This window comes from Pseudomonas sp. DTU12.3 (assembly GCF_004124275.1).
Classification (GTDB): Bacteria; Pseudomonadota; Gammaproteobacteria; order Pseudomonadales; family Pseudomonadaceae; genus Aquipseudomonas; species Aquipseudomonas helmanticensis.
On the sequence record NZ_CP027218.1, the window covers coordinates 475,343 to 532,149 of the forward strand.

At 59.4% G+C, this 56,807-nt stretch carries 51 protein-coding genes (2 of these 51 running past the window's edge); 27 read left to right on the top strand and 24 right to left on the bottom strand.

Features of this window, described 5'->3' with window-relative positions; genetic code table 11:
- A protein-coding gene (locus tag C2E19_RS02095) for a Crp/Fnr family transcriptional regulator (protein WP_129387434.1) crosses the window boundary here: on the top strand, positions 1-222 show its end. The gene continues 456 nt to the left of window position 1, outside the view; only the last 222 of its 678 coding nucleotides appear in the window; the start codon falls outside the window, past its left edge; it ends in the stop codon at positions 220-222.
- Between the two features lie 54 nt (positions 223-276).
- Here C2E19_RS02095 and uraH read toward each other — a convergent pair whose 3' ends face one another.
- Positions 277-687: a hydroxyisourate hydrolase gene (gene uraH, locus C2E19_RS02100; protein WP_129387437.1), complete on the bottom strand. Its 411-nt coding sequence runs from the start codon at positions 685-687 to the stop codon at positions 277-279.
- Between the two features lie 12 nt (positions 688-699).
- Positions 700-1,185, bottom strand: coding sequence for a heme-binding protein (locus C2E19_RS02105; protein ID WP_129387440.1), 486 nt, complete (start codon positions 1,183-1,185; stop codon positions 700-702).
- 135 nt (positions 1,186-1,320) lie between these two features.
- Here C2E19_RS02105 and C2E19_RS02110 point away from each other — a divergent pair, with 135 nt between their 5' ends.
- From C2E19_RS02110 to C2E19_RS02125, 4 genes are all read left to right on the top strand, one after another.
- Positions 1,321-2,001 carry a heavy metal response regulator transcription factor gene (locus C2E19_RS02110; protein WP_129387443.1) on the top strand — a complete coding sequence of 227 codons (681 nt, stop codon included), beginning with the start codon at positions 1,321-1,323 and terminating at the stop codon, positions 1,999-2,001.
- Positions 1,991-3,379, top strand: coding sequence for a heavy metal sensor histidine kinase (locus tag C2E19_RS02115; protein WP_129387445.1), 1,389 nt, complete (start codon positions 1,991-1,993; stop codon positions 3,377-3,379). Before C2E19_RS02110 ends, C2E19_RS02115 begins: the two co-directional genes overlap by 11 nt.
- 110 nt (positions 3,380-3,489) lie before the next feature.
- Positions 3,490-3,738 carry a helix-turn-helix domain-containing protein gene (locus C2E19_RS02120; RefSeq protein WP_129396079.1) on the top strand — a complete coding sequence of 83 codons (249 nt, stop codon included), beginning with the start codon at positions 3,490-3,492 and terminating at the stop codon, positions 3,736-3,738.
- Positions 3,731-4,954 (top strand): type II toxin-antitoxin system HipA family toxin, encoded by a 1,224-nt coding sequence (locus C2E19_RS02125; RefSeq protein WP_129387448.1) that lies wholly within the window; start codon positions 3,731-3,733, stop codon positions 4,952-4,954. The genes C2E19_RS02120 and C2E19_RS02125 overlap by 8 nt, the downstream gene beginning before the upstream one ends.
- Positions 4,955-4,957: 3 nt before the next feature.
- On the opposite strand, the gene C2E19_RS02130 is transcribed toward C2E19_RS02125, so the two are convergent.
- Positions 4,958-5,962, bottom strand: a complete 1,005-nt coding sequence (locus tag C2E19_RS02130; protein ID WP_129387451.1) for an AraC family transcriptional regulator — start codon at positions 5,960-5,962, stop codon at positions 4,958-4,960.
- 100 nt (positions 5,963-6,062) lie between these two features.
- Between C2E19_RS02130 and C2E19_RS02135 the strand changes: the two genes are divergently transcribed.
- Positions 6,063-7,136, top strand: coding sequence for a fatty acid desaturase (locus tag C2E19_RS02135; RefSeq protein WP_129387454.1), 1,074 nt, complete (start codon positions 6,063-6,065; stop codon positions 7,134-7,136).
- Positions 7,137-7,251: 115 nt separating this feature from the next.
- On the opposite strand, the gene C2E19_RS02140 is transcribed toward C2E19_RS02135, so the two are convergent.
- From C2E19_RS02140 to C2E19_RS02150, 3 genes are read right to left on the bottom strand one after another with little or no spacing between them, the layout of a single operon-like run.
- Positions 7,252-8,862 carry an arylsulfatase gene (locus C2E19_RS02140; protein WP_129387457.1) on the bottom strand — a complete coding sequence of 537 codons (1,611 nt, stop codon included), beginning with the start codon at positions 8,860-8,862 and terminating at the stop codon, positions 7,252-7,254.
- A 14-nt stretch (positions 8,863-8,876) separates the two neighbouring features.
- A complete protein-coding gene (locus C2E19_RS02145) occupies positions 8,877-9,692 on the bottom strand; it encodes an ABC transporter ATP-binding protein (RefSeq protein WP_129387460.1) in 816 nt (271 codons plus the stop codon).
- Positions 9,689-11,287: an ABC transporter permease gene (locus C2E19_RS02150; protein ID WP_129387463.1), complete on the bottom strand. Its 1,599-nt coding sequence runs from the start codon at positions 11,285-11,287 to the stop codon at positions 9,689-9,691. Before C2E19_RS02150 ends, C2E19_RS02145 begins: the two co-directional genes overlap by 4 nt.
- Before the next feature lie 383 nt (positions 11,288-11,670).
- Between C2E19_RS02150 and C2E19_RS02155 the strand changes: the two genes are divergently transcribed.
- Positions 11,671-12,684, top strand: a complete 1,014-nt coding sequence (locus C2E19_RS02155) for an ABC transporter substrate-binding protein (protein ID WP_129387467.1) — start codon at positions 11,671-11,673, stop codon at positions 12,682-12,684.
- A gap of 77 nt (positions 12,685-12,761) precedes the next feature.
- Here the strand turns inward: C2E19_RS02155 and C2E19_RS02160 are convergent, their stop codons facing one another.
- Complete coding sequence (locus C2E19_RS02160; RefSeq protein ID WP_129387470.1) at positions 12,762-13,682, bottom strand: LysR family transcriptional regulator; 921 nt, start codon at positions 13,680-13,682, stop codon at positions 12,762-12,764.
- A gap of 181 nt (positions 13,683-13,863) precedes the next feature.
- Between C2E19_RS02160 and C2E19_RS02165 the strand changes: the two genes are divergently transcribed.
- Positions 13,864-14,772: a TauD/TfdA family dioxygenase gene (locus tag C2E19_RS02165; protein WP_129387473.1), complete on the top strand. Its 909-nt coding sequence runs from the start codon at positions 13,864-13,866 to the stop codon at positions 14,770-14,772.
- A gap of 169 nt (positions 14,773-14,941) precedes the next feature.
- Here C2E19_RS02165 and C2E19_RS02170 read toward each other — a convergent pair whose 3' ends face one another.
- Both C2E19_RS02170 and C2E19_RS02175 read right to left on the bottom strand, forming a co-directional pair.
- Positions 14,942-16,558, bottom strand: coding sequence for an alkaline phosphatase family protein (locus C2E19_RS02170; RefSeq protein WP_129387476.1), 1,617 nt, complete (start codon positions 16,556-16,558; stop codon positions 14,942-14,944).
- Between the two features lie 189 nt (positions 16,559-16,747).
- Positions 16,748-17,692, bottom strand: a complete 945-nt coding sequence (locus tag C2E19_RS02175) for a LysR family transcriptional regulator (protein ID WP_129387479.1) — start codon at positions 17,690-17,692, stop codon at positions 16,748-16,750.
- A 165-nt stretch (positions 17,693-17,857) separates the two neighbouring features.
- On the opposite strand from C2E19_RS02175, the gene C2E19_RS02180 reads away from it, so the two are divergent.
- The 13 genes from C2E19_RS02180 (at position 17,858) to C2E19_RS02240 (ending at position 30,941) form a co-directional block, all read left to right on the top strand.
- Positions 17,858-20,218, top strand: coding sequence for a TonB-dependent receptor (locus C2E19_RS02180; protein WP_129387482.1), 2,361 nt, complete (start codon positions 17,858-17,860; stop codon positions 20,216-20,218).
- 23 nt (positions 20,219-20,241) lie between these two features.
- A complete protein-coding gene (locus tag C2E19_RS02185; RefSeq protein WP_129387485.1) occupies positions 20,242-21,585 on the top strand; it encodes an aryl-sulfate sulfotransferase in 1,344 nt (447 codons plus the stop codon).
- 189 nt (positions 21,586-21,774) lie between these two features.
- Entirely contained in the window at positions 21,775-22,101 is a 327-nt protein-coding gene (locus tag C2E19_RS02190) for a hypothetical protein (protein WP_129387488.1), read from the top strand.
- A gap of 369 nt (positions 22,102-22,470) precedes the next feature.
- A complete protein-coding gene (locus tag C2E19_RS02195) occupies positions 22,471-23,289 on the top strand; it encodes an energy transducer TonB (RefSeq protein WP_129387491.1) in 819 nt (272 codons plus the stop codon).
- Positions 23,290-23,333: 44 nt separating this feature from the next.
- Entirely contained in the window at positions 23,334-24,059 is a 726-nt protein-coding gene (locus C2E19_RS02200; RefSeq protein WP_077570154.1) for a MotA/TolQ/ExbB proton channel family protein, read from the top strand.
- A gap of 1 nt (position 24,060) precedes the next feature.
- Positions 24,061-24,462, top strand: coding sequence for a biopolymer transporter ExbD (locus C2E19_RS02205; protein WP_003220570.1), 402 nt, complete (start codon positions 24,061-24,063; stop codon positions 24,460-24,462).
- Between the two features lie 271 nt (positions 24,463-24,733).
- A complete protein-coding gene (locus C2E19_RS02210; RefSeq protein ID WP_129387494.1) occupies positions 24,734-25,315 on the top strand; it encodes an alpha/beta hydrolase in 582 nt (193 codons plus the stop codon).
- A 52-nt stretch (positions 25,316-25,367) separates the two neighbouring features.
- The gene (locus tag C2E19_RS02215) at positions 25,368-26,288 is read left to right on the top strand and encodes a sigma 54-interacting transcriptional regulator (protein WP_129387497.1); all 921 of its coding nucleotides are present in this window, start codon (positions 25,368-25,370) and stop codon (positions 26,286-26,288) included.
- A 258-nt stretch (positions 26,289-26,546) separates the two neighbouring features.
- Positions 26,547-27,344: a MetQ/NlpA family ABC transporter substrate-binding protein gene (locus C2E19_RS02220; protein ID WP_007918708.1), complete on the top strand. Its 798-nt coding sequence runs from the start codon at positions 26,547-26,549 to the stop codon at positions 27,342-27,344.
- Positions 27,345-27,987: 643 nt separating this feature from the next.
- Positions 27,988-28,653 carry an amino acid ABC transporter permease gene (locus tag C2E19_RS02225; RefSeq protein ID WP_129387500.1) on the top strand — a complete coding sequence of 222 codons (666 nt, stop codon included), beginning with the start codon at positions 27,988-27,990 and terminating at the stop codon, positions 28,651-28,653.
- The gene (locus C2E19_RS02230; RefSeq protein WP_129387503.1) at positions 28,634-29,293 is read left to right on the top strand and encodes an amino acid ABC transporter permease; all 660 of its coding nucleotides are present in this window, start codon (positions 28,634-28,636) and stop codon (positions 29,291-29,293) included. Before C2E19_RS02225 ends, C2E19_RS02230 begins: the two co-directional genes overlap by 20 nt.
- Complete coding sequence (locus C2E19_RS02235; protein ID WP_129387506.1) at positions 29,290-30,072, top strand: amino acid ABC transporter ATP-binding protein; 783 nt, start codon at positions 29,290-29,292, stop codon at positions 30,070-30,072. The genes C2E19_RS02230 and C2E19_RS02235 overlap by 4 nt, the downstream gene beginning before the upstream one ends.
- Positions 30,069-30,941, top strand: coding sequence for a transporter substrate-binding domain-containing protein (locus C2E19_RS02240; RefSeq protein ID WP_129387509.1), 873 nt, complete (start codon positions 30,069-30,071; stop codon positions 30,939-30,941). Before C2E19_RS02235 ends, C2E19_RS02240 begins: the two co-directional genes overlap by 4 nt.
- 111 nt (positions 30,942-31,052) lie before the next feature.
- On the opposite strand, the gene C2E19_RS02245 is transcribed toward C2E19_RS02240, so the two are convergent.
- Complete coding sequence (locus tag C2E19_RS02245; RefSeq protein WP_129387511.1) at positions 31,053-32,249, bottom strand: AAA family ATPase; 1,197 nt, start codon at positions 32,247-32,249, stop codon at positions 31,053-31,055.
- A gap of 224 nt (positions 32,250-32,473) precedes the next feature.
- On the opposite strand from C2E19_RS02245, the gene C2E19_RS02250 reads away from it, so the two are divergent.
- From C2E19_RS02250 to C2E19_RS02260, 3 genes are read left to right on the top strand one after another with little or no spacing between them, the layout of a single operon-like run.
- Positions 32,474-33,577: an efflux RND transporter periplasmic adaptor subunit gene (locus C2E19_RS02250; protein WP_129387514.1), complete on the top strand. Its 1,104-nt coding sequence runs from the start codon at positions 32,474-32,476 to the stop codon at positions 33,575-33,577.
- The gene (locus C2E19_RS02255) at positions 33,574-34,638 is read left to right on the top strand and encodes an efflux RND transporter periplasmic adaptor subunit (protein WP_129387517.1); all 1,065 of its coding nucleotides are present in this window, start codon (positions 33,574-33,576) and stop codon (positions 34,636-34,638) included. The genes C2E19_RS02250 and C2E19_RS02255 overlap by 4 nt, the downstream gene beginning before the upstream one ends.
- Complete coding sequence (locus tag C2E19_RS02260) at positions 34,635-37,688, top strand: efflux RND transporter permease subunit (protein ID WP_129387520.1); 3,054 nt, start codon at positions 34,635-34,637, stop codon at positions 37,686-37,688. Before C2E19_RS02255 ends, C2E19_RS02260 begins: the two co-directional genes overlap by 4 nt.
- Before the next feature lie 84 nt (positions 37,689-37,772).
- Here the strand turns inward: C2E19_RS02260 and C2E19_RS02265 are convergent, their stop codons facing one another.
- The 12 genes from C2E19_RS02265 to C2E19_RS02320 all read right to left on the bottom strand — a co-directional run bounded on the left by C2E19_RS02265 (position 37,773) and on the right by C2E19_RS02320 (position 50,175).
- Positions 37,773-38,402 (bottom strand): bifunctional 2-polyprenyl-6-hydroxyphenol methylase/3-demethylubiquinol 3-O-methyltransferase UbiG, encoded by a 630-nt coding sequence (locus tag C2E19_RS02265; protein ID WP_129387524.1) that lies wholly within the window; start codon positions 38,400-38,402, stop codon positions 37,773-37,775.
- A gap of 128 nt (positions 38,403-38,530) precedes the next feature.
- A complete protein-coding gene (locus C2E19_RS02270) occupies positions 38,531-39,175 on the bottom strand; it encodes a methionine ABC transporter permease (RefSeq protein WP_039756400.1) in 645 nt (214 codons plus the stop codon).
- On the bottom strand, positions 39,165-40,286 hold the full coding sequence (locus C2E19_RS02275; protein WP_129387527.1) for a methionine ABC transporter ATP-binding protein: 1,122 nt from the start codon (positions 40,284-40,286) through the stop codon (positions 39,165-39,167). Before C2E19_RS02275 ends, C2E19_RS02270 begins: the two co-directional genes overlap by 11 nt.
- Before the next feature lie 2 nt (positions 40,287-40,288).
- The gene (locus C2E19_RS02280) at positions 40,289-41,098 is read right to left on the bottom strand and encodes a MetQ/NlpA family ABC transporter substrate-binding protein (RefSeq protein ID WP_129387530.1); all 810 of its coding nucleotides are present in this window, start codon (positions 41,096-41,098) and stop codon (positions 40,289-40,291) included.
- Between the two features lie 118 nt (positions 41,099-41,216).
- Positions 41,217-42,575 (bottom strand): LLM class flavin-dependent oxidoreductase, encoded by a 1,359-nt coding sequence (locus C2E19_RS02285; protein WP_129387533.1) that lies wholly within the window; start codon positions 42,573-42,575, stop codon positions 41,217-41,219.
- On the bottom strand, positions 42,575-43,768 hold the full coding sequence (locus C2E19_RS02290) for an SfnB family sulfur acquisition oxidoreductase (protein WP_129387536.1): 1,194 nt from the start codon (positions 43,766-43,768) through the stop codon (positions 42,575-42,577). The genes C2E19_RS02285 and C2E19_RS02290 overlap by 1 nt, the downstream gene beginning before the upstream one ends.
- A gap of 27 nt (positions 43,769-43,795) precedes the next feature.
- The gene (locus C2E19_RS02295; RefSeq protein WP_129387539.1) at positions 43,796-45,037 is read right to left on the bottom strand and encodes an SfnB family sulfur acquisition oxidoreductase; all 1,242 of its coding nucleotides are present in this window, start codon (positions 45,035-45,037) and stop codon (positions 43,796-43,798) included.
- Positions 45,038-45,431: 394 nt separating this feature from the next.
- Positions 45,432-46,196, bottom strand: coding sequence for a hypothetical protein (locus tag C2E19_RS02300; protein ID WP_129387545.1), 765 nt, complete (start codon positions 46,194-46,196; stop codon positions 45,432-45,434).
- Between the two features lie 468 nt (positions 46,197-46,664).
- Positions 46,665-47,414 carry an L-cystine ABC transporter ATP-binding protein TcyN gene (tcyN, locus tag C2E19_RS02305; protein WP_129387548.1) on the bottom strand — a complete coding sequence of 250 codons (750 nt, stop codon included), beginning with the start codon at positions 47,412-47,414 and terminating at the stop codon, positions 46,665-46,667.
- 4 nt (positions 47,415-47,418) lie between these two features.
- Entirely contained in the window at positions 47,419-48,084 is a 666-nt protein-coding gene (gene tcyL, locus C2E19_RS02310) for a cystine ABC transporter permease (RefSeq protein WP_007918741.1), read from the bottom strand.
- Positions 48,084-48,884 (bottom strand): cystine ABC transporter substrate-binding protein, encoded by an 801-nt coding sequence (tcyJ, locus tag C2E19_RS02315; protein WP_129387551.1) that lies wholly within the window; start codon positions 48,882-48,884, stop codon positions 48,084-48,086. The genes tcyL and tcyJ overlap by 1 nt, the downstream gene beginning before the upstream one ends.
- A gap of 286 nt (positions 48,885-49,170) precedes the next feature.
- The gene (locus tag C2E19_RS02320; RefSeq protein ID WP_129387554.1) at positions 49,171-50,175 is read right to left on the bottom strand and encodes a D-cysteine desulfhydrase; all 1,005 of its coding nucleotides are present in this window, start codon (positions 50,173-50,175) and stop codon (positions 49,171-49,173) included.
- 190 nt (positions 50,176-50,365) lie between these two features.
- On the opposite strand from C2E19_RS02320, the gene epsC reads away from it, so the two are divergent.
- Both epsC and betT read left to right on the top strand, forming a co-directional pair.
- Positions 50,366-51,292 carry a serine O-acetyltransferase EpsC gene (gene epsC / locus C2E19_RS02325; protein WP_129387557.1) on the top strand — a complete coding sequence of 309 codons (927 nt, stop codon included), beginning with the start codon at positions 50,366-50,368 and terminating at the stop codon, positions 51,290-51,292.
- 369 nt (positions 51,293-51,661) lie between these two features.
- Positions 51,662-53,623, top strand: coding sequence for a choline transporter BetT (gene betT, locus C2E19_RS02335; protein WP_164979464.1), 1,962 nt, complete (start codon positions 51,662-51,664; stop codon positions 53,621-53,623).
- A 24-nt stretch (positions 53,624-53,647) separates the two neighbouring features.
- Here the strand turns inward: betT and C2E19_RS02340 are convergent, their stop codons facing one another.
- Both C2E19_RS02340 and C2E19_RS02345 read right to left on the bottom strand, forming a co-directional pair.
- Positions 53,648-53,908, bottom strand: a complete 261-nt coding sequence (locus C2E19_RS02340) for a hypothetical protein (RefSeq protein WP_129387566.1) — start codon at positions 53,906-53,908, stop codon at positions 53,648-53,650.
- A 189-nt stretch (positions 53,909-54,097) separates the two neighbouring features.
- Positions 54,098-55,135, bottom strand: coding sequence for a LacI family DNA-binding transcriptional regulator (locus C2E19_RS02345; RefSeq protein ID WP_129387569.1), 1,038 nt, complete (start codon positions 55,133-55,135; stop codon positions 54,098-54,100).
- Between the two features lie 206 nt (positions 55,136-55,341).
- Between C2E19_RS02345 and C2E19_RS02350 the strand changes: the two genes are divergently transcribed.
- Positions 55,342-56,807, top strand: partial view of a TonB-dependent receptor gene (locus C2E19_RS02350; protein ID WP_129387572.1) — the 5' portion only. Its footprint extends 760 nt past the window's final position; only the first 1,466 of its 2,226 coding nucleotides appear in the window; it begins with the start codon at positions 55,342-55,344; the stop codon falls past the right edge of the window.

A 56,807-nucleotide genomic window follows, 5' to 3' on the forward strand; every position in this document is an offset into this window, starting at 1 on the left:
GCCCATCGTTTGCTGATGATCGCCGAAGGCTACGGCGAATTCGATGCGCCGCGCCGGGTGCTGCAACTGCCGCAGGAGCAACTGGCGTCGATGCTGTCGCTGTCACGGCAGACCACCAACCAGATTCTCAAGGATTTTCAGGGCCAAGGGATTATCGGGCTCGGGTACGGCGAAATCGAAATCCTCGACGCCACGCGCTTACGCGCCTTGGCCACGATCTAAAAACTCACACCGATCCCCTGTTGGAACTGGCCCCTGTGGGGATTGGTGTGGGGATCAGGAACCGCGATAGGTCGAGAAGCCGTACGGGCTGAGCAGCAGCGGGATGTGGTAATGCTGATCGGTCTGTTTTACCTCGAAAATCACCGGGATCTCCGGGAAGAACGTGTCGTGCCTGATCTTCTTGAAGTACTCGCCGGTCTTGAACACCACGCGGTATTCGCCCGCCTCAAAAGGCTGCTTGGCCGGGAATAGTTCGGCAATCCGCCCTTGTTCATTGGTTGTGCCCTGAGCCAACGGCTGCCAGTTCTGGCCGACGTGTTTCTCCAGCGTCACGTCGATGCCCGGCGACGGCAGGCCGTTTTCCAGATTGAGCACGTGCACGCTCAAGGGGTTTCCAGCGGCCAGCGCCAGGCTTGAGAAAGCACTCAGGCCGAGCGCGGCGAAAGTCATGCGCAAAGTATTCATCGATGCATCTCTTTATTGGGAACGGGTGGTGGCCAGACCGGTTTTCTCGGCAGCCTTGAGCGCACAGTTTTCGTCTTGTTCACCGCCCCCGGAACCGGCCACGCCCATGGCGCCAACCAGCTCAGAGCCGAGGAACAGCGGAATTCCGCCACCGAGCAACAGCAACTCGTCGAGGGTGTTGAGGTTGGCGGTTTCCGGGTTGTTGCGGGCACGTTCGGCAAACAGCCGGGTCGCGGTTTTCGTCGACAGCGCGGTGTACGCCTTGCGTTGGCTGGCGGCGGTGTTGTGCGGGCCGACACCGTCGCCGCGCAAGGTCACCAGCAGGTTGCCGCCACGGTCGAGCACCGACACGGTGCCGGTGCAATTGCTCATTGCCGTGTTGGCCAGCAGTTGCGCGGTTTTCAGGTCGAGGTCGGCATGGCGCGGCAGTTCAGGGCTTGCGAACACGCTGGCGCTGAGGCTGACGGCCAGGCTGGCGACAAGGTATTTGACGGTCATGGACAGGCTCCAAAAGCTAAGGTCGCCACCTTAATCGCCGGTCTTCGTCAGAACCTCGTCAGTCTGATTACAAGTTTGTAATGGGCAACGCCGCCGAAGGCGCCTAGCCTGTGTGCCTGTCAATCGAGGTGTGCCATGCGTTTGCTGGTCGTAGAAGATGAAGCCAAAACCGCGAATTTCCTCGCCAAAGGCCTGGGCGAATCGGGTTTTGCCGTGGACGTGGCGCTCAATGGTCTCGATGGCCGTTACTTCATCGAGCAGCAGGAATACGACCTGATCATCCTCGACGTGATGCTCCCCGGCCTCAACGGCTGGCAGTTGCTGCAACTGATCCGCCAGCGCAGCGCTACGCCGGTGTTGTTCCTGACGGCCAAGGACGCCATTGAAGACCGCGTACGCGGCCTCGAACTGGGTGCCGACGACTATCTGCTGAAACCCTTCGCCTTCGCCGAACTGCTCGCGCGCGTGCGCACATTGCTGCGCCGTGGGCCGATGCGCGAAGCCGAGTCGTACAGCATCGCCGATCTGGAAATCGACGTGCTGCGCCGTCGCGTCAGTCGCGGTGGTCAGCGCATTTCCCTGACCAATAAAGAGTTCGCCCTGCTGCAACTGCTCGCTAGTCGCCAGGGCGAAGTGCTGTCGCGCACGTTGATCGCCTCGCAGGTGTGGAACCTGAATTTCGACAGCGACACCAACATGGTCGAAGTCGCAGTGCGCCGTCTGCGCGCGAAAGTCGATGATCCGTACATGCCGAAACTGATCCATACCGTGCGCGGCGTCGGTTATCAGCTGGAAGCTCCCGACGATGCGCTCTAGGTCGATCGCCTGGCGCCTGGCGCTGGCGTTCGCACTGGTCTGCGCGTTGGTGCTGAGCGCGATTGGCGTATTTCTCTACCGTTCGCTCGCGTCGGAAATCGCCTATCGCGACGACCTCGCGTTGCTCGGTCGACTGGAGCAAGTGCGCGCCTTGCTCGCCGACAGCGATAGCTTGGGCGCTTTGCAGGCACGGCCACGGCTGTATCAGAACATGCTTGGCAATCTCGACAGTCTGCTGCTGGTGCTGCGTGCCGACGGTTCAAGCGTGATCGCGATCAATCCCCGTCAACGCGATTTGCCTGCGCTGAACGCCATCCCCCGCGAGCACACGCCACAGCGTTCCGATGTACTCACGTGGCAAGCGCCGGACGGTGCTGAACTGGCGCTGTTGTCCGGCGCAGCGCAAGGGCCGAACGGCGAGCCGCTGACGGTGATCGCCGGCAAAGTGCTGAGTGAGCGCGAGCAGATGCTCGGCAGCTATCGCATGCGCTTGTACCTGTCGGTTGGACTGGGCGCGTTGCTCGCTTTTGCCTTGGGCCTGCTGTTACTGCGGCGGGGCCTACAACCGTTGCGGCAGTTGAGCGAAGCGGTGCGCGGCATCGATCTGCGCAGCCTCGATCAACGCTTGCCCGCCAATGGCACGCCTGTCGAACTGCTCGAACCGGTGCAGGCGCTCAACGGCATGCTCGCGCGGCTGGACGACAGCGTGCAGCGCCTGTCGCAGTTCTCCGCTGACCTCGCCCACGAGATTCGTACGCCGTTGCACACCTTGCTCGCCAGCAACGGCCAGGCACTGAATCATCCGCGCAGCACGGCGGAGTATCAGGAAGTTCTGGCTTCGAATATGGAAGAGTTTGAACGGCTCAAGCGCATGGCGGAAAACCTGATGTTTCTCGCTCGTGCAGAACAGGCTGAGCGCGCGCTTAATCTGCAAACGCTGGATTTGCATAGCGTTGGTAGCGAGTTGTGTGATTATTTTGAAGCGTTGGCCGATGACCGCGATCTGCGGCTGGACAATCGACTGCTCGGTGAATTGCTGGCCGATCAGCAACTGTTGCAGCGAGCGCTTGGCAATCTATTGGCCAATGCCGTGCGTCACGCTGATCGCGGATCGGTGATCAGCTTGCGTCGTCGCGACGAGCCAGGTGAGTGCTGGTTGCAGGTTCACAACCATGGCCAGGCGATTGCGCCGGAGCATTTGGGCAAGTTGTTCGACCGTTTCTACCGTGTCGATCCTTCACGGGCAGAGCCGGGGGATTCGGGTGGGTTGGGGTTAGCGATCGTGCAGTCGATCATGCAATTGCATGGGGGGCAGGTTCGGGTCAGCAGTGATGCTGACGGCACCGGTTTTGAACTGGGATTTATGGTTAGCAAGTGACTACTTCTTGATCACTCGTAATTAGGCTAATCTTGTTGGACGAGTGCATCAAATGCGATGCAAAACAAGCAAATATCTCAATTTGCATCGTATTTGATGCGGGAAATTACATGGAACAGCTTGGCGAATTGATCAAAGCCCTGCGCAAGGCGAACAAAATGACCCAACAGGCATTGGCTCAGCAATACGGAATGAGCCGCTCGACGATCTCGGGGATAGAAAACAACACCATTGCGGAAATCGGCCTGCGCAAAGTCGAAGCGATCCTCAACGGGTTTGGCTATGAGCTGACTGCGGCTCCACGGCAGGCTCGCCGCCCGACACTCGATACGCTGCAAAAGGTCAGCTTCCATGACTGAGTCATCGGATCGATTAAACGTCAGTGTCGGCGGACAAGCGGTGGGAACGTTGGCGCACGGGCAAGATCGAGTCGACAGCGTCTTCAATTACCGCGAAGAAGGCAGTGCCGAGAATGCCGTGTCACTGACAATGCCGTCCCGGTTGGAAAGTTATGGTTGGGAGCATGGCATTCATCCGGTTTTCGAGATGAACCTGCCCGAAGGCGCGCTTCGTGATGAGCTGGTCCGGCGTTTCAGCAAAGCGGTTCGCGGCTTCGATGACTTTGCATTGCTGGCCATTGTCGGCCCCTATCAGCTCGGTCGATTATCCATTGCCGGCGCATCGATGACGGATCGCCCGCCTGAAACGTCGCTTGCCGATCTGCTGGTACACGATGGTGCGCAAGACTTGTTCGAGGATCTGTTGCAAACCTATGGCCAGTATTCCGGGGTATCAGGAGTGCAGCCCAAAGTACTGGTGCGTGACAGTGCGGCTGCGATTGATCGCCTGACTCATCGGGGATCCACTCACCTGGTTAAAGCTTTTCGCGCCGATGAATATCCGCAGTTGGCAACCAACGAATACTTTTGCATGCGTGCTGCGCAACACAGCGGGCTTGAGGTGCCGCAGTTTGAGCTGAGCGAACATGGCAAGTTTCTGGTTATCGAGCGCTTTGACCTGAGCGCTACAGGCTACCTCGGTTTTGAGGACTTTTGCGTGCTCAACGGTTGGCCCTCGAAAGCCAAATACGACGGCTCTTACGAAGGCGCGGCCCGGCAGATCAAAGCATTTGTTTCGCCTGCATTGCTCAATCAGGCGCTGGAAGCATTTTTCAAAATTGTGGCTTTGTCCGCAGGCTTGAAAAACGGCGATGCACATCTAAAAAACTTCGGTGTGTTGTACGAAGACTGTGGCGAGAAATCGACAATCAGACTCGCGCCCGCATACGACATCATCACCACGTCGGTCTACATAAAGCACGACAGCATGGCGTTGCTCTTGGGTGGCTCGAAGGCTTGGCCCAAGCACAAAATGCTGGTGCGTTTTGGCCGGACGGTCTGCAACCTGACTGAGGCGCGTTGCAGTGAATTACTGCTGCAAGTTGCTAACGGCATGCTGGTGGCGATGGGCGAAATGGCGGAGTACAGCGCAACTCATCCAGCTTTCGCCGAGATGGGGGCTGCCATGATCGAACAATGGTCGTCCGGTATGGAGCGAAGTCTGGCTAAAGGCTGACGATCAGCGCAAGCCATCCCGAAACTGCCCCGGCGTCAGCCCCGTCCAGCGCTTGAACGCGCGGCTGAAGCTGCTGGTATCAGCGAACCCCAGCAGATAACTCACCTCACTCAGCGAACACTGCGGATCGCGCAGGTGCAGCAGCGCCAGATTCTCGCGGCTCTCGTTCAACAAGGTATCAAAGCGACAACCCTCATCCGCCAGATGCCTTTGCAAGCTGCGCAAACTCAGGTGCAGCGCCTGGGCAATCCGTTCAGCACTTGGCTCACCTTCCGGCAATTGTTCTTCAATGGCATCGCGCACTTTGCGCTCCCAGGTCAGCGGTTTGAGCTGGGCCATCGTGCGTTTGAGCACGGCTTCATTGTGCTCGGCGAGTTCCGGGTTGGCGTCGTCGAGGTGGCTGTCGAAGTCGGCGAGGGCGAACTCCAGGCGATCCTCGGCACAGCCGAAATGCACCGGGGCGCGGAAGACTTTGTGCCATTGGTGCGCGTCGGCCGGTTCCGGGCGGCGCAGATAAACGGCCAGCGGCGCGTAATCGCGGCCGAGGCGATTGCGGCAGGTGCGCACATAGATTGCGGCGAACGCATCGATGGCTTCGAAGGCCGGCGCCGGATTGCCTGACGGAATTTTCAGACGAAATTGATAGCGATCATCGCTACGACTCAGCTCCAGTTCCAGCGCATCGCTGACCACCGGGTGATAACGCACGATACGTTCAAACACTTCCCGCAAACTGCCGCTGGCGACCAGCGCATATCCGAGCGCATGAAAGGTGGTCGGGCTGACAAAGCGCGACACCCGCAGACCAATCGCCGGGTCGCCGCTGACCTGCACGGCGATTTCCCACAGGCGGGTAGTGCCGGACAGTGGATAGCGCGCGTTGGGGTCGTCCATCAAGTGCGGATCGAGCCCGGCCTGTTGGCACAGGGCAATGCTGTCCAGTCCCAGCGCGTCGAGTTGCTTGCGCAAGGCACGGGTCCAGCTGGCGAGGGAGGTCGGTTCCTTCATGCTGATTGGCGCTTCCGGTCAACAGGTTGGCGTTCTCGGCTACCGTAAGTGAAGCCTTGGCGAGGCACGATGCGAACATCATAAACCCGAGGATGGAAGCATGGACGGTACTTCTGCAAGTCTCCAGCGACACAATGCGGCTCAGCGATCAGCGCATATTCGCGAAGTGGTGCTGGCCAAAGGCGTCGAATTGCGCGAGCGCTACCCGATTCTCAAGCATCAGGACGCGTTGGGCGCGGGGATTTTGGCCTTTGCCCTGATCGGGATGATCGGCTCGGCGGCGCTGTACATCAGCGGCCACATGGCGTGGTGGGTGTGCCTGTTGCTGAACGCATTTTTCGCTTCGCTGACCCATGAGCTGGAGCATGACCTGATCCACAGCATGTATTTCCGTAAGCAGCGCGTGCCGCACAATTTGATGATGGGCCTGGTGTGGCTGGCGCGGCCGAGCACGATCAATCCATGGATTCGTCGGCATCTGCACCTCAATCACCACAAGGTCTCCGGCACCGAAACCGACATGGAAGAGCGCGCGATCACCAACGGCGAGCCGTGGGGTTTTGCACGGTTGCTGATGGTCGGCGACAACGTGATGTCGGCGTTTATCCGCATGCTCCGAGCCAAGACCTGGGCGCACAAGTCCAGCATCATCAAACGCACGTTGAAGGTCTACGCGCCGCTGGCGCTGGTGCATTGGGGCGCTTGGTATGTGTTCCTGGGCTTCCATGCGGCCAATGGCGTTGCGTATCTGCTGGGCGCGCCGATTGAATGGTCAGCGACGACGTTGTCGGTGATGCAGGTGATCGATATAGCTGCCGTGGTGATCATCGGCCCGAACGTGTTGCGTACGTTCTGCCTGCACTTCATCAGCTCGAACATGCATTACTACGGGGACGTTGAACTGGGTAACGTGTTGCAGCAGTGTCAGGTGCTGAACCCTTGGTGGTTGTGGCCGTTGCAGGCGTTCTGTTTCAACTTTGGCAGCAGTCACGGGATTCATCATTTTGTGGTGAAGGAGCCGTTTTACATCCGCCAGATGACCGTGCCGGTGGCGCATAAGGTGATGCGCGAGATGGGCGTGCGGTTTAATGATTTCGGCACGTTTGGGCGGGCGAACCGGTTTGTTCGTCGGGATGAGGTGGTGAGTAAAGAGGTGCGTACAGCCCAGGCTTGATGGGTTGTTTTTAAAGGACTCTTCGCGAGCAAGCCCGCTCCCACATTGGATCTGTGATCGACACAAATCCCCTGTGAGAGCGGGCTTGCTCGCGAAGGCGTCAGATCAGCCAACATCAATCCGGCTGAAACGGCGACTCACTCAAAATCACCCCGGTCTCCTCGACATACTGCTGCCAATGCCCGATCAACGCGCTGAGCTTCTCCGGTTGGCTCACCGCCAGATCATGAATCTCCCCCGGATCACTGCTCAAATCATAAAGCTGCCAGGTCGCCGGCCCTACCGGCCCCGGGATCCACACCGCTTTCCACGACCCCTGCCGAATCGCCCTTCGCCCAAACAATTCCCAACCCGTCACCGTGTGTTCGTCATGCACCTGTGCGGTCTCGCCCGACAAGAACCCCAGCCACGATTTGCCTCGCAGCGGCGCCACCGGTTTGCCGTGCCAGAGCTTGCCCGGATGACGCACGCCGGCCAGATCAAGAATCGTCGGCGTGATGTCCATCACTGTGCCGAAGCCATGGCTGATCTGCCCTTTGAGCGCCAACTGCGGATAGTGCAGCAGCGCCGGCACGCGAATCCCGCCCTCAGTAGTAAACGCCTTGAACAACCGCGATGGCGCGGTCGCTACCTGCGCCCAGTTCGGCCCGTACCACACGTAGGAATTGGCCCGGCCAATGTTGTCGAGGCTGTTGTCGTAGTGCTGGCTGAGATACGTCACCAGTTCCGGGCCGAACTTGGGGAACGCTTCGAGCAGCGCGCCTTCAGCACCGTTGTCGGACATGAACAGGATGAACGTATTGTCGAGCTGCCCTTGCTGGCGCAGATAATCGACCACCCGGCCGATGTTCCAGTCCATGCGCTCGACCATCGCTGCATAGACCTCCATCGCCCGTGCGGAGATCTGTTTTTGCTCGTCGCTCAAGGCGTCCCACTGCTTGGTCAATTGGATCAGCGGATGCGGCTCGACGTCCGGTTCGATCAGGCCGAGGGCTTTGAGTTTTTCCAGGCGCTCGAGTCGCAGCACTTCGGGGCCTGCGTCGTAACGACCACGGTATTTCTCAACGATGTCGGCGGGCGCCTGCAGCGGCCAGTGCGGTGCGGAGAACGGCAGATAAGCGAAGAATGGCCGGGTCTGGTCGCGTTCCTTGAGGTACTGCAGCAACTTGTCGCCAAAGGCATCGGAGGAATAGAAATCCTTTGGCAGTTCGTCGATGAAGGTGTCGTCTTCGATGTACAACGCCGGGGTGGATTTCAGCAGGCCGGGGGTTTGCTCATCGTAGGTCGGCTCGAAACCGTAGTGGTTGGCCGCGCCGGGCAGCAGCGAAAACGAGCGCTCGAAACCGCGCGCATGCGGCGCCAGTTCGGCTTTCAGGCCCAAGTGCCATTTGCCGCTCATCAACGTCTGGTATCCGGCCTCGCGCAGCAGTTCCGGCAAGGCGACGACGCGGTCGTTGAGGTAGCCCTCGTAACCCGGTTTGCCGATCAGATCCGGGGTCAGCGTTTCGGCCATGGTGCCGATGCCGGCGATGTGGTGGTCGGTGCCGGTGAGCAACATCGAGCGGGTCGGCGAGCAGGTCGGTGCGGTATGAAAATCGGTGAGGCGCAGGCCGTTGTTGGCCAGGGCATCAAGGTGCGGCGTGGCGATTTCGCCGCCGAACGCACCGATGTCGGAGAAGCCGAGATCGTCGGCCAGAATCACCAGAAAATTGGGACGTTGCGGCATCGCAAAACTCCTGTTCAGCAAGCAATGAACGTCAGCGGCAGATCACGGATCTGCACCGGCACGCTCGGTTGGTAATGGTCGTCACTGGTCAGTTCGTGCAGCAGCTCTTCACGCAACTGATGGAAGTCGAAACTGCTGCGCTGGCGCGGATGGGGCAGGGCGATGTCGACCACTTGCTTGATCCGTCCCGGACGCGGCTCCATCACCACCACGCGGTCGGCGAGGAAGATCGCTTCTTCGACGTCGTGGGTGACGAGGATCGTGGTGATCTTCGCGCGGGCGCGGATCGCCAACAGTTCGTCCTGCATTTGCTGGCGTGTCAGTGCGTCGAGCGCGCCAAAGGGTTCATCGAGCAGCAGAATTCGTGGGCTGGCCACCAGGCCGCGAGCGATCGCCACACGTTGCGCCATGCCGCCGGAGAGCTGGTGCGGATAGGCGCGAGTGAAGTCGCGCAGACCGACCAGATCAATGAAATCGTCGATGCGTTTTTGCTTCTGCGCTGCGCTCAATGGCTCGTTGACCAGCCCCAGGCCAATGTTGCCGGCAACGGTCAGCCACGGGAATAAACGGTGCTCCTGGAAGACAATGCCACGCTCGCCGCCGATGCCGCTCACAGCTTTGCCGTCAACGGTAATTTGCCCACGAAATTGCGTATCGAGTCCCACCAACAAGCGCAGCAACGTCGATTTGCCGCAGCCGCTGGATCCGACGATGGCGACGAATTCGCCCTCGGCGATGTCCAGATTGAATTCACGAATCGCCTCCAGTTCGAAACCGTCGACATCGAAGGATTTGCCTACGTGGTTGAAGCTGACAATCGGTGCGTTCATGCGTGTCTCCAGCGGGTCGCGCGAATTTCCAGGCGTTGGCCAATGAGGTTGAGCAGGGCGCCGGTGAGGCCGACGAAGAGCATGCCGGCCATGATCAGATCCATGCGCAGCAGTTGTTGTGCGCCGATCATCTGGCTGCCGATGCCGCCATTCGACGGCATGAAATATTCAGCGCCGATGGTGCCGAGCCAGGCGTAGATCAGACTCAGCCTGAGGCCGGCGAAAATCCCCGGCGCGGCGCCCGGCAGCACCAGGCGACGCAAGCGCTGGCCGAGGCTGAGGCGCAGGACTTGCGCGGCTTCGTTCAGTTGCGGTGAGAGATTGGCAACGCTGCGTTGTGTGGCGATGAACAGCGGGAAGAACGCGGCGAGGGCGACGAACACCCACTTCGCCAATTCGCCCAGACCGAACCAGGCGGTGAGCAACGGCACCCAGGCGAAAATCGCGATCTGGCGGATGGCGGCGAGGGTCGGACCGAGCAGGCGTTCACTGGTGCGCGAAAGCCCCAGCAGCAAGCCGAGGGCGAAACCGAACCCGCCACCCAGCAGCAAACCGCCGAGGGTGCGACCGAGGCTTAGCGCCATGCCACTGATCAACGTGCCGTCGAGCAAACCGTCCCACGCAGTGATCAACACGGCCAGCGGGCTGACCAAAATGTTGTTATCGACCCACTGCTGATCGTTCGCCAGTTGCCACAACGCCAGCAAGCCCAGCGGCAACAACCACGGTTGCAGGCGCTGCCAGCCTTGATAGCGCGGGCCTCGCCGAATCTCGGCAGTGGCGGGATGTGGCCAGTGCACCAGTTTGCGGTCCAGCAGCCCGATGCCGCGATCCATCGCCACGCCGATCACACCGATGACCACGATGCACACGAAGACGATGTCGAGCATGAACAGCTGGCGCGCCCAGACCATCAGGTAACCGATGCCTTCGCTGGAAGCGAGCAGCTCGACCGCCAGCAACGACGTCCAGCCGGCTGCCAGCGCCAGACGCACGCCAGCCATGAACGCGGGAAGGGCGGCGGGCAATACCAATCGACGAATCAGCAGATGCGGCGGCAGGCGCAAGACGGCGGCAGCCTCGCGCAGTTTCGGCTGTGCGTCGCGCACGCCAACCAGTGTGTGCAGGGTCACGGGGACGACGATGGCTTTGATCAGCACCACCAGTTTCAACACTTCGCCGATGCCGAAAAACACCATGAACAGCGGGATCCACGCCAGCGTCGGGATTTGCGACAGACCGGCGAACGTCGGGAAGATCAGACGTTCCAGACGTCGACTGAAACCCAGCGCCGCACCGAGTAACGCACCGGCGCAAACCCCTGCGAGCAAGCCCCAGAACAACCGCTGCAGGCTGATCCACAAATGGCTCCACAACTCGCCATGCGCCAGTTCGACGGCGCTGTTCCACACCAGCGACGGCGCCGGCAGGATCTGTTCGCTCATCCATTCGTTGCGCGCTGCCAGCCACCACAAAACGAACAGGCCGACGGGCAACAGCCATGGCAACAAACGTTGGTTGATGGTCGGTGAAATGCTTCGGCTTTTCAGCGGTGGCGCCGGCAGCGGCAAACTGAGCAGAGATTGACGGGCCATGGGTGACCTCCGTTGTCGGGTTGGATCGAGATCGAGTCAAGATCAAAAGATCGCAGCCTTCGGCAGGGGATTGCGTTGCCCCTGTAGGAGCTGCCGCAGGCTGCGATCTTTAGCGGTATTAGCTAAAAACAAATAGTTATAACAATATCGATATAGATTCTTTTAAGAGATAAGCGAGGCCATTTAAGGCCTCCAGACCACACGCATCCAATGCATTCGGAGAATATTTTCCATGCTGTTAATGCATACGCCGCTGCAAGGCCCACTGTTGCTTGCTTAGCGTTAAAAGCTATAAAAATGTGCATTTATAGTATTTAAGTGAAGGTGGGCATTCAGCCTACTTTCGGCTCCTCAATGCCTGTCGTGATCAAGGAGCAGCACCCATGAACCTTCCCTTCAAACGTGTTTTCAGTCTGTTTGCCGTTCCTGCACTGGCGGGCCTGCTGGCGTTCACCGTTCACGCCGACGAACTCAAGGAAATCAGGATCGCCGTGCCCGACCTGAGCGCCGGCACTCAGCACAGCGGTGGCGGAGTGGTGGACGTGCTGCGTGATCAGCAGATCTTCGAAAAAGCCTTTGCCGATCAGGGCATCAAGATTCAGTGGAATTTCTTCAAAGGCGCGGGACCGGTGATCAATGAGGCGTTCGCCAATGGTCAGGTTGATCTGGCGTATCTCGGGGATCTGGCGGCGATCATTGGCAAGTCCAACGGCCTCGATACGCGGCTGCTCAGTGCCGGTGCGCGTGGGGTGAAGCAGTATCTGGGCGTGGTGCCGGGTTCCGGGATCAAGACCTTGCAGGATCTGAAGGGCAAGCGTGTGGCGATCTTCAAGGGCACCGCGACCCAATTGTCGTTTGACGCAGCGCTGGCCAGTCAGGGCTTGAGCGAGAAGGATCTGAAGGTGATCAACCTCGACTTCACCGGCGCGACCGCTGCACTGGCGGCGAAGCAGATCGATGCGTCTTGGGGCAGTTCAGGGTTGGCGGCATTGCAGATCAAGGGCCTGGCCGAGTTGCCGTTGAACACCAAGGATTTGGGCGGGGCCGGCAGTGTGCAGTCGGTGTTGGTGGGCAGCGGCAAGTTTGTTGATGGGCATCCGGATGCGGTGGCAAAGTTGTTAAAAGCGCAGCAGCAGGCAGTGGAGTGGCTGACGCAGGACAGCAACAAGGATGCCTATGTCCAGCTGGTTTCGGGGCTGGCGAGTTATCCGCCGGTGATCCTGACGCAGGATTTGCAGGATCAGAAGCTGAGCGAGGTATTCCCGTCGACGCTGGATCCAGCGTTCCTTGGCAGCTTGCAGGACAAGGTCGATCTGGCGGCGCAGCAGAAGCTGATTCGCAAGCCGTTCAAGGTCAACGAATGGGTGGCGCCTGAGTTGGCAGCGGCCAAGCTCTAAAAGCAAAAGATCGCAGCCTGCGGCAGCTCCTACATCGATCCAGGTAGGAGCTGCCGCAGGCTGCGATCTTTTGATCTTTAAACAGCGACGCTGACTTCCTGCCGATCCACCGCCACCAATGTCTCGATCAGCGCCCGCGCCGCCGGCGACAACCTGAACCCGGTACGGCTGACAATCCCGCAACGCGCATTCATGCTCTCCAGGTTCTGGGGCAAATTACGCCAGTGCAGCAGCACCAGCGAACCCTTGGCAATGTCCTCGACAAACGCTTCTTCCGTGCCCACGCCAATCGCATTCGATTGCAGCACAACTTTTACCAGCGCAGGAAAATGTTCGGTCTCGATGGTCGGGGAAAAATCGATGCGTCCACTGAGGTTCGCCAGCAATTTGCGAATGCCCGGCGGGATCCGCGTGGTCGCCAACGGGTAGTCGAACATGTCGTTGGTCGACAAGCTTTCCTTGGCCAATAACGGATGCCCCGGCCGGCAGAAGAACACGCCACGCTTGGGCGTCAGTGCCTGGGTCTGGAAGTTCGGATCGGACTCGAAATGGCGGATGTCGGCAATGAAGAATTCGATCTCTTCACGGCTCAACGCGCGGCTGAGTTTTTCCCAGTTGTCCACATGAAAACAGGTGCGCACTTTCGGGTGCGCGTTGATGAATTGCGCCACCGCGTCCGGCACCAGTTTCACTGCTGGCGCCGGGCCGCAACCGAAGTGCACCTCGCCGGCATCGAGTTTGGTCATCTGCGTCACTTCGGCGCTGAGCAGTGCCGCGCCTTGCACCAGGCTCAGGGCGTGTTGCAGCACGACCTGGCCTTCCGGCGTGGGGCGCAGATCCTTGTTGCCGCGATCCACCAGCACGCAGCCGAACTCTTGCTCAAGCCCCTGAATGCTGCGGCTGAACGCCGGTTGAGTGATGCCCATCGCGTCCGCCGCACGGACAAAACTGCGGTGTTCGTTGAGGGCGATGAAGTAACGCAACTGGCGAAGATCCATATGCTTTTCCGGCATCCTAAAAATAGCTCGAAGGCATTTGCGACGAGGGTTGCTAGAGGTTTTAAATGCAAGCTCTTATTCCGTCAACGAAGCATGTGAATATCTATTAGATGTAAATGGAATATAGATAGAGCGTTGTTTCGCTGCCGTCCAACCGTAAGCAGTCGATGAGGGTCTACCCATGAGCAATGCCGCACTCGCTGTAAAACCCGCTGTCCACGCGCTGGAAATTCATCCGGTGGCCGGTCGTATCGGCGCCGAGATTCGTGGTGTGCACTTGTCCGGTGAACTGGACGCCGCCACCGTCGAAGCCATTCAGCAGGCACTGGTGCAATACAAAGTCGTGTTCTTCCGCGAACAGACCCAGCTCGACGATCAGCGTCAGGAAGCGTTCGCGCATCTGCTCGGCGAACCTGTGGCGCACCCGACCGTGCCGTCGCGTGAAGGCACCCGCTATCTGCTCGAACTGGACGGCGCTGAAGGTCAGCGCGCCAACTCCTGGCACACTGACGTGACCTTCGTCGACGCCTATCCGAAAGCCTCGATCCTGCGCTCGGTGGTGGCCCCGGCATTTGGTGGCGACACTCTGTGGGCCAACACCGCGACCGCGTACAACGGCTTGCCGAGCGAGCTGCGTGAACTGGCTGACAAACTGGTCGCCGTGCACAGCAACGAATACGACTACGCCAGCGCCAAGCCTGACGTCTCGGCGGAGAAGCTCGAGCGCTATCGCAAGGTCTTCACCTCGACCGTCTACGAGACCGAGCACCCGGTGGTGCGTGTGCACCCGATCAGTGGCGAGAAGAGCTTGTTGCTCGGGCATTTCGTCAAACGCATCAAGGGTTATTCGCAGGCAGATTCGGCGCACCTGTTCGGCTTGCTGCAGAGCCATGTGATTCGCCAGGAAAACACCGTGCGCTGGCGCTGGCAGGCGGGTGATGTGGCGATCTGGGATAACCGCTCGACGCAGCATTACGCGATTGATGATTACGGGACTCAGGACCGCGTAGTGCGTCGGGTGACACTCAAGGGGGAAGTCCCGGTTGGGGCGAATGGGCAGCGTAGCCAAACCATTAAAGGACGTGATTGAAGATCAAGAGCCCCTCGCCCCAGCCCTCTCCCGGAGGGAGAGGGAGCCGATTGGGGGCTTTTCAAGCCTGAGTTCAACCTTGATATTTCAGTTCGGCGTATAGCTAAAAAAACCACTCGGTCAGTCCCCTCTCCCTCCGGGAGAGGGTTAGGGTGAGGGGCTCTCCCAGCTACCAAACCCCAATCTGAACAACCTTCTCACTCTGCGGCTCACCGTAACGAAACCGCTGCCCACGCAAATCTATCTCCTGATGACTGATCGTCGTCCTCCGCTTCAACCCCCGCACCCACTCGAACAAATACCCCGCATGCTCCTCGCGCACCGCTGCGAATTCGGGGTCATCACCCAAATCACGCAGCTCCTGCGGGTCATTGAGCAGATCAAACAACTGCGGCCGAAAGCCGTCGTACGCGAGGTATTTCCAACGCTCGCTGCGCACCATGGTCATCCGGCAACGGTCGATCGGCTGACCCAGTCGCTCTCGCGCCGGCGCCTGAAAGGCGTAGTCGTATTCGCTGATCGCATAGCGGCGCCAGTCCGGGTTTTCACCGCGCAGAAGCGGGATCAAAGAGCGCCCTTCCAGTCGATGCGCCGCATCCGGTAATCCCAGCGCTTCAAGGAAGGTCGGCAACGCATCGATGGTTTCCGCCAGCCGATGGTCCACCGTTCCGCGCGTGAGATCCGCCGCCGCCCGAGGGTCACGCACGATCAACGGCACACCCACCGCCTGCTCCAGCAAGAACTCCTTCTCACCGAGCCAATGATCGCCGAGGAAGTCGCCGTGATCGCTGGTAAACACGATCAGCGTGTCATCCCAACGACCATTGCTCTGCAGAAAGTCGAACAGCCGTCCGAGCTGATCATCCACTTGCTTGATCAGACCCATGTAGGTGGGGATTACAGTCAATCGTACTGAATCGCGGGAAAAGTTAAGGCTTTCCTCATGCTGGCGAAAGGCAGTGTATACGGGGTGTTTGCTGGCTTTGGAGGGCGTCGCGCGGACCGCTTCAAGAATCGATTTCGTACTGTACAAAGCGTGGTATGGCGCCGGTACGATGTAGGGCCAGTGCGGTTTGATATAGGAAAGGTGTAAACACCACGATTTCTCGCCTTGCTCGGTGATGAAGTCGATGGCTCGATTTGTAGTGTAGACAGTCTCTGAGTGTTGCTCGGGAATTCGTGCTGGCAAATTCGCATGACGCATTTGCCAGCCGCTAAGGATTTCACCGTTTTCGCCTTCGGCGGCGTTGGCCCAGTCGTGCCAAGGGTTTTTGCCGTCGAAACCTTGTTCGCGCAGGTAATGGGTGTAGGGCGCGGATTCGCGTTTGTCGGCGAACAGCGGATGGTCGGGATAGATTCCGTCGTGGCGCATGTACGGTTCGAAGCCGACTTCGTTGAGGATTTCCGCTTGTTGGCTATCGGGATTGATCGCCAGCCGTTGCAAGGCATCCACGTTCGCTGTTGCGTGGGTCTTGCCGACCAGTGCAGTACGGATGCCGTGCGGGCGCAGGTAATCGCCGATGGTCAATTCCTCCAGTGGCAACGGCACGGCGTTCCACGCCACCTGATGGCTGCTGACGTAGCGCCCGGTGTAGGCCGACATCCGCGACGGGCCGCAAATCGTGCCTTGGGTGTACGCGCGGCTGAAACGTACGCCGGCGGCGGCCAGGCGATCGATGTTCGGTGTGTGCAAATGCGGGTGGCCGTAGCAGGACAGGTAATCGCGGCGCAGTTGATCGCACATGATGTACAGCACGTTGCGCACGGGGGCTGGCGGGGTGGGCATGGGGTTCACCGGTCAGTGGGACAGGCGAGGGTTTTCGCTTTCGGTGGGGGTGTTCGGCAAGTGCATTTGGGGAATGGGGTTTATGCAGGGGATGCATGGGGACTGCGCCGGCCTCTTCGCGAGCAAGCCCGCTCCCACATTTGAAATGCGTTCCCCTGTGGGAGCGGGCTTGCTCGCGAAGGTGTCTGATCAGACGGCAAGTCTATCCAGTGAACACACCTCCTCATCCACCGCATCAATCGCCTTGATCTGCTCAATCATCGCCTCGGCCAATGGCGACAACCGATACCCCGCGCGGCTGACAATCCCATAGCGCGTATACAGCTCCTCAAGATCATCCGCCAACCCTTCAATGCGCAAACACACCAGTTCACCCTTGGCCTGATGCAGTGCATCCGAATACGCGCCGACAATCCCGATCGCCTCCGAACGCAGCACCACACTCAGTAGGCTGGAGCTGTTTTCACACTCCACATTCGGGGTGAAATCCGGGCGCCCGCTGAGATCGACAATCACCTTGCGCAAGTTCGGCGGCCGGATGCTCACCGCCAGCGGATAGCTCATCAATTGCTCAGCAGTGATTCGATCAAAAGCCGCCAACGGATGCCCGGCACGGCAGCAGAAATGCCACTTGCGCGGCCGCAACCGGTGCGTCAGGTAATCCGGATCGGCTTCAAAATGCCGAGTATCAGCAACGAAGAATTCAAACTCTTCGCTCAGTAAGCGTTTGCTCAAACTCTGCCAGTCATCGACCTGGAACTGAACGCGCGCTTTTGGATAACGCCCGATGAAGCTGCCAATCGCGCGCGGGATCAAACCCGCCGCTGGCGCCGGCCCGCAACCGAAGCGCAGTTCCCCCGCCTCCAGCCCATTGAACTGACTGATCTCGTTGGCCATTTGCTGCGCGCCACTGACCAGCCGCCGCGCGTGTTCGAGCAGCACCTGGCCCTGTTTGGTTGGCGGCAATTCCTTGCGCCCGCGATCAACCAACTGACAGCCGACGCTGTGTTCCAGCGCCTGAATGCTGCGGCTGAACGCCGACTGCGACAGGTTCACCGCCTGCGCGCCTGCGACAAAGCTGCGTTGCTCAGCCAGGGCGATGAAGTGACGAAGTTGCCGCAAGTCGATATGCATTTTTCACATAAAAAATATCCGGGAAATGCATTGGATATGCATTAGGTCCACTCCTTATAAAGGCAATCTCTTATGCAGTAAATATTTGTAAATCCATAAATAAATAACTTAAAAGAATATGCAGCGCTGAAGATGTCTGTGTGTTTTTTGACCAGGAGCCGCGCCATGAGTCCGTTGAACCTCGCGTCACCCTTAACACCACGACGGCTCAAGCGCCTGCCTCTGGCCCTGTTGCTGGCAGGGAGCGCCAGCTGGACTCACAGCTATGCCGCCGAAACAGAAACCCCGACGCCGGTACCCGCAGGTAAACCGGCGGCCAACAGTTCGCAGCTGGAAACCGTGACCGTTACCACTCGCCGCCGCGAAGAAAGTTCGCAGGATGTGCCGACGCCAATGAGCGTGGTCAGCGGCCAGAATCTGGAGACGCAACGGGTTTACCGGATTCAGGATTTGCAGCAACTGGTGCCCAGCGTCAACGTCGCCTACATGCACGCGCGGCAGTCCAGCGTGTCGATCCGTGGCCTGGGCAACAACCCGGCCAGCGATGGTCTGGAAGGCAGCGTCGGGTTGTACATCGACAACGTCTATCTGGGCCGCCCGGGGATGGCGGTGTTCGACTTGATGGACATCGAACAGCTCGAAGTTCTGCGCGGGCCGCAGGGCACGTTGTTCGGCAAGAACACCACTGCCGGGGTGATCAACATCAGCACCCGCGCGCCGACATTCACCCCGGAACGCAGTATCGAAACATCGGTGGGCGAGGACGGCTATTTCCAGACCAAGGGCACGATTTCCGGGCCTCTCAACGATGAATTGGCCGGACGTTTTTCGGCGTATCGCACGCGCAGCGACGGCGACATCAAGAACGAATACAACGGCCATGATCTGAATGGCGGCTCGCGCGATGGCTTCCGTGCGCAATTGCTGTTCAAGCCGAACGAAGACTTCAACCTGCGCTGGATCGGCGACTACAACGAAGAGGATTCCAGCGCCGGCACCCGCGTGTTGTACAACACCGGGCCGACCATCAATGGCGTCAATCTCTACTCGGCGCGCGCCGCTGCCGCTGGCGCAACGCTGGTCAACGGTTCGCACCGCAAGGTCAATCTGGACAGCGACCAACACGTCACCGTGCATCAGGGCGGCACCTCGGTTGAAGCCAATTGGGCACTGCCGAGCGATTTCACCCTGACCTCGATCAGCTCGTATCGCTTCTGGAATTTCACCCCGAAAAATGACGATGGTCTCAACGTCGCGTCGACTTACAACGCTGGTGTTTCGGTAGAAGACAAACAGTACTCACAGGAATTTCGTCTGGCTTCGCCCAAGGGCGAGTTCTTCGATTACGTGGTTGGCGCCTACTACTTCGGCAACGATCTGGACAACAAATCCTTCGCCTATTACGGCCCGCAAGCGGACATCTGGAATGGCACGCCGGCCGGTGCGCTGGCCAACATTGGCAGCGTCGGCAACGGCCATATCAAGACCGACAGTTTTGCGCTGTTTGCCCAGGGCACCTGGCACCTCAGCGAGCGTCTGGATTTCACGGCCGGCGTGCGTGGTACTTACGAAGAGAAGAACGCCTGGGTCACTCGCGATGCGCCGGTCGGTGGCGCTGCGGTGGCGGGTGCAGCGGCGACGGCGCGACGCGGTCGTGCCGGTGCCTACGATTCCGGCGACTTGAATCAGTACAGTTCCAGCCCGTCCGGTTTGCTCAACCTCAGCTATCGCGTCACGGACGATGTGCTCGGTTACGCAACCCTGTCGCACGGTGAAAAATCCGGCGGCGTTAACCTCTCGGTCGGCTCTGCACCAGCCGCCGGCGCTGACTCGCTGTTGATCGGCACCGAACGCGCAAACAACGCCGAACTCGGTTTCAAAAGCACGCTGTGGGATCGCCGTTTGCAGCTTAACGCCAACGTGTTCTGGACCCAAGTCAACGCCTATCAGACCAACGCCTACGACGACGTCAACCGTGTGCAATACCTGACCAACGCTGGCTCCGTGCGCTCGCGCGGCGTCGAGTTCGAAAGCACGATCATCCCGTTGCGCGGCCTCACGCTGAACTTGAACGGCTCCTTCAACGACGTCAGCTACCTCTCCTACAAAGACGCGCCGTGCCCGCCGGAAATCAGCCAGGCGCCGGGTGCCCCAGCTTCTTGCGACCTCAGCGGCCATCAAGTGGTCGGCGCTTCGAAATGGATCGGCAACGCCAACGGTGAATACAAATGGAATCTCGATAACGGCTTCGAACCGTACGTCACCGGCAGCTACGCCTTCCGCTCGAAAGCCGTCGGCACGGTCGAGGATTCCGACTACGGGCAGATCCCGAGTTACGCGGTGGTCAACCTCTCCACCGGCCTGCGCGGCGACTTCAACCAAGGGCAGTGGGACATCTCGCTGTGGCTGAAAAACGCCTTCGACAAAACCTACTACACGACCCTGTGGACGGGCGGCAACGGCGGCTATGAAGGCCTGCTCGGCACGCCAAGAACCCTCGGCGTCACCGGTCGCTACGACTTCTGATTCGTCATTCAAGGAGCTGCATCATGTTGCGCATCAAAACGGCTTTTGCGCTGTTGTTGTCCGGCGCGGTGTTCAGCGCTGGCGCCTTCGCCGCGCCCAGCGTGTACCCGACTGGCGTCACCCGTTACGACCCGGTCAAAGCGTTCAATCAGTACGTGATTTTCAGCGGCGCCGACAAGCAGACGCACTTGATCGACATGAACGGCAACGAGGTCAAGAACTGGCCGCAGGCAGGTTTCCCGTCAGCGATCATCGACCCGAAACTGGTTGGCGGCGAGCGCGGGCATGTCCTGCTGCAACTGAGTGACAAGGACCCCGGCAAGCTCGGTTCGGCTGGCAATGGCCTGGGCAATCAGAGCGTCGGCGAACTGGACTGGAATGGCAAAGTCGTCTGGCAGTGGGGCGACAAGGCGCCCGGTGGCGCGGCGCAGCAGCATCACGACCAACGCCGGTTGAGCAACGGCAACACGGTGGTGCTGGCGAACAAAGTGCACCCGATCAAAGGCTTCAAAGTCCCCGAGGTGATCGACGATGCAATCTATGAAGTCAGCCCTGACGGTGAAGTGAAATGGCAGTGGCTGGCGTCGGAGCACCTCAACGAATTCGGCTTCACGCCAGAGCAATTGAAACTGGTGCGAGGGAGCGAGGATGCCGACTACCTGCACATCAACAACCTCAGTGTGGTCGGGCCGAACAAGTGGTTCGATGCCGGCGACAAGCGTTTCAATCCGGACAATCTGCTGTTCGATTCACGCAACGCCAACTTCATCGCGATCATCGACAAGCACAGCGGCAAAGTAGTCTGGCGTCTGGGGCCGAACCTGCCATTGGCCAGCCCGAAAACCGCACGAACCTTGCCACGTCCGGTCGATCAGTTTGTCGGTCAGCATGACGCCCATATCATTGCGGCCGGGCTACCGGGCGCGGGCAATGTGCTGGTGTTCGATAACCAGGGTTCGGCAGGTTATCCGAACGTCGCCCTCGGGCTGATTTCCGGTTCACGGGTGCTGGAAATCGACCCAGTGAAAAATGAAATTGTCTGGCAGTACAGCGCCGCCAATTCGAAGCAACCGGGGTGGGCGTTTTACAGCTCGTTCATCAGCAGCGCGCGGCGTTTGCCCAACGGCAATACGTTGATCGATGAAGGCATGAACGGGCGGTTTTTCCAAGTAACGGCCAGCGGTGAAAACGTCTGGGAATACGTCAGCCCGTACCTCGGCAAGGCGCCGGGCGGTGACGCCATCAGCAACTGGGTGTATCGCGCGCTGCCTGTGAGTTATGACTGGGTGCCGCAAGGTACACCGCGCTCCGAGACGGCGGTGATTGCGCCTGGCGTCGCAATACAACAGACCAACGCCAGTCGCTAGTTTAATTGGAATTAATGCTCGAATGATTGGCGATAAGTTATGAGCGAGATGAATGGTGCTTATTGCAAATCGGTTAGTTGCTCGTGTGGACAATGACTGGATGTCGAACCATTCTCTGACTCGTGAGTTTCCAGGAGGAAACTTGCTCTCATCGGAAGACACTTATCCAACGATAAAGGGAATCTAGTTATGTCGAGCATTAATGGCACTTATGTAAACGCCAACGCTGGCGCCAAGCTGGTAATCACCGATGGCAATGATTCCAACGGTACTTTCAGCGGGCAGTTCAGCCAAGGTGGCGTGAATTATGACGTCAGCTACGGGCATTACCATTTCCAAAACAGCACCGGACAACCTACCACCATTACGTTTGTCGGTCTGAATGGTAATAGCGGGTTTCAGGCGTGGTCGTTATTTTCTCCTGATCACAACTATGCCAAAGTTCGTGCAGCCGGTTCCCGAACTAACTTTGATGGTGAAGTAGTAAACCTGGCAGGGGAATTCGTGAAGCAGTAATGCCGCAGTAATAAACAGGCTGGCGTACGCAAGTGCGCTGGCCTTTTTTATTTTCTGTATTAACAAGTAATTAGGTTTTAGTACTTGTTCGGCCGTGTGGATAGCCGCATTCGATGCGTCGAATGAATACTTTCAATGCCTGAAAAGCATGTATTTTTGCAACCTGCGCTGCAGCCCGCGTACGACGTGGCTTTGGCGGAATTGATCAATTTACATATTCCATAAAAGCCTATGCATAACGTTAAAGATTACTTTCGGAGATAAGCGCCAAGCCCAATGATTCACCCAGCGATCTGCCGTGGGGGCTTCAACAAACGGTCGATCGGCATCTTTTGTAGAGAACGCAAAAAGACCGCAGGGAGTGAATCAATGGGCAATGTCCAGACCGCCGCCAGCGCAGAGGAATTGCTGTGGCGTCAGACGCCGAGTGGCGAACTGGTCGATCTCGGCCGGCCGCACCGTGTGCCGTTGGGGCAGCAGAGTTTGCAGCGTGCACCCAAAGGCATCTTGAGTCGGCGCGAGGCAATCCTGCTGGGTGTGCTGGCGTTGTTGGCGCATGGCGCGGTGATCTACTGGATCAACCAGCAGCCGACGCCGACGTTGCCAATCGTGCCGCCGGAAATTCCACCGATGACCATCGAATTCTCGCGCCCGGCACCGCCAGCGCCACCGGTTGTCGAGCCGCCGCCACCTGCGCCGGTGGTGGAGCCGCCACCACCGGTAGAGGACGAACTGGCCGTCAAACCACCACCGCCGAAGCCAATTCCAAAACCGAAACCGGTGGTTAAACAGCCGCCGAAACCGGCACCGAAGGCTGTCGAGCAACCACCGGCGCCGCCACAACCGGCCGCTCCGGTCGCCGCGCCAGCGCCTCCGGCACCACCGGCACCACCGGCGCCAGCACCGGTAACGCCGGCCTCGGCCAACGCCGCGTACCTGAAAAACCCGGCGCCGGAATATCCGTCGCTGGCCCAGCGTCGAGGTTGGGAAGGCACGGTGTTGTTGCGGGTGCATGTGTTGGCCAGCGGCAAGCCGGGCGAGATCCAGATAGCCAAAAGCAGTGGCCGGCAACAACTCGACGATGCGGCTCTAAGCGCCGTCAAACGTTGGAGTTTCGTCCCGGCCAAGCAGGGTGATGTCGCCCAGGACGGCTGGGTCAGCGTGCCCATCGATTTCAAGATTCATTAAACCGAAACCAAATTCGCGCGAAACGTTTACACGAGGGAATCATCATGACGTTACTGGCATCTCCACTGGAATCCATCGAAAGCGCGGTGATCTGGCTGCTGGTGGTTTTTTCCGTCGCCACCTGGGGCCTGGCATTGCTCAAGGCTGTGCAGTTCGGTCGTCTGAAGGCACAGGATCGCAAGTTTCATAAACGTTTCTGGGCGGCGTCGAGTCTCGATTCCGCCGCTGAATTGAGCGAAACCCAACCCGGCGCTGCGGCCCGGGTGGCACAGGCCGGTTACGCAGCGATTCAAGTAGGTGAGGCGCCACAGGCCACGGATCTGAGCCAGGCGATCAACCATCAGGATCGCCTGGAGCGTGCGTTGCGTCAGCAGATTGTCCGCGAACGCCGTTCGCTGGAAACCGGTCTGGCGGTAGTTGCGAGTATCGGCAGTACGTCGCCGTTCATTGGTTTGTTCGGCACGGTGTGGGGAATCATGGAGGCGTTGAAAGGTATCAGCGCAGCGGGTTCGGCGAGCCTGGAAACGGTCGCCGGCCCGATCGGTGCGGCACTGGTCGCCACCGGTGTGGGGATCGCTGTCGCAGTGCCGGCGGTGCTGGTTTACAACTACTTTTTGCGTCGGTTGAAACTGACGGCGGCGGATCTCGATGACTTCGCCCACGACTTCTACAGCCTGGCGCAGAAGAGTGCGTTCCGCGTATTGATCCACCCGACCGCGCACAAGGTTGCAGCGCCGGGCAACGCGGCAAAAGTGAAGGAGGCGTCCTGATATGGCCTTCTCCACGCAAGACAGTGACGAGGTGCTCAGCGAGATCAACGTGACGCCGCTGGTGGATGTGATGCTGGTGCTGCTGGTGGTGTTTATCGTCACCGCGCCGCTGCTGACCAACGCGATACCGATCAACCTGCCGAAGACCGAAGCGGTTGCGCCGGTCGAGCAGAAGGACCCGCTGGTGGTGAGCATCGATGGCGCCGGCAAATTGTTTATCAACAAGGATGAAATTCAGCCGGACTTGCTGGAATTCAACTTGAAGTCGGCGAAAGCCAAGGACCCGGAAGTGCGCGTGCAATTGCAGGCCGATGACGGCGTGAACTACGGCGAAGTGGCGCGAGCCATGGCCTCGATCGAGCGCGCGGGGATTACCAAATTATCGGTGATCACCGCGCGGTAAAAGCTTTCATGTTTTTCCGGGGCCGTCTCCTTGGCAGGGTGCGGCCCTTTTTTTATTTGTCGAACATCACCCTGTAGGAGCTGCCGAAGGCTGCGATCTTTTGATTTTGATTTTTAAAAAACAAGATTAAAAGATCGCAGCCTTCGGCAGCTCCTAAATAGGGTTTGTATATGCAATTCGGGTATTAATAAATAGCTTCTTATTCCTTAACGAATATAAATCCTCTCCCTATACTCGTTCAGGAACAGACACGACGCAGGAGAGCTTCCCCATGCGCAACGAATCAATCCGCTACCTGATTGTGCCGGGCTGGCAAGGATCGCCAGATGATCATTGGCAAACCCACTGGCAGAACAGCCTGCCGAACAGTGCGCGGGTCGAGCAGGCCGATTGGCTGACGCCGCGCCGCGAAGACTGGGTGGCGGCACTGGCCGAGGCGATTGCCGCCGACAGCACGCCGGTGATCCTCATCGCGCACAGTCTCGGCTGCGTCACCGTTGCTCACTGGGCCGCCACTGCGCCGTTGCAATACCTGCGTCAGGTGCGCGGCGCCTTGCTGGTCGCGCCGGCGGATGTCGAGCGCCCGACCTGCGCCCCGGCATTGCGCAATTTTGCCCCGATCCCGACGGATCTGCTGCCATTCCCAAGTCAGGTCGTCAGCTCCGACAACGACGCTGCCGTCAGCGCCCCGCGAGCGCTGGAGCTGGCGCGCAACTGGGGCGCCGAGGTGGGCATTCTTGGCGGTGCCGGGCACATCAATGTGAAGTCCGGGCATCAGCGTTGGGAGCAGGGTTTTGCGTATCTCTACCGCCTGCAAAACCGTATGGAACACCACGCCCGCCGTCGCGCCTGATTTTTTTCTTTCAACGCCCCCGTCTGCCGGCGGTTTTGGGCGGGAGTCTGCCATGAGTTTCGAAACTTTCGGTCAGCCGTTGCTGACCTTTCCCGATGCGGAAAAAAGCCCTCTGAGCATTCGCGCCAAAGCGCTGGTGTTCGTCGATCCGCGTTCGCGGCAATTACGTGAAGAACTCGAGCATCTGGCGCCGCGCTCGATTTCGGTTTTGATCCGTGGAGAGACCGGTACCGGCAAGGAGTTGCTCGCCCGGCATATCCATCGCGCCAGTGATCGCAGCGGTTTGTTCGTCTCGGTCAATTGCGGCGCCATCAGCCCGACCTACGCCGATGCGGAATTATTTGGCTACGCCGCCGGCAGTTACAGCGGTTCGGCCAGCAGTCGCGCTGGCTGGTTCGGTTCGGCCAATGGCGGCACCTTGTACCTGGATGAAATCGGCGACCTGCCGCTGCCGATCCAGATCAAACTGCTTGCCGCTTTGGAAAACCACGAAGTCACCCGCGTCGGTGCGCATCAGCCGAGCCCGGTGGATGTGCGCCTGGTGGCCGCAACCAGCATCGACCTGGCGCAAGCGGTCGACGCCGGGAAATTCCACGAGCGGCTCTATCATTACCTCAGCGAGGGGCATCTCGAGCTGCCAGCGTTGCGCGCGCGTACCGGCGATATTCTCTCGCTGGCCGAGTATTTCCTAGGCATCTACAGCCAGCGTCTGGACCTCCCTGTGCCACTGATCAGCGAAGCCGCGCAGCACGTGCTTGAACAGCACAGTTGGCCGGGCAACACCCGCGAACTGGAAAACGTCATTCACTTCGCCTTACTGGTGAGCACTGGCGACGAAATCCTCCCGGAGCACCTGAACCTGCCCCCCGTGCTGACCCAAATCGAAAACCAGATCAATCAGATTATCGCCACAGGCTCCACGACTGACCAAGCCGCCCTCAAGCAACTCCTGAAAAACGCCGGCCTCCTGTAGGAGCTGGCGCAGCCTGCGATCTTTTGATCTTGCTTCGACGATTTAACCTATTGAAAATCAAAAGATCGCAGCCTGCGGCAGCTCCTACACGTCTAGCCTGTGTGTATGAACAAAATGGAATAACAACGTGAATAAACGTTATTGTCCGGGAATAAAAAATCCCGGTATTGTCCGCTTCACGCCAGAGATAGCACTTCACTGGCACTCGTATTAAATGCCGTCGCCATTCGCGACCGTGATTTTCGATAAGGACACTGCATGAAAAAGGTTCTGTTGTTTACCGCATTGGCGGCTGCTCTGACTGCTTCTCTGGCCAACGCCGGCGAGAAACTGGTGGTTGCCGCGACCCCGGTTCCGCACGCTGAAATCCTCGAGCTGATCAAACCGACCCTGGCCAAAGAAGGCGTGGATCTGGAAATCAAAGTCTTCACCGACTACGTTCAGCCGAACGTACAGGTAGGCGAGAAGCGTCTGGACGCCAACTACTTCCAGACCCTGCCGTACCTGAACAGCTTCAACCAGGGCAAATACAAGGACGACAAATCCAAGTACCTGGTGACCGTGCAAGGCGTGCACGTTGAACCGTTCGGTGGTTACTCGAGCAAGTACAAAACCCTGGCTGAATTGCCGGACGGCGCGACCATCGCCATCCCCAACGAAGGCAGCAACAGCGGCCGTGCACTGATCCTGTTGCAGAAGGCTGGTCTGATCGAACTGAAAGACCCGAAAAACGCCCTGGCAACGCCGAAAGACATCGCCAAGAACCCGCACAACTTCAAGTTCAAGGAACTGGAATCGGCGCTGCTGCCACGCGTTCTGAAAGAAGTTGATCTGGACATGATCAATACCAACTACGCGCTGGAAGCCAAGTTGAACCCGCAGAAAGATGCGCTGGTGATCGAAGGTGCTGACTCGCCGTACGTGAACTTCCTGGTGGCCCGTGAGGACAACAAGAACAGCGACGCGATCCAGAAACTGGCCAAAGCCCTGACCAGCCCGGAAGTCAAAGCGTTCATCGAGAAGAAGTACAACGGCGCGGTACTGCCGGCGTTCTGATCTGACGCTTGAGTGAACCCCTTCAAGGTATGAAAACGCCGATGGCCAGCGATGGTCATCGGCGTTTTTGTGTGCGTGCGCAAAGCGGCCCTAACCCTAACCCTCCCGAAACGTCGGACCGCCCAGAGGTAGAGGGGACTGAATGGGTGATATTCACGCAATACGCCGACGTGAAAGATCTCTGCCGTATCCATAATCGACTCGGTCTTTCAGGTCGATGTATGACGCCAGACAACTCGGTCAGCCTGGGGTGAGGGTGCTCTTGATTCTCAGGCAACCTGAGCCTTCAACGCCCGGCGCAACGCCACGAGCAATTTCACAATGTCCTGCGGATCCAGTCGCTGCGGCACTTTTACGTCCATGTTGTCTTCCTTGTTATGGTTTGGCCGGGGGAGTCTGGCCAAAAGCTGTTCATCCTTGGAGGGCTTTTGTGAAAAAAAGATCCGTCCTACAGCGCAAAGGAAAATAGCCTTCTTATTCCTTCCCGGCAAACCCACAAGATAGTTTTTTGGGTGATATCAATATGCTTTAACGGTATTTAAATTCTGGTTTTTATACCTATAAAGTCATCCCCTGCCGGACAGCCATCCGCTGTCCATGGACTGCATCACCGCCGCTTACCGAGCGACGTCCAGGACGTTTCATGACCTTCGATTACGCTTTCATCCTCAGCACCCTGCCGGCGTTTCTCAAAGCCGTGGGCGTGACGCTGCAGGTCGGTTTCATCGCCATCGGTACCTCGTTACTGGTGGCGCTGCTCAACGCGACGATTCTGGTATTCCGCACGCCTTACCTGCAAAAGCTGGTCGGCCTGTACGTGGAACTGGCGCGTAACACGCCGCTACTGATCCAGCTGTTCTTCGTCTACTTCGCCTTGCCGGCAACGGGAATTCAGGTTTCCGGTTTCACCGCCGCGATCATCACCATGACCTTTCTCGGTGGCGCCTACCTCACCGAAGTGCTGCGCGCCGGCGTCGATGCCGTACCGCAGGCGCAGCTGGAATCGGGACGTTCCATCGGCCTGTCCCACGGCCAATTGCTGCGCTACGTGATCCTGCCGCAAGCGGGGATCCTCAGCCTGCCGTCGCTGTTCGCCAATTTCATTTTCCTGCTCAAGGAAACCACCGTGGTCTCGGCGGTGGCGGTGCCGGAAATCCTCTACACCACCAAGAGCTACATCGCGCTCTATTACAAAACCTACGAAATGCTCGCCGTGCTGACGCTGATCTGTGTGCTGTTGTTCTTGCCGATGTCGCTGTTGCTCAGCCGTCTGGAAAGGAGGCTCCAGCATGGCCAGTTCGGGTCTTGAATTGCTCTGGGTGTCGTTGCCGCAATTGGCCAAAGGCGCCGGGCAGACCTTGTCGATCTCGTTTCTGAGCATCGCCATCAGCACCGTCGGTGGCGTGCTCTACGGTGTATTGCGCACGCTCAACATCACGTGGCTGAACGCGATCCTGCGGGTGTATCTGGAGCTGTTCCGGGCGATCCCGGTGCTGGTCTGGTTGTACCTGCTGTTTTTCGGCTTGCCGATTTTCTTCGGCCTGAGCATTCCCAGCTTCTGGTGCGCGGTACTGGTGCTTTCGCTGTGGGGAGCCAGCGAGGTGGGTGAAGTGGCACGCGGTGCGCTGCATTCGTTGCCACGCGGCCAGCGTGAGGCGGGGCTGTCGATTGGCCTGAATGCTGCGCAACTCTACGGCTACGTGCTGTTGCCGCAAGCGCTGAAACGCATGACGCCGCCAACCATCAACGTCTACACGCGGATCATCAAGACCAGCTCGCTGGCGGTGCTCATAGGTGTGGTCGACGTAATCAAGGTCGGTCAGCAAATCATCGAGCGCACCTACGAATCGGTATTGATCTACGGCGCGTTGTTCCTGTTTTTCTTCTTCATCTGCTACCCGCTGTCGGCCGCCTCGCGCGTGCTGGAGCGGCGCTGGACGCAAGCATGAGCGCATTGATCGAGTTTCACGGCTTCAACAAATTCTATGGCGAGCAGCAAGTGCTCAACGGCATTGATCTGCAAGTGCTGAGCGGCGAAGTGATCGTCATCCTCGGCCCCAGCGGCTGCGGCAAAAGCACTTTGCTGCGGTGCCTCAATGGCCTGGAAGAAGCACACAGCGGCAGCCTGAAATTTGTCGGCCGCGAGCTGCTGGACAAGGCCACCGACTGGCGTGACATCCGCCAGCAGATCGGCATGGTCTTCCAAAGTTATCACCTGTTCCCGCACATGAGCGTGCTCGACAACCTGCTGCTCGGCCCGCTGAAGGTGCAGAAGCGCCAGCGCCGCGAAGCGCAGCAGCAAGCTGAGGCCTTGCTTGAACGCGTAGGTCTGGCCGACAAGCGCGATGCATTTCCGCGCCAGCTCTCCGGCGGCCAGCAACAACGCATCGCCATCGTCCGTTCGTTGTGCATGAACCCACGGGTGATGCTCTTCGATGAAGTCACCGCTGCCCTCGACCCGGAGATGGTCAAGGAAGTCTTGCAGGTGATTCAGGGCCTGGCCCGCGAAGGCATGACCCTGTTGATTGTCACCCATGAAATGGCCTTCGCTCGCGCGGTGGCCGACCGCATTGTGTTCATGGATGCCGGGCGCATCCTTGAACAAACCCCGCCCGAGATTTTCTTTACGAACCCGCAAACCGCACGCGCGCAGCAGTTTCTGGAGAAGTTCTCCTTCGTTGCAACACTGCCAAAAACGAATCCGACAAAGGAACTGGAACTGTTATGAAAACGGCCACTTTTTTACTGCCCTTGCTCAGCCTCGCCTTGCTCGCTGGTTGCAGCAAAACCGAAGAACCACCGAAGCCGAAAGTCGCCAGCGAAAGCGCTGCGCCAGCCGGTTATCTGGACAAGATCAAGGCCCGCGACAAGCTGATCGTCGGCGTCTTCACCGACAAGCCGCCGTTCGGTTTTGTCGATGAGGCTGGGCGCTACGTTGGTTTCGATACCGACATCGGCCGGCGCTTCGCCAAGGATCTGCTCGGTGACGAGACCAAGGTCGAGTTCGTTGCCGTCGAGCCAGCGAGCCGCATTCCGTTCCTGCAAAGCGACAAGGTCGACCTGATCCTCGCCAACATGACCGTGACCCCGGAGCGTAAGGAAGCGGTGGAATTCACCAACCCGAACCTCAAGGTTGCCGTGCAGGCACTGGTACCGCAAAGCAGCCCGGTGAAAACCCTTGATGACCTGGCGACTCGCACCACCATCGTCACCACTGGCACCACCGCTGATATCTGGCTGACCAAAAACCACCCGGACTGGAAACTGCTGAAGTTCGAGAAGAACTCCGAGTCGCTGCAAGCCCTGGCCAATGGTCGCGGCGATGCTTATGCACAGGACAATCTGGTGCTGTTCAGCTGGGCCAAGCAGAACCCGGGGTACCGCGTGCTGGATGACAAACTGGGCGCAGAGGCGCCTATTGCACCGGCGGTGAAGAAGGGCAATATCGAACTGCGTGACTGGGTGAACACCGAGCTGACGAAGTTGGGTGAAGAGAAGTATCTGCTCAAGCTGTACGACCAATACGTGCGTAAAGAACTGAGCGATGACACCAAGCCGGAGAGCGTGATTGTCGAAGGGGGCAAGTGGCAGGGCTGATTGCCTGATTCAGCGGCGACGCTTGAATCGCTTTCGCGAGCAGGCTCGCTCCCACAGTTGTACGCGATCTAATGTGGGAGCGAGCCTGCTCGCGAATCTATGTCGCGCCACTCAATCCGGCCAATACCAAGCCGGCGTTTCCAGCACCTTCTGCCCGACAATCCCGGTTTCCCCCAACGTCTTCTCCAGCACAATGCAATTGCATTCCTGATCCTCCTGCAACGCCGAAATCAACCGCCGCGCATGCGATACCACCCACACCTGACACTGCTCCGAGGCGCGAATAATCAACCGCGCCAACGCCGGTAGCAGATCCGGGTGCAAGCTGGTTTCCGGCTCGTTCAGCACCATCAGCGACGGTGGCCGCGGCGTCAGTAGCGCCGCAACCAGCAGCAGATAGCGCAATGTTCCGTCCGACAACTCCGCCGCCGACAGCGGCCGCAACAAGCCTTCCTGGTAGAACTCGATCGCAAATCTTCCGCCGGCCTGAGCTTCGATATGCAGGCGCGCGCCGGGAAAGGCATCGGTGATGGCGGCGCGCATCGCCTCGCCGTCGCCGATTTCGATGATGGTCTGCAACGCGGCCGCCAGATCGCGTCCATCGTGATGCAGAACCGGCGTGCGCGTGCCCAGTTGTGGCTGACGCACCGGCGCGTCGGCATCGCTGCGAAAGTGATCGTAGAAGCGCCAGCGACGGATGAACTCGCGCATCTGAAACACTTCCGGCGAGCTGCGCAGGCTGCCGACCTGATCAAACAAACTATCGAAGTTCGGCGTGTGCTGCGCCAGCACATCCCATTGCCGCTCGTTGCGCGCACGAATCATCGGCCCGTCGCGATCGACCAACAGGCTGGCGGGCCGGTAATGCGGCCCGGCCCAGATGCATTCGCGTTTGATCTGCGGGTCGAGGCTGAAGCGCGAGGGGATCGGCCGCGCATGTTCGGGCAGCATGAAATGGCCATTGGAGTCAGGCAGACCGAGGCTGATCGAATAGCTGAAATCTTCTCCGGCGAATCCCAGGCGCAGACGCTTCACACCTTGGCGCACTGTCGATTGGATCGGCACCTCGCCGTTGCGCATGCGCCGGCTGATGGTTTCCGGCCCGGCCCAGAAGGTCGAATCGAGTCCGCCCTCGCGGGCCAGCGCATTGACCACGCCGCCCTGCGCGGTTTCCGCCAGCAGGCGCAAGGCTCGATAGAGATTGGACTTGCCACTGCCGTTGGGGCCGGTGATCAGGTTCAGCCGGCCGAGCGGGATCACCAATTTATTGATCGAGCGGTAATTGGCCACCGCCAGGGTTTTAAGCATGAGTGTCCTTCTCTGGATGCACTGAATCCGCCACAGAATACCCCCCTGCAGGAGCTGCCGCAGGCTGCGATCTTTTGATCTTTGAAAAACACCATCAAAAGATCGCAGCCTGCGGCAGCTCCTGCGGAGATTAATCTTTCATTCGAGCGAGCAATGGTGGAACCCTGTTCTAAGCTCTGAAGTCGTATCGTCCCGATAGTCTCGAAAAATGCCAAGGAGTCTGCATGGCGGGTCCCGGATTGAAAGTGGTGGTGGCCCTCAGTGCCGTCGCCTTGCTGACCGCTTGCGGCGACAAGAAACCCGCGCAGGAATACTTGCCACGGGTCTTCGTACAGGAAGTGAAACCCACGGATTACGCGGCTTCGGTGACACTCACCGGTGACGTGCAGGCGCGCGTGCAGACCGAGCTATCGTTCCGTGTTGGCGGCAAGATCATCCAGCGCATGGTCGATGTCGGCGACCGGGTTTCGGCCAAACAGGTACTGGCCAAGCTCGATCCCAAGGATCTGCAGACCAACGTCGATTCTGCGCAAGCCCAAGTGGTCGCTGAACAGGCGCGGGTGCAACAGAGCGCGGCGGCCTTCGTGCGTCAGCAGAAATTGCTGCCCAAAGGCTACACCAGCCAGAGCGAATACGATTCCGCGCAAGCGGCATTGCGCAGCAGTCAGAGCGCACTGAGCGCGGCGCAGGCGCAACTGGCCAATGCCAAAGACCAACTCAGCTACACCTCGTTGATCGCTGATGCGCCGGGCGTGATCACCGAGCGCCAGGCCGAAGTGGGTCAAGTGGTCCAGGCCACCGCGCCGATTTTCAGTCTGGCCCGCGATGGCGACCGTGATGCGGTGTTCAACGTTTATGAATCGTTGCTGGCGGAACGTCCTACGGATAACAAGATCACCGTCAGCCTGCTCGACAATCCCGAGATCAAAACCACTGGCACCGTGCGCGAAGTCACCCCGGCGGTGTCCGCGCAGTCCGGCACCGTGCAAGTCAAAGTCACCCTCGATAAATTGCCGCCGGGCATGCAACTCGGTTCGGTGGTTAGCGCCACGGCGAAAGGCTCCGGCAAATCGGCGGTTGAATTGCCGTGGTCGGCGCTGACGAAAAACATCAGCGACCCGGCGGTGTGGATGGTCGACGACAAGGGCGAGGCGCAGTTGCACACGGTCACGGTCGGCCGATACCTGACTGGCAAAGTCATCATCAGCGAAGGCCTCAAGGGTGGCGAGAAGGTCATAGTCGCCGGCGGGCAGTTGTTGCACCCGGGGATGAAAGTCGAGATTGCCGAAAACACCTACAAGGATCTGCAACCGGGAGCACAGCCATGAAGTCTCTGTGGCTGTTCCCCGTAGCTGTGTTGTTAGCCGCGTGCTCGAAGAAAGAACCACCGCCCGAGCCGGTGCGCCCAGTGCTGTCGGTCAAGGTCCAGGCGTTGAGTGAGGAAAGCCTCGGGCGTTTTGCCGGCAGCATTCAGGCGCGCTACGAGAGCAATACCGGGTTCCGCGTCGGTGGCCGTATCGCCAGTCGTAACGTCGATGTCGGTACGGAAGTCGAGAAGGGCACGCTGCTTGCGACCCTCGACCCGTCCGATCAACAGAATCAGTTGCGCTCGGCCCAGGGCGACCTGGCGAAGATCCAGGCACAATTGATCAACGCCCAGGCCAACGCTCGCCGGCAGCAAGCGCTGTTTGATCGTGGCGTTGGCGCGCAGGCGCAACTGGACGTCGCCAACACCGACTTGAAAACCACTCAGGCTTCGCTTGATCAGGCGCGGGCGGCGGTCAATCAGAGCAAGGATCAACTCGGCTACACCGAGCTGCGCTCCGACCACAAAGCCGTGGTCACCGCGTGGAACGCCGAGGCCGGGCAGGTGGTGACCGCCGGCCAGCAAGTGGTGACGCTGGCGCAGCCGGACATCAAGGAAGCGGTGATTGATCTGCCCGACACCCTGGTCGATCAGATCCCCGCCGACGTAGTGTTTTCAGTGGCCGCGCAACTCGATCCAAGCATCAACACCACCGCCGTCATTCGCGAGATCGAACCGCAAGCGCAGAGTGCTACGCGTACTCGCCGTGCACGGCTGACCCTGGCCGATACGCCGGACGGTTTCCGCCTCGGTACCGCGATCAGTGTGACCCTCAGTTCGGCGATCAAGCCGCGTATCGAACTGCCCGCGACGGCATTGCAGGAGGTCGATGGCAAAGCGCGCGTCTGGGTGATCGACACCCAAAGCAAAACCGTCAGCCCGCGTGATGTCAGCGTCATCAGCCGCACCGACAGCACTGTGGTGCTGGCTGGCGGGGTGAAGAACGGCGAGCAAGTGGTCAGCGCCGGCGTCAACAGTCTCAAACCCGGACAATCCGTGAAACTTGACGAGGACAGTCAATGAAAGGCTCTTTCAACCTCTCCGAATGGGCCCTCAAGCATCAGTCATTCGTCTGGTATCTGATGTTCGTCGGATTGCTCATGGGGGTGTTTTCGTACTTCAATCTGGGCCGCGAAGAAGACCCGTCGTTCACCATCAAGACCATGGTGATCCAGACCAAATGGCCGGGCGCGACCCAGGAGGAAACGCTCAAGCAGGTTACTGATCGCATCGAGAAAAAACTCGAAGAGCTCGACTCCCTCGACTACGTGAAAAGCTACACGCGCCCCGGCGAATCGACGGTGTACGTGTACCTGCGCGACACCACCAGCGCCAAGGACATCCCGGAAATCTGGTACCAGGTGCGCAAGAAGATCAACGACATTCGCGGGCAGTTCCCCCAAGGCATTCAAGGCCCGGGGTTCAACGACGAGTTCGGTGATGTATTCGGTTCGGTCTATGCGTTCACCGCCGACGGCCTGACCATGCGCCAGCTACGCGATTACGTCGAGCAGGCGCGCGCCGAGATTCGTAACGTGCCGGGGCTGGGCAAGATCGAAATGGTCGGCCAGCAGGACGAAGTGATTTACCTGAACTTCTCCACGCGCAAACTCGCCGCGCTGGGGATCGATCAGCGTCAGGTGGTGCAGAGCCTGCAATCGCAGAACGCCGTGACCCCGGCGGGTGTGATCGAGGCCGGTCCAGAACGGATTTCCGTGCGCACCTCGGGGCAGTTCGTTTCGGAAAAGGATCTGGCCGAGGTCAATCTCAAACTCAATGATCGTTTCTATCGTCTGGCCGACATCGCTGAGATCAGTCGCGGTTACGTCGACCCGGCGACACCGGAGTTCCGTTTCGACGGCAAACCGGCAATCGGCCTGGCGATTGCCATGCAGAAGGGCGGCAACGTGCAGGCGTTCGGTAAAGCCCTGCACGAACGCATCGACCAACTCACCGCCGACCTGCCGGTGGGCGTCGGCGTGCACACCGTTTCCGATCAGGCGGTGGTGGTGGAAGAAGCCGTTGGCGGTTTCACCAGCGCGCTGTTCGAAGCGGTGATCATCGTGCTGGTGGTGAGCTTCATCAGCCTCGGCGTGCGCGCCGGACTGGTGGTGGCCTGCTCGATCCCGTTGGTGCTGGCCATGGTGTTTGTGTACATGGAGTACAGCGGCATCACCATGCAGCGGATTTCCCTCGGTGCGTTGATCATTGCTCTCGGCCTGCTGGTCGACGACGCGATGATCACTGTGGAAATGATGGTCACGCGCCTGGAAATGGGCGAGACCAAGGAACAGGCGGCGACCTTCGCCTACACCTCGACAGCATTCCCGATGCTCACCGGTACGCTGGTGACCGTCGCCGGTTTTGTGCCGATCGGCCTCAACGCCAGTTCTGCCGGCGAATACACCTACACGCTGTTTGCGGTGATCGCCGTGGCGATGCTGGTGTCGTGGGTGGTCGCGGTGTTCTTTGCGCCGGTGATCGGCGTGCACATCCTCAGCACCAACGTCAAACCCCATTCTGCCGAGCCCGGGCGCATCGGCCGCGCGTTCAATGGCGGTTTGCTCTGGTGCATGCGCAATCGCTGGTGGGCCATCGGTATCACCGTGCTGTGTTTTGCCCTGTCGATCTTTTGCATGCGTTTTGTCCAGAACCAGTTCTTCCCGTCTTCCGACCGCCCGGAAATTCTGGTCGACCTGAACCTGCCGCAAAACGCCTCGATCGACGAAACCCGCAAAGCCGTCGACAAACTCGAGGAAACCCTCAAGGGCGACCCGGACATCGTGCGCTGGAGTACTTATATCGGTCAGGGCGCGATCCGTTTCTACCTGCCGCTCGACCAGCAATTGCAGAACCCGTACTACGCGCAACTGGTGATCGTCAGCAAAGGCTTCGAATCCCGCGAAGCATTGAGCGAGCGCTTGCGCGAGCGTCTGCACAAGGAGTTCGTCGGCATTGGCAGCTACGTGCAAGCGCTGGAAATGGGCCCGCCCGTGGGGCGTCCAATCCAGTACCGGGTCAGCGGAAAGGACATCGATCAGGTGCGCAAGCACGCCATCGACCTCGCCACCGAACTGGACAAGAACTCGCACATCGGCGAGATCATTTACGACTGGAACGAACCGGGCAAAGTCCTGCGCATCGACATCGCCCAGGACAAGGCGCGCCAACTCGGGCTGTCGTCCGAAGACGTGGCAAACCTGATGAACAGCATCGTCAGCGGCTCGCCACTGACCCAGGTCGATGACGATATCTACCTGATCAACGTGGTCGGACGCGCAGTGGATTCCGAACGCGGTACCCCGGAAACCCTGCAAAACCTGCAGATCGTCACGCCGAGCGGCACGTCGATTCCGTTGCTGGCGTTCGCCACTGTGCGTTACGAACTGGAGCAGCCGTTGGTCTGGCGTCGCGACCGCTTGCCGACGATCACCATCAAGGCGTCGGTGCGCGACGAGATCCAGCCCACCGACCTGGTGAAGATCCTCAAGCCTTCCATCGACGCTTTTGCCGAAAAACTGCCGGTGGGTTACAAAGTCGCCACCGGCGGTACCGTCGAGGAAAGCGGCAAGGCCCAAGGGCCGATTGCCAAGGTTCTGCCGTTGATGCTGTTCCTGATGGCGACCTTCCTGATGATCCAGTTGCACAGCGTGCAGAAGATGTTCCTGGTGGCGAGCGTGGCGCCGCTGGGTCTGATCGGCGTGGTCCTGGCGCTGGTGCCGACCGGCACGGCGATGGGTTTCGTGGCGATTCTGGGGATTCTCGCGCTGATCGGCATCATCATCCGCAACTCGGTGATTCTCGTGACGCAGATCGATGAATACGAGAAGAAGGGTTATGCGCCGTGGGATGCAGTGGTCGAGGCGACCGAACACCGCCGCCGACCGATCTTGCTGACCGCAGCGGCGGCGAGCATGGGCATGATCCCGATTGCCCGGGAGGTGTTCTGGGGGCCGATGGCCTACGCGATGATTGGCGGGATCGTGATCGCGACATTGCTGACGCTGCTGTTCCTGCCGGCGCTGTATGTGGCCTGGTACAAGATTCGCGAACCGAAAAAAGACGCCGCCTAAGGCAAAAGCAAAAGATCGCAGCCTGCGGCAGCTCCTACCTATCACCCCATGTAGGAGCTGCCGCAGGCTGCGATCTTTTGATCTTCAACCCACACGCCGCCAGACACTGGCCAACCAGGGCTGCTGCTCTCGCGGCAGCCCCGCCGGCCGGAAATAATGCTCCAGCTCGACAAACCCCGCCGCCGTCAGCAATCCGCGCCAGGCCTCCAGATCGTGATAAGAGCCATAGCGCGGCCCGTTCCAGCCCTCACGGTTATCCCCACGCGGATTCGAACTGAACAACACCCCACCAGGCTTCAACGCGCCATGCAATTGCTTGAGTACCCTCGGTAACTCCTGCAACGGCACGTGAAACAGCACCGCGTTGGCAAAAATCCCGTCGAAGCGTTCAACCGGCAGCTCAAGCTTGAGAAAATCCTGCTGCAACACCTCGCAGCCGCTGTCCTCGCGCGCCATCCGCGCAAATTCCTGCGAACCATCCAGGCCGACCGCAACGTGACCCATACGGGTAAACGTCTGCAAATCCCGGCCCGGCCCGCAACCGAAATCCAGGATCGTGAACGGCGCCGCGCCCTGAATATGCCGCAGCAATGCATCGATGTTCTGGCTGACATCGTGATCGCGGGTGCCTTCGCGGAAGTCCTCGGCCACCGAGTTGTAGTGGCCGAGGGTGGTGGCAGTGATCTGGTCGAGGTCGGTGGGGGTCTGCTTCATGGTCAGTTGCGTGTTCAAGGGGAGATGCGCTGACTATAAGCGAAAAGATCGCAGCCTGCGGCAGCTCCTACAGAGAGTACACATGCCAATGTAGGAGCTGCCGCAGGCTGCGATCTTTTGCTCTTGCCTCAGCGCTTGTTCAACCCCCGCGCCAAGCGATCCCCACCCAGCTGAATCACCGCTACCAACGCCACCAGCAACACAATCACCGTTAGCATGATCTGGCTATCAAAACGCTGATACCCGTAGCGATAAGCGATATCCCCCAAGCCGCCAGCACCAATCGCCCCAGCCATCGCCGAAGAGTTGATCATCGTCACCAGGGTAATCGTGAACCCGCCGACAATCCCCGGCAGCGCCTCCGGCAACAGCACATGCCAGACAATGTGCCAACGTCGGCAACCCATTGCCTGCGCCGCCTCGATCAAACCATGATCGACCTCACGCAAACTCACTTCGGCAATCCGCGCAAAGAACGGCGTAGCGGCAATGGTCAGCGGTACCACGGCGGCCCAGACACCGTACGTGGTGCCGACAATCAATCGGGTAAACGGAATCAGCGCGACCATCAGAATCAGAAACGGGATCGAGCGAAACAGGTTCACGAACGCGCCCAACGCGCGGTTCAACAGCGGCGCTTCGTAGATCCCGCCCTTGTCGCTGGTGACCAGAATCACCGCCATGGGAATCCCCACCAGCAGCGCAATCAACGACGACACACCGACCATCAGGAACGTGTCGATAAAGCCTTGCAGCAAGCGATCAAACCACATATCCGACGACCTCCACCCGTTGTGCCCACGGCGCGGCGCGCTCACGCAATTGCTCGGCGCCAAACGATGAGCCGCTGACGGCTAACAGCAGTTGCCCCAGCGCATGCCCCTGAATCCGTTCCACGCCGCCCTGCAGCAACTTCACCCGGCCACCGAGCGCAGTAAAAAGCGCCGCCAGATCCGGTTCATCACTGGCACTGCCGGTGAACTGCAAACGCAGCACCACAGCGGCGTCGGCGGAGGGCGACTGGGGCTGCAAACGGCGCTGCAATTCGTCCGGCAAGGCGTGTTGCAACGGTGCGAGCAAGGTCTGGCTGACCTCGTGTTGTGGGTTGCCGAACACTTCCCAGACCGGGCCTTGCTCGACAACGCGGCCATGCTCCAACACCACCACGCGGTCGCAGATCTCGCGGATTACCGCCATTTCGTGAGTGATCAGCACGATGGTCAGGCCCAGGCGTTTGTTGATCTCGCACAGCAGGCCGAGGATCGACTGGGTGGTCTCCGGATCGAGCGCCGAAGTCGCTTCGTCACAGAGCAGAATGTCCGGGTCATGCACCAGCGCGCGGGCGATGCCGACGCGCTGTTTCTGCCCACCGGAAAGCTGCGCCGGATAGGCTTTGTGCTTTTCTTGCAGACCGACCAGTTCGAGCAGTTCGCGAACTTTTTTCTCGCGTTGCTCTTTCGGCACGCCCGCGACTTTCAGCGGCAGTTCGACGTTCTGCCAAACGGTTTTCGCCGACATCAGATTGAAGTGCTGGAAGATCATGCCGATCCGTCGGCGCAGCGCTACGAGACGGTCTTCATCGAACTCGCCGATGTCGATCTGATCGATCAGCACGCGCCCCGAAGTCGGCTGTTCCAGACGATTGATCGTGCGGATCAGCGACGACTTGCCGGCACCGCTGCGACCAATGATGCCGAACACTTCACCGCGCGAAATCGCCAGATCGATGTCTTGCAGCGCAGCGACCGGGCCTTGTCGGCCGTTGTAGGTTTTGCCCAGGCCGATAAAGCGTACGTGGGCGCGATTCAACTCGGGATGCAGCTCGGTTTTTTCAGCATTGTGTGGCTCTGGAATTTCCAGTCGCCGTTGGATCGCGGCTGTCATGCTCAGCTTTCCCAACCGGCTTGATACAGCTTGCCGTGGGCCTTATCCAGCGCTGCGCGAACGACTGGTGAATGCTGGTAGATGTCGACGAATTTGATCAGGCGGGGGTCGGTTTTGCTCTTCGGCTGGATGACGAACTGGATCACGTATTCCTTGTGGTCGAGACCGTCGAACAGCAGCGCGGAACCGGCATCGAAGGTCTTCGCCAGACGAATGTAGGCCGGATAACCCTGGACCAGATCGGCGTCGTCATAGGCGCGCACCAGTTGCACGGCCTCGACTTGAAGGATTTTGATTTTCTTCGGGTTGGCGACGATGTCGTCTTCGGTGGCCTTGTAACCGACGCCCGGTTTCAGCGTGATCAAACCAGCCTTGGCGAGCAATTGCAGACCGCGACCGCTGTTGATCGGATCGTTGGCGATAGCGACGCTGGCGCCCTTTGGCAGCTCATCGAAGCTTTTGTATTTTTTCGAGTAGAGGCCGACGTTATTGATGATCCCCGGCGCGAACGGCACCAGGTCAAAACCGGCGGCAGCCTTGGCGTTTTCGAGGAACGGGATGTGCTGGAAGTAGTTCACGTCGATGTCGCCGGCGGCGAGGCTGACGTTCGGCGCGATCCAGTCGGTGAACTCCACCAGCTCGACTTTCAGGCCCTGCTTGGAGGCTTCTTCGACGGCGGCTTCCAGAGGGATGGCGAAGGCGGCGGTGGTGCCGATTTTCAGTGGGGCGTCAGCGGCGAAGATCGCCGAGCTGAACAGGCCGAAGGCCAGGGCCAGTGCTTTGACTGGGTGGGACAGGAGTTTCTGGGTCATAGTGGTTTTCCAGTCAGTGCATAAATTTGTGGTGTCTGGTCGGGCCTCTTCGCGAGCAAGCCCGCTCCCACATTTTGGAATGCGTACCCCTGTGGGAGCGGGCTTGCTCGCGAAGCTTTTAGCGGCGGAATGAGGATCCGGTGTGTTGCTCGGGCAGCTGCGCCTCACCGTGAAACAGCTTCTCCCGCAGGCTGCCGTTGTCGTACGCGGTCTTGTACGACCCCCGTCGCTGCAACTCCGGAATCACCAGTTCAATGAAATCGACATAGCTCTCTGGCGTAACAATGCGGGTCAGGTTGAAACCATCGAGACCGGTTTCGGCGATCCACGATTCCAGCTCATCTGCCACTTGTTCAGGCGAACCGACCACGGTGATATAGCGGCCACCGAGAGCATGCTGGTCGAGCAATTTGCGCCGGGTCCAGTCGTTGTTCTGCAAGTTCTTGGTCGCCGATTGAATCGCGTTGCTCTTCACGTACTGGATCGGTTCGTCGATTTCGTATTGGGAGAAGTCGATACCGGTCGACGCCGAGAAATGTGCGACGCCGGCCTCGGCGCTGGCGTAGCTGAGATACTCGGCGTGCTTGGCCCACGCGGCTTCTTCAGTCGCGCCGACAATCACGTTAAGGCCCATGAACACCTTGATGTCCTCAGGATTGCGCCCCGCTTCAACAGCGCTTGCGCGCACTTTGTCGACCTGAAGCTTGGTCGATGGCTTGTTCTGGCCGCTGATGAACACGCATTCGGCGTGACGCCCGGCGAAGAGCAAACCGCGATCGGAACTGCCGGCCTGAAACAGCACTGGCGTACGCTGCGGCGACGGCTCGCAGAGGTGATAACCCTGGACCTGATAGAACTCGCCCTTGTGCTCGACCTTGTGCACTTTTTCCGGCTGCGCATAGATGCGTTGCTCGCGGTCATTGAGCACCGCGCCGTTTTCCCAACTGCCCTCCCAGAGTTTGTAGAGCACTTGCAGGTACTCATCGGCCTGATCGTAGCGACGGTCATGTTCGACTTGCTCGCTCAGGCCCATGGCTTTCGCGGCGCTGTCGAGATAACCGGTGACGATGTTCCAGCCCACGCGGCCGCGACTCAGATGATCGAGCGTGGACATGCGGCGGGCGAACAGATACGGCGGCTCGTAGGTGAGGTTGGCGGTGAGGCCGAAGCCAAGGTTCTTGGTTACCGCAGCCATGGCCGAAACCAGCAGCAATGGATCATTGACTGGCAACTGGATCGACTCTTTCAGCGGCACATCGACCGAGTTCTGGTAGACGTCGTACACGCCGACGATGTCGGCGATGAACAATCCGTCGAACAGCCCACGCTCGAGCAACTGTGCCAGTTCGGTCCAGTATTCAATCGTGTTGTAGCGGGTCGAGGTATCGCGCGGATGTGTCCACAAGCCATGGTTGATATGGCCGATGCAGTTCATGTTGAACGCGTTGAGCAGGATCTTCTTTTTCGTAGCGCTCATCAGATGGTCCCCCGCAACGGCGGATTTTCATCGTTGAGGTAGTAGTTACCCACCGCGTGATATTTCCAGCGCACCGGGTCGTGCAGAGTGTGCACGCGGGCGTTGCGCCAGTGGCGGTCGAGGCCGTGCTCGATCAGCGTAGCCTGGCTGCCGGCGAGTTCGAACAGTGTGCTGCCCGCAGCGAGGGAAATTTCGGTGCTGATCGCGCGTGCTTCGGCGACCGCAATTGACGCGGCGGCAACGGTTTCGGCGTTGGTCTCGGTATGCGCGGCGTCAAGGAATTCGCCGGCACGTTCAAGCAAGGCCTCCGTGGCGTGCAGGCGAATGCTCAAGTGGCCGAAGCTCTTCAGCGTCAGCGGGTCTTCGGTGGCTTTGTCGTTGCCGGAATCGATCCAAGGACGGGTTTTGCTGCGCACAAAATGCAGCGCGTCTTCATAAGCGGCGCGAGCAATACCGGTGTCGATGGCGGCGTGAAGGATCTGTGCCAATGGGCCGACGGTGGTCGGACGCTCAAACGCACTTTGAAAAGGCAGTACATCTTCTGCGGCAACGTAGACGTCTTCGAACACCACGGAGCCGCTGCCGGTGGTGCGTTGACCGAAACCACTCCAGTCATCGATCACGGTCAGACCTTTGGCGTCACGCGGGACGAAGGCCAGTTGCTGCACGCCGTTTTCATCGACGACCGAGGTCGGAATGCGCTGCGCATAAATCGCACCGGTCGCATAAAACTTGCGACCGTTGATGCGGTAGCCGTCACCGTCGCGTTTGAGGCTGGTGACGCGGTCGTGCGCGGTTTTCGTGCCCAGTTCCGCAAGGGCATTGCCGAAGCGTTGGCCGGCGAGTACTTCGGCGTACAGCCGTTGTTTTTGCGCATGGCTGCCGTTTACGCGCAGCACTTCCAGTGCGTAAAAATGGTTCTGCGGAATCTGCCCGAGCGAGCCGTCGGCCTGAGCGATCAGGGCGATGACTTTCGCCAGGGTTACGTTGGACACGCCGGCGCCGCCGTATTCCTTCGGCACACTGATGCCCCACAGGCCGGAACGAGAGAACACGTCGAGTTCCGGCAGTGGCAGGCGACGTTCACGGTCGCGCACGGCGCTGTCGCGTTTGAAATCTTCCGCCAGGTCGCTGGCGACGATCAGGGCTTGCTCATCGCTGGTGATGACCGCGACGTGATGGGAAATCGTCATAGGGGTTTCTCCAGATGTCTGGTCGTCTCAGATCCAGGAATGGCGGGCAGGCAAAGTGCCGTTGAGGCGATACGCGCCGACCGCGTGATATTTCCAGCGCACCGGGTCGTGCAGCGTGTGCACGCGGGCGTTGCGCCAGTGGCGGTCGAGGTTGAATTCGGCGAGGGTGGCGCGGCTGCCGGCCAGTTCGAACAGTTTTTCGCTGGCGAGCAGAGATATCTCGGTAGTCAGCACTTTCGCTTCGGCCACGGCAATCGATGCGCGGGCGGCGGATTCGGCGGTGAGCGGCGCGGCGTGTACTTGATCAAGCACTTTGCCGGCCTTGCGCAGCAGCGCTTCGGCGGCGTGCAGTTCGATTTTCAGTTTGCCGATATCGGCGATCACGTAGAGGTCATCGCTGGCCCGTTCGACCTTGGCGTCGATCCACGGCCGCGCGCGGGTTTTTACGAACTCGATGGCGTCGTCGATGGCGCCACGGGCAATGCCGGCGTCGATCGCAGCTTGAATCAACTGCGACACCGCGCCTTGGGTGTTGGGGATGTCGTTGATCTTCCAGTTGTCGACCACCAGGCTCGACTCGACGCGTACATTGTTGAGCAGGATCGTGCCGCTGGCGGTGGTGCGCTGGCCGAAGCCCGACCAGTCATCAACGATGCGCAAACCCGGCGTGCCGCGACGGACGAAGGCCAGCACTTGCTTGCCGTCATCGTTGAGCGCTTTCACCGCCACCCAGTGCGCGAACAGCGCGCCGGTGGAATAGAACTTCTGGCCATTGATCACATAATCGTCACCGTCGGCGGTGATCCGCGCTTTCAATTCCAGGGTGTTTTTAGTGCCACGCTCAGGGCCGGCATTGCCGATACGCCAGCCTTCCAGAACACTCTGGAACAACTGTTTTTTCTGCTCTTGGGTCGCACTGCCAAGCACCAGATTGATGATGCCGAACTGGTTCTGCGGAATCTGTCCCAGCGCCGGATCGGCGGCGGAGATGATCGCGAACACTTCGGCCAGGGTGACGAACGAAACCTGCGGGCCACCGTATTCACGCGGGATGGCAATGCTGCCTAAACCGCTGCGAGTGAACTGTTCGATTTCCGACCACGGCAACTTGCGCTGACGGTCACGCTTGGCCGCCTGCACACGGGCGACTTGCGCCAGATCATGCGCGGCCTTGATGGCTTGGGCGTCGTTGCGCAAGACCTGCGCGGGCAACAACAACGGGGCGATGTCCAGATCAGACTGGACGTTTGCGTCTGCCAGACTGGACATCAGTGCCGCTCCTTGGCTGCACGCAATGCCCTGGCGATTTGCACTGGGGTGATTGTGTTCCGGACCATACTACCTACCTCACATCTCATGAAAAACGCCGCAAAAGTGCGGTGAACGAAAGAATGTCCGGTGGTCCGGTTCATATACCCTAAGCGCGTATAAATATTAAATAAACTAACTTTTAGGAATATGCATAGAAGGGGTGATGGTCGGGTTGGTTAACAATATTTGTAAGCGCCAATGCGATCCCTGTGGTGAGGGGATTTATCCCCGTTGGGCTGCGAAGCGGCCCCAAAATCAGGTAACGCGGTGCATCAGATACACCGCGTGTTATGGGTTTACGACTGCTTCGCAGCCGAGCGGGGATAAATCCCCTCGCCACAGGGGAGTGAAGTCAATATTTGCGGGATTCGGCCGCCTTGAGCTCCGGCCTCAGCGGCACTTTCAGATAAGGATTCGCACAACCAATCTTCAGCGTCCTCGGCGGTGCCCAGCGTGAGTTATTGCCGACCCGATCAATCACGCAATAGGTCACGTCCAACCGCAGATCTTCGCCCGCTTCGACAATCACCGCCGGCGGCACCCAGACCTGAATCGCCCGCCCAACATCGGCCGCCGTGACTGCCGGCAGATCCATGCGCACATCGCCCCAGCGCAAGGTGATTTCATCGTCCTCGGCCATGTTCACATAAGGCTCGATGGTCAGCGGTACGCCGCGTTTGATCTGGTTCGGATTAACCCCCTGACGGCGGATGGTGTCGGGGATCGTGACGGCTTGCAGTTGCTGGTTTTCATCGCTGCACAGTGCCGATGGCAGGCCTCCGGGACAATCGAGTTTGACTTGCACCCGGGTCGCCGCCGACAGCGCCTGACCCTGGCCTACCTGCATGACCCGGTAGTGGATACGTGCCGTGCCGTTGGCGATGAAACTCTCCGGCACCCGCAGGCTGACCGGGGCGCCGACATCCTCGACGGTCAGGACCTTCGAGGCGACATAACATTTGTTCCAGAACAGTTCGATCAGGTCCCCGCAATCCATCTCGGGATAGGGCGCCACGTCGACCGACAGATGGGCAGCAGCAGCCAGATTGATGCCGGCTTTTTGCGCGGGCGCCAGGATTGGCGCTGCCAGCTCGGGGGTGTGCGAAGTGTGAGTCATCGATTTCTCTCCTTGAAGCTTGCAACGAAGTCCGTTTCTGAAGAACAAAGGCGTGAATCAAGTGGCAATACAGCCGAGAACTTTGATCAAGGTTGAATGTGCATTGATTAAACTAAGTGGCGCCGGTTGGCGACTAGATAAGAGTGTACGGGAAGGGGTGTCAATAGATGTGCTTAGTTAATCCGTGAATTACGTGCTAATCAGAAGTGTCCTACGCTGTTGAGGCCTTATGCCTAGGTCTTTTGGCGAATTGAGCCACGAATCTCAGTGGTTTTCAGCGGTTTTGATAAGTCGCTACGAGAACCCTATCTTTAAATGATTGACATATTTTTAGCGCGGATTATCTGTTGCAGAACATATATGTGTTCTAAATAGAACGTGTTTGATTAGTGTCTGTTGAAACAGGTTGTTCAGGCGGGATAACGTAACTTCCATCCATGGAAGTTGCCGTTTGATACATCTGGATTCTCAGGCGTGATTGAGGAACTTGCTGAGAAACTGTTTAGTGCGTTCTTCTTTTGGATTGGCAAACAACGCTTTCGCTTCGCCTTGTTCGACGATCACGCCCTTGTCGAAAAACACCACGCGGTTGGCCACGTCGCGGGCAAAGCCCATTTCGTGGGTGACGATGACCATGGTGCGTTTCTCTTCGGCGAGGCCACGAATGGTCGCCAGCACTTCGCCGACCAGTTCCGGATCGAGGGCCGAAGTCGGTTCGTCGAACAGGATCACTTCCGGTTCCATCGCCAGCGCCCGGGCAATCGCCACGCGCTGTTGCTGACCGCCGGAGAGGCGACGTGGATAAGCGTCTTCCTTGCCGGCGAGACCGACCTTGGCCATGAGCTTTTTGCCCAGGGCAATGGCTGAGTCGCGCGGCATCTTCTTGACCACGATCGGGCCTTCGATGACGTTTTCCAAAGCGGTGCGATGCGGGAACAGGTTGAAGTTCTGGAACACGAAGCCAACGTGCTGGCGCAGATTGCGCACCAGCGCTTGCTGCTGGTTCAGCGGGCGGCTGGTATCGATCTCGATATCGCCGACCTTGATCCGGCCGCTGGTGGGTTGTTCAAGGAAATTCAGGCAGCGCAGAAACGTCGTTTTCCCCGAGCCGCTGGGGCCGATGATCGCGACGACTTCGCCTTCCTTGACCTCGAGGTCGATGCCGTTGAGCACGACCTGACCCTTGAATTGCTTGGTCAGTTTTTCCACGACAATCATCGCGTCAGGACTCCTGGTCGTGCCGATTGACCCGCTCTTCCAACTTGTTCTGGAAGTGCGAAAGCACCGTGGCCAGAATCCAGTAGATCAGCGCGGCGGCAAGATACATGGTGAAGACTTCGAAAGTCCGGGCGGTAATCAGTTGCGCCTGGCGGAACAGCTCCGGCACCTGAATGGTGGCGGCCAGTGCCGTGTCCTTGACCAGTGAAATGAAGCTGTTGCCCAGCGGCGGCAACGCCGTGCGCATCGCTTGCGGCAGGATGGCCCGGCGCAGGGTTTGCGCGCGGGTCATGCCGATGCTCGCAGCGGCTTCCCACTGACCACGCTCGATCGAACCGATCGCGGCGCGCAGAATTTCACAGGCGTAAGCGGCCATGTTCAGCGAGAAGCCGATCAGCGCCGCTGGCAACGGATCCAGTTCGAGACCCAATTGCGGCAAGCCGTAATAGATCACGAACAGTTGCACCAGCAACGGCGTGCCGCGAAAGAACGACACGTAGATGCGCGCCAGCCAGCTCACCGATTTGAAGCGCGACAGGCGCATCAGCGCCAGGCCGAAACCCAGCAGCAAGCCGAAGAACATGCCGCCGAGGCTGAGGACTACCGTGTAATACGCGCCCTTGAGCAGGAAGGGCGCGGAGTCCAGTGCGAGTTGGAAAGCTTCTTCCATTATTTAGTGACGTCAGCGTTGAAGTACTTGGTCGACAGCTTCTCAAGGGTGCCGTCGGCCCGCAGCTCTTCGAGGGCTTTGTTCAGCGCTTTCAGCAGCTCAGGCTCGCCTTTACGCACGGCGATACCGGATTCCTGACGCGAGAAAGCTTCACCGGCGGCGACGGTTTTCGGGGCTTTCTTGGCGTATTCAAGTGCGGCCAGACGGTCGATCAGGATGGCGTCGGTACGGCCGTTGTTGAGGTCGGCGAACTTGGTCGGATCATCATCGTAGGTGCGCACATCGGCGCCCGGCACGTTGGCGCGGACCCATTGCTCGTAGTTGGTGCCCAGGCCTACACCGACTTTCTTGCCGGACAGGTCAGCAGCGGTCTTGATGTTCAGTGCGGCTTCTTTGCTCTTCAGCACCAATGCCTGTATCCCGGAAACGGTGTAAGGCTCAGAGAAGTCATACTTCTTCTTGCGCTCGTCGGAGATCGTTACCTGGTTGACCACGACGTCGAGGCGCTTGGATTCCAGCGCGGCCAGAATACCGTCCCACTTGGTTGGCTGGATCTTGGCTTTGACGCCGAGTTTTTGCGCCAGCGCTTCGGAGAGCTCGACTTCGAAGCCAGACAGTTTGCCGTCGGCATCGACGAAGCTGAACGGTGGGTAAGTGCCTTCCAGGCCGACGTTGAGAACGCCTTTGTCCTTGATCTGTTGCAGCTGCTCACCGGCCACTGCCTGGCCGATCAGGCCGGCGCTCAGCGCCAAGCCCAGCGAACCAACCAGCAGATTGCGACGTAGTGCGGAAAAATTCATGACGAGCCCCTGTGTTTTCTTATGGAAGACGCTGAAGGAAAGTTGGCGAATTTGTTATTCGCGCGACTGCGTTATCGTGCCCTAAAGCAGCTTATGCGTCTTGCGCGAAATTCGCCTGCGGCGAGACTATATGATGACTGCGTTAGACTTGAAAATACTAAATATTTGAAATGTTATTCTTTATTGGAATATGCGTTATCTCTGGAAAATGATCGCAGCCTGCGGCAACTCCTACACGGGATCACCTGTAGGAGCTGCCGCAGGCTGCGATCTTTTGATCTTGCTCTTACAGAAAATCCCTGTAGGCAAACAACGCCGGCGCGCCGCCAGTGTGCAAAAAGATGATCGGCCCTTCATCAAAACGCTGTCGGCCTATCCCATCCAGCAACCCCGCCATCGCCTTGCCGGTGTACACCGGATCCAGCAACACCGCTTCCTGACTCGCCAACAGCTTCACCGCCGCCAACGTCCCGGCATTCGGTTCGCCATAACGCGGGCCAAAGTATTCGTCCCACAACTCAACCTTGAAACTCGCCGGCAGCTCGACGCCGAGCAGGTCCGCCGTACGCTCGGCCAGCCCCTGCACCTTCGGCCGCTGGTCTTCTTCACTGCGCGAAACGGTCACGCCAATCACCGGCAATTCTGGCAATACTTCGCTCAACGCCAATGCCAGACCGCTGTGAGTTCCGGCGCTGCCCGAGGCCAATACCACTGCAGCGAAATCGATTCCGGTGTCCTTGATCTGCTCGGCCAATTCCAGCCCTGCGCGTACGTAACCCAATGCACCGAGCGCATTCGAGCCGCCAATCGGCACCAGGTACGGTTTCTTGCCATTGCTGCGCAAACGCACGGCAAGGGCCGCGAGTTGTTCGTCAGCATTGTCGAGGTTGTCGACCAGTTCGACCTTGGTGTCGAACAGATCCAGCAGCAGGCGGTTGCCATTGCCGGTGTAATTGCTGTCATCGGTGCCCAGCGGGTTTTCCAGCAGCGCCACGCAGCCGAGGCCAAGTTTGGCGGCGAGTGCAGCGGTTTGGCGAACGTGGTTCGATTGCAGCGCACCGGCGGTGATCAGCGTGTCGGCGCCCTGCGCGATAGCGTCGGCGGCGAGGTATTCGAGCTTGCGCAACTTGTTGCCACCCATGGCCAGCGGCGTCAGGTCATCACGCTTGATGTACACCTCGCGGCCGAGCCAAGAGGACAGGCGCTCGAGTTTTTCCAAAGGCGTCGGATGACCGAGCAGGTCGAGACGGTCAAAGCGATCCAGCTGTTGTTTGATCGGTTGTTTAGACATGGTTCCGTTCTGGCGGAGGAAGATGAAAGGACTATAGGCATGCGCTTTTACCCGGGCAACCGCGAATCGCTTATAGCCAAATGAACTGGGCCCAGCACTATCGGTTCTTAATTCGCCCTCGCGAGCATGCCGTAAAGTAGGCGCCGTTGACGCGGCCAGACAGTCCGGCCGCCCGTGAGGAGTCTTTACCGTGAGCGAGCGTTCCAGCCATTGGCAATTGCAGACCATCGTCAGTCAACTGCGCAGCGCGCGGGATCAATGGCGGGCACAGAACGGCCGGGCGTCCGGCGAGCAGGGTGGTCGCGAGTTGCCGTCGCGGGCGGCGATGGCGGAGATTCTCGAAGCGCTGTGTGGCGCATTGTTCCCGATGCGTCTGGGGCCGGTGGATCTGCGCGAAGAGAGTGAAGATTTCTACGTCGGCCACACCCTTGATGTCGCGCTGAATGCCTTGCTGGCACAAACCCGCCTGGAGCTGCGTTATGTCGCCCGCCACAGCGCGCAAGCCGATAGCGAAGTCGAGGCCCGCGCGATTCAGATCGTCCAGGATTTCGCCTTGGCCTTACCGGGCTTGCGCACTCTGCTCGACACCGATGTGCTGGCCGCTTATCACGGTGACCCGGCGGCGCGCAGTGTCGATGAAGTGCTGCTTTGCTACCCAGGGATTCTGGCAGTGATTCACCATCGTCTGGCGCACCATTTGTATCGCGCCGGGCTGCCGTTGCTGGCGCGAATCAGCGCGGAAATCGCCCACTCGGCGACTGGCATCGATATCCATCCGGGGGCGCAGATCGGCCGCAGCTTCTTTATCGATCACGGCACGGGCGTGGTGATCGGCGAGACCGCGATCATTGGGGAGCGCGTGCGGATTTATCAGGCCGTGACGCTGGGAGCGAAGCGCTTCCCGGCGGACGAAGACGGCCAGTTGCAGAAGGGCCATCCGCGCCATCCGATCGTTGAGGATGATGTGGTGATTTATGCCGGGGCGACGATTCTCGGGCGGATCACCATCGGCAAAGGATCGACCATTGGCGGCAATGTGTGGCTGACGCGCAGTGTGCCGGCCGGGTGCAATCTGACCCAGGCCAACTTGCAGCATGATGACGGCACGCAGAAGTAGGATCCCATGTAGGAGCTGCCGCAGGCTGCGATCTTTTGATCTACAAAAACCACATCAAAAGATCGCAGCCTTCGGCAGCTCCTACAGGATGGGCATAACGCCATGTTGCTGTTGAACGAATCGCTGCAAACCCGCGTCATACCCCTCCTTGGGCTACTGTAGGAAAACTACCGCCCAGCCCTGCGATTAGTCCTTACCACCCTATCCATGTTTAACTTGAACGTTCATTCAAGTTAAACCGGTGGTTCGCTGCCCGCTCACAACAGGAGGCTTGCCTTTGCTGAGTCCGATCATTTCAGCCACGTTTCAACCCCTCGAGGTGCACGTTTCATGAGTGCATCGTCTACCCCCGCCAGCGGTCTGGTGCGCATGAATCCGCCGGTGTTCTACTTCGCCGCGACGGTCATTCTGCTCTTCGGTCTGGTTGTTATCGCCATGCCTGAACAGGCCGGCGCCTGGCTGCTGGAAGCGCAAAACTGGGCGGCCAACACGGTCGGCTGGTACTACATGCTCGCGATGACCCTGTATCTGGTCTTCGTGGTGGTCACCGCCTTATCCGGCTACGGCAAGATAAAACTCGGTGCCGACCACGACGAACCCGAATTCAGTTACCTGTCCTGGGCCGGCATGCTGTTCGCCGCCGGGATCAGCATCACGCTGTTTTTCTTCTGCGTATCCGAACCGCTGACCCACATGCTCCAGCCGCCACAAGGCGAGGCGGGCACGGCGGATGCGGCGCGCCAGGCGATGCAGATTCTGTTTCTGCACTGGGGCCTGCATGGCTGGGGCGTGTTCGCCTTCGTCGGCATGGCGCTGGCCTATTTCGCTTACCGCCACAACCTGCCGCTGGCTCTGCGTTCGGCGCTGTATCCGCTGATCGGCAAACGCATCAACGGTCCGATCGGTTACGCAGTCGATGGTTTCGGCATTATCGCCACGGTGTTCGGTCTCGGTGCCGACATGGGTTTTGGTGTGCTGCACCTCAACTCCGGCCTCGACTACCTGTTCGGCATCGCGCACACCCAGTGGATTCAGGTCGGCTTGATCACGCTGATGATGGGCGCGGCGATCATTGTTGCGGTCTCCGGCGTCGATAAAGGCGTGCGGGTGATGTCCGACATCAACATGCTGCTGGCCTGTGCGCTGCTGCTGTTCGTGTTGTTCGCCGGGCCGACGCAGCACCTGCTCAACACGTTGATCCAGAACATCGGTGACTACCTCGGCGCTTTGCCGATGAAGAGTTTCGACCTCTACGCCTACGACAAACCGAGCGACTGGCTCGGCGGCTGGACGGTGTTCTACTGGGCCTGGTGGATTGCATGGTCGCCGTTCGTGGGCCTGTTCATCGCACGGATTTCCCGTGGCCGCACCATCCGCGAATTCGTCTTCGGCGTGCTGCTGATTCCGCTCGGTTTCACCCTCGCGTGGATGTCGATCTTCGGCAACAGCGCCATCGATCAGGTGCTCAATCACGGCATGAGCGCGCTCGGCATGTCGGCCATCGACAACCCGTCGATGAGCATTTACCTGCTGCTGGAAACCTACCCGTGGAGCAAAACCGTCATCGCCGTGACGGTGTTCATCAGCTTCGTGTTCTTCGTCACCTCTGCTGATTCCGGCACCGTTGTGCTCTCGACCCTGTCGGCCAAGGGCGGCAATCCGGACGAAGACGGGCCGAAATGGCTGCGGGTGTTCTGGGGCGCGATGACCGCACTGATCACCAGTGCGCTGTTGTTCTCGGGCAGCATCGATGCGCTGAAATCGGCGGTGGTGCTGACCTCGTTGCCGTTCTCGCTGATTCTGTTGCTGATGATGTGGGGCCTGCACAAGGCGTTCTACTTGGAGTCGCAGAAACAGATCGCGCAGTTGCATTCGCTGGCACCGGTCTCCGGTTCGCGGCGCGGCACGGGTGGCTGGCGACAGCGCTTGAGTCAGGCTGTGCATTTCCCGTCGCGCGACGAGGTGTACCGCTTCATGGACACCACGGTGCGCCCGGCGATTGAAGAAGTGACGGCGGTGTTCGTCGAGAAAGGCCTGAACGTGGTCACCCAGCCGGATCCGGCGAATGACAGCGTCAGCCTCGAAATCGGCCACGGTGATGCGCATCCGTTCATCTACCAGGTGCAGATGCGCGGCTACTTCACGCCGTCGTTCGCGCGTGGCGGGATGGGTTCGAAGCAGCTCAACAACCGCCGCTATTACCGCGCCGAAGTGCATTTGAGCGAGGGCAGTCAGGACTACGATCTGGTCGGCTACACCAAAGAGCAGATCATCAACGACATCCTCGACCAGTACGAACGCCACATGCAGTTCCTGCATCTGGTGCGTTGATTGGCAGCTGGGCGCCGGGACGATTTACAACTCGGCGCTCAGCACCATGAACAACACCATCGCCGCCATCGGCACGCCGAACACTGCACTGCCAATCGCTATTTCCGAACCTAGTGGTTGGCCGGCATGCACCACCCCCACCGCGCCATTAATCACCGTCAACGCCAGCCACAGGGCGGCGAAGCTGTAGGCCATGGTCTGACGGCTGAAGCCGATGCGTTCGCCGATGTAGAGCATGAGGGCGAGCAGGACCAGGCCGAAGAAAATGATGATGGCGGTGTGCATGGGGCGTTCTGCCTGATGAAGGTGCAGTGCCGGGAAGAGCCCCTTCGCGAGCAGGCTCGCTCCCACTATGGATCTCGGCTGGACATAAATTTCATGTACACAGGAAATCCCTGTGGGAGCGAGCCTGCTCGCGAAAGGGCCACCTCTGTGTCCTTTAGAGCATAGCCAATCCAGCCCCTGCCATACTCATCAGGTACTTTCGCGTTCGATAACTTGGCATTGCAGCAGATTCAGGCGTTGTATCTCGTCGCTCGGCAACACGCCAAGGCTTTCCAATACGCGTGTCGCGGCCAGTACGCCAATCTCCAGTGCCGGTGGTTTGATCGTGCTCAGGCTGGGCAGGAGCATCTCGGCGAACGGGTAGTCGCCGAAGCCGAGAACGGCGCAGTCTTCAGGGATTTTCAAACCGGCGCGTTGCCCGGCGAGCAGGCCGCCGGCGGCGAGGTTGTCGTTGGCGAAGATGATTGCGTCCGGGCGCGGTGAGGTGTTCATCAAGGCGTCCATCGCCTGTTTGCCGGCCTCGAATGGTGCGCGGTCAGCGTCAGGGGCGAACACCCACGGTGCCAGGCCGGACTCTCGTAAGGTCGCCGCGTAACCGTCGCGGCGTTCCAAGGCACTGAAGTCGCCCGCAGCACTGTTCTGCACGAAGGCGATACGTCGATAACCTTTTCCCAGCAGATACTTCGCCGCTGTCACGCCCACGTCGAAATGCGAAAAGCCGATCTGCATCGGCTCGCGATCCGGCTGGTAATCCCAAGTCTCGATCACCGGCACATCGGCTTCGGCGATCATCTTTTCGGTACCGGCACTGTGAAAGTGACTGGTCAGCACCAGCGCCGCTGGCGACCAGCCGAGAAACGCGCGCACCGCGTTTTCTTCCTGCTCGGTGCTGAAGTAACTCGACGCCAGCAACAGCTGGTAGCCATGACGGCTGAGCGTGTCGCTGAAGCCTTGAATGGTGTTGGCGAAGATCGGCCCTGAGATGTTCGGAATGACCATGCCGACGATTTTCCCCCGCGCCGAGGCCAGCCCGCCGGCCACCAGATTCGGTACGTAACCCAACTCGGCCACCACTGCCGCAATCCGCTCGCGGCGCTCGGGCGAAACCTGCTCCGGCTGATTGAAATAACGCGACACGGTGATCGCCGAAACCCCGGCCTCACGCGCCACGGCATTAAGGGTCACACGTCCGGCACCACGGCGCTTGCGGGGCTTTTCTTCGCTCACGGGTCGATCCTTGTTAAAAACAAAATCGCATATAAAAGTAATTTTTCAGTATTGGACGCTCTATGTGCGGCTTGCCAATACTGTCGATGTTAGCGCTAACAAAGCGCGTTGTCTGCTACTCGCTCGAGCGAATGCCCAAGACACCGATGCAGGCGCTGTCGTCGCAGAACGGCAGCGGATCAGGGCCATTTTGGAGCGGGCAAAGCATGCACAACATTGCTGGGGCGACACACACATTGGCGCGGTCAATTCGCGCCGCTGGCTGGTTACTGACAGGGCTGGCGGCGCTGCCGTTGACCAACGCATTCGCCGCTGAGAGTAGCGATCAAGAGCCAACGCTGAAGTCGGTGACCGTCACCGCGACCCGCCGCGAAGAGTCGCTGCAGAAGGTGCCGGTCGCGGTTTCGGTGATCGACGGCGAGCAGCTTGAACGCGATAACCGCAACGGTGTAGCGAGCATTGTTCAGCAAGTGCCGTCGCTGAATTTCCGCACCGGTGCGTCGAACAAGGACACCTCGTTATTCGTACGTGGCGTCGGCACGATTTCCACCTCCCCCGGCGTCGAGCCAACCGTGGCCACGGTGATCGATGGCGTGGTGTATGCGCGTCCGGGTCAGGCGACCATGGACCTGCTGGATCTGGAGCGCGTCGAGGTTTTGCGCGGTCCGCAAGGCACGCTGTTCGGCAAGAACGCCTCGGCCGGCGTGCTCAACATCACCAGTAAGGCGCCGACCGCCGAGACTCACGGTTACATCGATCAGTCGTACTACAGCGGCAACGAAAGTCGCACCCGTTTCGGCCTCGGCGGCAGCCTGGTTCCGGAGACGTTGAAAGGCTCGATCAGCACGCTGTTCGGCAGCTACGACGGCAACGTCGACAACCAGCACAATGGTCAGGAGGTCAACGGCTACAACCATCGCGGCGTGCGCGGAAAACTCGAATTCACCCCGAATGACGACGTCACCTTCACGCTGATCGCCGACTACATGCAGGCCCATGACGACGGCCCCAACGGCGTGGTCAGCAAGTCGTTGACCCCGGCCTTTGCCAACGCGCTGAGTCCGGCCTATGCCTCCAGCCACAACCGTGACATCAACACCGACACCCGTACTCACGTCGAGGACGTCAACAAAGGTTTGTCCGGTCAGCTCGACTGGCAATTGGGCGATTACACTCTGACGTCGATCACTGCGTGGCGTGGCTGGGACAACACTCAGTATCAGGACGGCGACCGCCTCGGCACGGTGACGGCAGCGTTCCCCGGTACGGCCGACAAAGGCGATCTGGCCTTCGATCAATACTCGCAAGAGCTGCGCCTGGCTTCGCCGAAGGGCGAATTCCTCGAATACGTTGGCGGCCTGTTCTACATGCACGGCAAGGATGAAGAAACCTATCAGCGCACGCTGACAACGACCACGCGCACCGACCGTGGCGTCGCCAACTACAGCACCACCAGCGACAGTTACGCCGTGTTTGGCGAGAGCACGCTGAACTTCACCTCTGACTTTCGTGGCATTGCCGGCCTGCGCTACACCCACGATGATCTCGAATACGATCACCGTCGCGTTTCGACTTCGGTGACCACCGTCAGCGGTATCCAGCCGTCGACCAGCAGCTCAGGTTCCGTCGACGAAGATGGCTGGTCTGGCCGCCTCGGTTTGCAGTACGACTT

Excerpts from the sequence above, each read along its gene's own strand:
- C2E19_RS02320 (WP_129387554.1), bottom strand. The coding sequence starts at position 50,175 with ATGTCTAAACAACCGATCAAACAACAGCTGGATCGCTTTGACCGTCTC.
- betT (WP_164979464.1), top strand. The coding sequence starts at position 51,662 with ATGAATCCGCCGGTGTTCTACTTCGCCGCGACGGTCATTCTGCTCTTC.
- C2E19_RS02155 (WP_129387467.1), top strand. The coding sequence starts at position 11,671 with ATGAACCTTCCCTTCAAACGTGTTTTCAGTCTGTTTGCCGTTCCTGCA.
- C2E19_RS02250 (WP_129387514.1), top strand. The coding sequence starts at position 32,474 with ATGGCGGGTCCCGGATTGAAAGTGGTGGTGGCCCTCAGTGCCGTCGCC.
- C2E19_RS02105 (WP_129387440.1), bottom strand. The coding sequence starts at position 1,185 with ATGACCGTCAAATACCTTGTCGCCAGCCTGGCCGTCAGCCTCAGCGCC.
- tcyJ (WP_129387551.1), bottom strand. The coding sequence starts at position 48,884 with ATGAATTTTTCCGCACTACGTCGCAATCTGCTGGTTGGTTCGCTGGGC.
- C2E19_RS02215 (WP_129387497.1), top strand. The coding sequence starts at position 25,368 with ATGAGTTTCGAAACTTTCGGTCAGCCGTTGCTGACCTTTCCCGATGCG.
- C2E19_RS02265 (WP_129387524.1), bottom strand. The coding sequence starts at position 38,402 with ATGAAGCAGACCCCCACCGACCTCGACCAGATCACTGCCACCACCCTC.
- C2E19_RS02110 (WP_129387443.1), top strand. The coding sequence starts at position 1,321 with ATGCGTTTGCTGGTCGTAGAAGATGAAGCCAAAACCGCGAATTTCCTC.
- C2E19_RS02240 (WP_129387509.1), top strand. The coding sequence starts at position 30,069 with ATGAAAACGGCCACTTTTTTACTGCCCTTGCTCAGCCTCGCCTTGCTC.
- C2E19_RS02225 (WP_129387500.1), top strand. The coding sequence starts at position 27,988 with ATGACCTTCGATTACGCTTTCATCCTCAGCACCCTGCCGGCGTTTCTC.
- C2E19_RS02245 (WP_129387511.1), bottom strand. The coding sequence starts at position 32,249 with ATGCTTAAAACCCTGGCGGTGGCCAATTACCGCTCGATCAATAAATTG.
- C2E19_RS02185 (WP_129387485.1), top strand. The coding sequence starts at position 20,242 with ATGTTGCGCATCAAAACGGCTTTTGCGCTGTTGTTGTCCGGCGCGGTG.
- C2E19_RS02160 (WP_129387470.1), bottom strand. The coding sequence starts at position 13,682 with ATGGATCTTCGCCAGTTGCGTTACTTCATCGCCCTCAACGAACACCGC.
- C2E19_RS02260 (WP_129387520.1), top strand. The coding sequence starts at position 34,635 with ATGAAAGGCTCTTTCAACCTCTCCGAATGGGCCCTCAAGCATCAGTCA.
- C2E19_RS02280 (WP_129387530.1), bottom strand. The coding sequence starts at position 41,098 with ATGACCCAGAAACTCCTGTCCCACCCAGTCAAAGCACTGGCCCTGGCC.
- C2E19_RS02220 (WP_007918708.1), top strand. The coding sequence starts at position 26,547 with ATGAAAAAGGTTCTGTTGTTTACCGCATTGGCGGCTGCTCTGACTGCT.
- C2E19_RS02235 (WP_129387506.1), top strand. The coding sequence starts at position 29,290 with ATGAGCGCATTGATCGAGTTTCACGGCTTCAACAAATTCTATGGCGAG.
- C2E19_RS02275 (WP_129387527.1), bottom strand. The coding sequence starts at position 40,286 with ATGACAGCCGCGATCCAACGGCGACTGGAAATTCCAGAGCCACACAAT.
- C2E19_RS02270 (WP_039756400.1), bottom strand. The coding sequence starts at position 39,175 with ATGTGGTTTGATCGCTTGCTGCAAGGCTTTATCGACACGTTCCTGATG.
- tcyL (WP_007918741.1), bottom strand. The coding sequence starts at position 48,084 with ATGGAAGAAGCTTTCCAACTCGCACTGGACTCCGCGCCCTTCCTGCTC.
- C2E19_RS02190 (WP_129387488.1), top strand. The coding sequence starts at position 21,775 with ATGTCGAGCATTAATGGCACTTATGTAAACGCCAACGCTGGCGCCAAG.
- C2E19_RS02170 (WP_129387476.1), bottom strand. The coding sequence starts at position 16,558 with ATGCCCACCCCGCCAGCCCCCGTGCGCAACGTGCTGTACATCATGTGC.
- C2E19_RS02255 (WP_129387517.1), top strand. The coding sequence starts at position 33,574 with ATGAAGTCTCTGTGGCTGTTCCCCGTAGCTGTGTTGTTAGCCGCGTGC.
- C2E19_RS02135 (WP_129387454.1), top strand. The coding sequence starts at position 6,063 with ATGGACGGTACTTCTGCAAGTCTCCAGCGACACAATGCGGCTCAGCGA.
- tcyN (WP_129387548.1), bottom strand. The coding sequence starts at position 47,414 with ATGATTGTCGTGGAAAAACTGACCAAGCAATTCAAGGGTCAGGTCGTG.
- C2E19_RS02285 (WP_129387533.1), bottom strand. The coding sequence starts at position 42,575 with ATGAGCGCTACGAAAAAGAAGATCCTGCTCAACGCGTTCAACATGAAC.
- C2E19_RS02180 (WP_129387482.1), top strand. The coding sequence starts at position 17,858 with ATGAGTCCGTTGAACCTCGCGTCACCCTTAACACCACGACGGCTCAAG.
- C2E19_RS02140 (WP_129387457.1), bottom strand. The coding sequence starts at position 8,862 with ATGCCGCAACGTCCCAATTTTCTGGTGATTCTGGCCGACGATCTCGGC.
- C2E19_RS02300 (WP_129387545.1), bottom strand. The coding sequence starts at position 46,196 with ATGACTCACACTTCGCACACCCCCGAGCTGGCAGCGCCAATCCTGGCG.
- C2E19_RS02175 (WP_129387479.1), bottom strand. The coding sequence starts at position 17,692 with ATGCATATCGACTTGCGGCAACTTCGTCACTTCATCGCCCTGGCTGAG.
- C2E19_RS02150 (WP_129387463.1), bottom strand. The coding sequence starts at position 11,287 with ATGGCCCGTCAATCTCTGCTCAGTTTGCCGCTGCCGGCGCCACCGCTG.
- C2E19_RS02130 (WP_129387451.1), bottom strand. The coding sequence starts at position 5,962 with ATGAAGGAACCGACCTCCCTCGCCAGCTGGACCCGTGCCTTGCGCAAG.
- C2E19_RS02145 (WP_129387460.1), bottom strand. The coding sequence starts at position 9,692 with ATGAACGCACCGATTGTCAGCTTCAACCACGTAGGCAAATCCTTCGAT.
- C2E19_RS02115 (WP_129387445.1), top strand. The coding sequence starts at position 1,991 with ATGCGCTCTAGGTCGATCGCCTGGCGCCTGGCGCTGGCGTTCGCACTG.
- C2E19_RS02120 (WP_129396079.1), top strand. The coding sequence starts at position 3,490 with ATGGAACAGCTTGGCGAATTGATCAAAGCCCTGCGCAAGGCGAACAAA.
- C2E19_RS02295 (WP_129387539.1), bottom strand. The coding sequence starts at position 45,037 with ATGTCCAGTCTGGCAGACGCAAACGTCCAGTCTGATCTGGACATCGCC.
- C2E19_RS02230 (WP_129387503.1), top strand. The coding sequence starts at position 28,634 with ATGGCCAGTTCGGGTCTTGAATTGCTCTGGGTGTCGTTGCCGCAATTG.
- C2E19_RS02200 (WP_077570154.1), top strand. The coding sequence starts at position 23,334 with ATGACGTTACTGGCATCTCCACTGGAATCCATCGAAAGCGCGGTGATC.
- C2E19_RS02205 (WP_003220570.1), top strand. The coding sequence starts at position 24,061 with ATGGCCTTCTCCACGCAAGACAGTGACGAGGTGCTCAGCGAGATCAAC.
- C2E19_RS02125 (WP_129387448.1), top strand. The coding sequence starts at position 3,731 with ATGACTGAGTCATCGGATCGATTAAACGTCAGTGTCGGCGGACAAGCG.
- C2E19_RS02195 (WP_129387491.1), top strand. The coding sequence starts at position 22,471 with ATGGGCAATGTCCAGACCGCCGCCAGCGCAGAGGAATTGCTGTGGCGT.
- C2E19_RS02340 (WP_129387566.1), bottom strand. The coding sequence starts at position 53,908 with ATGCACACCGCCATCATCATTTTCTTCGGCCTGGTCCTGCTCGCCCTC.
- C2E19_RS02290 (WP_129387536.1), bottom strand. The coding sequence starts at position 43,768 with ATGACGATTTCCCATCACGTCGCGGTCATCACCAGCGATGAGCAAGCC.
- C2E19_RS02165 (WP_129387473.1), top strand. The coding sequence starts at position 13,864 with ATGAGCAATGCCGCACTCGCTGTAAAACCCGCTGTCCACGCGCTGGAA.
- uraH (WP_129387437.1), bottom strand. The coding sequence starts at position 687 with ATGAATACTTTGCGCATGACTTTCGCCGCGCTCGGCCTGAGTGCTTTC.
- C2E19_RS02210 (WP_129387494.1), top strand. The coding sequence starts at position 24,734 with ATGCGCAACGAATCAATCCGCTACCTGATTGTGCCGGGCTGGCAAGGA.